The 55039-nt window shown below is 73.9% G+C and carries 55 protein-coding genes (2 of these 55 running past the window's edge); 31 read left to right on the top strand and 24 right to left on the bottom strand.

The genetic code is table 11. The features are described from left to right. From GA0074696_RS02365 to GA0074696_RS02355, 3 genes are all read left to right on the top strand, one after another. Window positions 1-198: the 3' portion of an RNA polymerase sigma factor gene (locus GA0074696_RS02365; RefSeq protein WP_088959568.1), read on the top strand. It extends 357 nt beyond the left edge of the window; the window shows 198 of its 555 coding nt (coding positions 358-555); its start codon lies off the left edge, out of view; its stop codon occupies window positions 196-198. Next, complete coding sequence (locus GA0074696_RS02360; RefSeq protein WP_088959567.1) at window positions 198-1214, top strand: CU044_5270 family protein; 1017 nt, start codon at window positions 198-200, stop codon at window positions 1212-1214. Before GA0074696_RS02365 ends, GA0074696_RS02360 begins: the two co-directional genes overlap by 1 nt. Window positions 1215-1503: 289 nt before the next feature. Next, window positions 1504-2526, top strand: a complete 1023-nt coding sequence (locus GA0074696_RS02355; protein WP_231925235.1) for an FUSC family protein — start codon at window positions 1504-1506, stop codon at window positions 2524-2526. A 43-nt stretch (window positions 2527-2569) separates the two neighbouring features. Here the strand turns inward: GA0074696_RS02355 and GA0074696_RS02350 are convergent, their stop codons facing one another. Then, window positions 2570-3346: a nucleotidyltransferase domain-containing protein gene (locus GA0074696_RS02350; protein ID WP_157745764.1), complete on the bottom strand. Its 777-nt coding sequence runs from the start codon at window positions 3344-3346 to the stop codon at window positions 2570-2572. Window positions 3347-3371: 25 nt separating this feature from the next. On the opposite strand from GA0074696_RS02350, the gene GA0074696_RS02345 reads away from it, so the two are divergent. Together GA0074696_RS02345 and GA0074696_RS02340 are read left to right on the top strand one after the other, a co-directional pair. Next, the gene (locus GA0074696_RS02345) at window positions 3372-3821 is read left to right on the top strand and encodes a VOC family protein (protein WP_231925234.1); all 450 of its coding nucleotides are present in this window, start codon (window positions 3372-3374) and stop codon (window positions 3819-3821) included. A gap of 13 nt (window positions 3822-3834) precedes the next feature. Continuing rightward, entirely contained in the window at window positions 3835-4221 is a 387-nt protein-coding gene (locus GA0074696_RS02340) for a VOC family protein (RefSeq protein ID WP_157745762.1), read from the top strand. Between the two features lie 79 nt (window positions 4222-4300). On the opposite strand, the gene GA0074696_RS02335 is transcribed toward GA0074696_RS02340, so the two are convergent. Continuing rightward, window positions 4301-4687: a VOC family protein gene (locus GA0074696_RS02335; RefSeq protein ID WP_088959563.1), complete on the bottom strand. Its 387-nt coding sequence runs from the start codon at window positions 4685-4687 to the stop codon at window positions 4301-4303. Beyond that, window positions 4684-5046 carry a DUF1801 domain-containing protein gene (locus GA0074696_RS02330; RefSeq protein WP_088959562.1) on the bottom strand — a complete coding sequence of 121 codons (363 nt, stop codon included), beginning with the start codon at window positions 5044-5046 and terminating at the stop codon, window positions 4684-4686. The genes GA0074696_RS02335 and GA0074696_RS02330 overlap by 4 nt, the downstream gene beginning before the upstream one ends. Before the next feature lie 119 nt (window positions 5047-5165). Between GA0074696_RS02330 and GA0074696_RS02325 the strand changes: the two genes are divergently transcribed. Both GA0074696_RS02325 and GA0074696_RS02320 read left to right on the top strand, forming a co-directional pair. Beyond that, entirely contained in the window at window positions 5166-6053 is an 888-nt protein-coding gene (locus tag GA0074696_RS02325; protein ID WP_088959561.1) for a LysR family transcriptional regulator, read from the top strand. A 17-nt stretch (window positions 6054-6070) separates the two neighbouring features. Then, window positions 6071-6634: an NUDIX hydrolase gene (locus GA0074696_RS02320; protein ID WP_231925233.1), complete on the top strand. Its 564-nt coding sequence runs from the start codon at window positions 6071-6073 to the stop codon at window positions 6632-6634. A gap of 8 nt (window positions 6635-6642) precedes the next feature. Here GA0074696_RS02320 and GA0074696_RS02315 read toward each other — a convergent pair whose 3' ends face one another. Both GA0074696_RS02315 and GA0074696_RS02310 read right to left on the bottom strand, forming a co-directional pair. After that, window positions 6643-7746, bottom strand: coding sequence for a cytochrome b family protein (locus GA0074696_RS02315; protein WP_088959560.1), 1104 nt, complete (start codon window positions 7744-7746; stop codon window positions 6643-6645). 103 nt (window positions 7747-7849) lie between these two features. Then, window positions 7850-8170, bottom strand: a complete 321-nt coding sequence (locus GA0074696_RS02310) for a PadR family transcriptional regulator (protein WP_088964310.1) — start codon at window positions 8168-8170, stop codon at window positions 7850-7852. A 93-nt stretch (window positions 8171-8263) separates the two neighbouring features. Between GA0074696_RS02310 and GA0074696_RS02305 the strand changes: the two genes are divergently transcribed. Next, complete coding sequence (locus tag GA0074696_RS02305) at window positions 8264-9145, top strand: LLM class flavin-dependent oxidoreductase (protein ID WP_088964309.1); 882 nt, start codon at window positions 8264-8266, stop codon at window positions 9143-9145. 10 nt (window positions 9146-9155) lie between these two features. Here GA0074696_RS02305 and GA0074696_RS02300 read toward each other — a convergent pair whose 3' ends face one another. After that, the gene (locus GA0074696_RS02300) at window positions 9156-9587 is read right to left on the bottom strand and encodes an ASCH domain-containing protein (protein ID WP_088959559.1); all 432 of its coding nucleotides are present in this window, start codon (window positions 9585-9587) and stop codon (window positions 9156-9158) included. An 86-nt stretch (window positions 9588-9673) separates the two neighbouring features. Between GA0074696_RS02300 and GA0074696_RS31605 the strand changes: the two genes are divergently transcribed. Further along, window positions 9674-10219 (top strand): alpha/beta fold hydrolase, encoded by a 546-nt coding sequence (locus GA0074696_RS31605; protein ID WP_088959558.1) that lies wholly within the window; start codon window positions 9674-9676, stop codon window positions 10217-10219. On the opposite strand, the gene GA0074696_RS31600 is transcribed toward GA0074696_RS31605, so the two are convergent. Together GA0074696_RS31600 and GA0074696_RS02285 are read right to left on the bottom strand one after the other, a co-directional pair. Then, window positions 10203-11231 (bottom strand): questin oxidase family protein, encoded by a 1029-nt coding sequence (locus GA0074696_RS31600; protein WP_231925232.1) that lies wholly within the window; start codon window positions 11229-11231, stop codon window positions 10203-10205. The genes GA0074696_RS31605 and GA0074696_RS31600 overlap by 17 nt on opposite strands. A gap of 33 nt (window positions 11232-11264) precedes the next feature. Further along, window positions 11265-11816, bottom strand: a complete 552-nt coding sequence (locus GA0074696_RS02285; protein WP_088959557.1) for a phosphoribosyltransferase — start codon at window positions 11814-11816, stop codon at window positions 11265-11267. 186 nt (window positions 11817-12002) lie between these two features. On the opposite strand from GA0074696_RS02285, the gene GA0074696_RS02280 reads away from it, so the two are divergent. The 4 genes from GA0074696_RS02280 to GA0074696_RS02265 all read left to right on the top strand — a co-directional run bounded on the left by GA0074696_RS02280 (window position 12003) and on the right by GA0074696_RS02265 (window position 16427). Next, window positions 12003-12635, top strand: a complete 633-nt coding sequence (locus GA0074696_RS02280; RefSeq protein WP_172894134.1) for a septal ring lytic transglycosylase RlpA family protein — start codon at window positions 12003-12005, stop codon at window positions 12633-12635. A gap of 88 nt (window positions 12636-12723) precedes the next feature. Next, complete coding sequence (locus tag GA0074696_RS02275; protein WP_088959555.1) at window positions 12724-13851, top strand: PP2C family protein-serine/threonine phosphatase; 1128 nt, start codon at window positions 12724-12726, stop codon at window positions 13849-13851. 161 nt (window positions 13852-14012) lie between these two features. Further along, entirely contained in the window at window positions 14013-15869 is a 1857-nt protein-coding gene (locus GA0074696_RS02270; RefSeq protein ID WP_088959554.1) for an acyl-CoA dehydrogenase, read from the top strand. A 288-nt stretch (window positions 15870-16157) separates the two neighbouring features. After that, window positions 16158-16427 (top strand): DUF6458 family protein, encoded by a 270-nt coding sequence (locus GA0074696_RS02265; RefSeq protein WP_088959553.1) that lies wholly within the window; start codon window positions 16158-16160, stop codon window positions 16425-16427. Window positions 16428-16495: 68 nt separating this feature from the next. Here the strand turns inward: GA0074696_RS02265 and GA0074696_RS02260 are convergent, their stop codons facing one another. Continuing rightward, window positions 16496-17035 carry a SixA phosphatase family protein gene (locus GA0074696_RS02260; RefSeq protein WP_088959552.1) on the bottom strand — a complete coding sequence of 180 codons (540 nt, stop codon included), beginning with the start codon at window positions 17033-17035 and terminating at the stop codon, window positions 16496-16498. A 116-nt stretch (window positions 17036-17151) separates the two neighbouring features. On the opposite strand from GA0074696_RS02260, the gene GA0074696_RS02255 reads away from it, so the two are divergent. Then, window positions 17152-17442: a DUF6458 family protein gene (locus GA0074696_RS02255; RefSeq protein WP_088959551.1), complete on the top strand. Its 291-nt coding sequence runs from the start codon at window positions 17152-17154 to the stop codon at window positions 17440-17442. Window positions 17443-17512: 70 nt separating this feature from the next. On the opposite strand, the gene trhA is transcribed toward GA0074696_RS02255, so the two are convergent. After that, entirely contained in the window at window positions 17513-18190 is a 678-nt protein-coding gene (gene trhA, locus GA0074696_RS02250) for a PAQR family membrane homeostasis protein TrhA (RefSeq protein ID WP_088959550.1), read from the bottom strand. Window positions 18191-18297: 107 nt separating this feature from the next. Between trhA and GA0074696_RS02245 the strand changes: the two genes are divergently transcribed. From GA0074696_RS02245 to GA0074696_RS02235, 3 genes are read left to right on the top strand one after another with little or no spacing between them, the layout of a single operon-like run. Beyond that, a complete protein-coding gene (locus GA0074696_RS02245; protein ID WP_088959549.1) occupies window positions 18298-18909 on the top strand; it encodes a 5-oxoprolinase subunit B family protein in 612 nt (203 codons plus the stop codon). Beyond that, window positions 18807-19763 carry a 5-oxoprolinase subunit C family protein gene (locus tag GA0074696_RS02240; RefSeq protein ID WP_088959548.1) on the top strand — a complete coding sequence of 319 codons (957 nt, stop codon included), beginning with the start codon at window positions 18807-18809 and terminating at the stop codon, window positions 19761-19763. The genes GA0074696_RS02245 and GA0074696_RS02240 overlap by 103 nt, the downstream gene beginning before the upstream one ends. After that, on the top strand, window positions 19747-20496 hold the full coding sequence (locus GA0074696_RS02235) for a LamB/YcsF family protein (protein ID WP_088959547.1): 750 nt from the start codon (window positions 19747-19749) through the stop codon (window positions 20494-20496). Before GA0074696_RS02240 ends, GA0074696_RS02235 begins: the two co-directional genes overlap by 17 nt. A gap of 67 nt (window positions 20497-20563) precedes the next feature. Here the strand turns inward: GA0074696_RS02235 and GA0074696_RS02230 are convergent, their stop codons facing one another. From GA0074696_RS02230 to pdhA, 6 genes are all read right to left on the bottom strand, one after another. Continuing rightward, window positions 20564-22396 carry an NHL domain-containing thioredoxin family protein gene (locus tag GA0074696_RS02230; RefSeq protein WP_088959546.1) on the bottom strand — a complete coding sequence of 611 codons (1833 nt, stop codon included), beginning with the start codon at window positions 22394-22396 and terminating at the stop codon, window positions 20564-20566. A 119-nt stretch (window positions 22397-22515) separates the two neighbouring features. Continuing rightward, entirely contained in the window at window positions 22516-25713 is a 3198-nt protein-coding gene (locus GA0074696_RS02225; protein WP_088959545.1) for an LppU/SCO3897 family protein, read from the bottom strand. Window positions 25714-26063: 350 nt separating this feature from the next. Further along, a complete protein-coding gene (locus tag GA0074696_RS31085; RefSeq protein WP_172894132.1) occupies window positions 26064-26201 on the bottom strand; it encodes a hypothetical protein in 138 nt (45 codons plus the stop codon). A gap of 218 nt (window positions 26202-26419) precedes the next feature. Next, window positions 26420-27898, bottom strand: a complete 1479-nt coding sequence (locus tag GA0074696_RS02220; protein ID WP_088959544.1) for a dihydrolipoamide acetyltransferase family protein — start codon at window positions 27896-27898, stop codon at window positions 26420-26422. Window positions 27899-27903: 5 nt separating this feature from the next. Continuing rightward, a complete protein-coding gene (locus GA0074696_RS02215; RefSeq protein WP_088959543.1) occupies window positions 27904-28893 on the bottom strand; it encodes an alpha-ketoacid dehydrogenase subunit beta in 990 nt (329 codons plus the stop codon). Further along, window positions 28893-30071, bottom strand: coding sequence for a pyruvate dehydrogenase (acetyl-transferring) E1 component subunit alpha (pdhA, locus tag GA0074696_RS02210; protein ID WP_088959542.1), 1179 nt, complete (start codon window positions 30069-30071; stop codon window positions 28893-28895). The genes GA0074696_RS02215 and pdhA overlap by 1 nt, the downstream gene beginning before the upstream one ends. Before the next feature lie 497 nt (window positions 30072-30568). On the opposite strand from pdhA, the gene GA0074696_RS02205 reads away from it, so the two are divergent. Together GA0074696_RS02205 and GA0074696_RS02200 are read left to right on the top strand one after the other, a co-directional pair. Beyond that, on the top strand, window positions 30569-31564 hold the full coding sequence (locus tag GA0074696_RS02205; RefSeq protein ID WP_157745760.1) for a hypothetical protein: 996 nt from the start codon (window positions 30569-30571) through the stop codon (window positions 31562-31564). A gap of 168 nt (window positions 31565-31732) precedes the next feature. Continuing rightward, window positions 31733-32275 carry a phosphatase PAP2 family protein gene (locus GA0074696_RS02200; RefSeq protein ID WP_231925230.1) on the top strand — a complete coding sequence of 181 codons (543 nt, stop codon included), beginning with the start codon at window positions 31733-31735 and terminating at the stop codon, window positions 32273-32275. 15 nt (window positions 32276-32290) lie between these two features. Here GA0074696_RS02200 and GA0074696_RS02195 read toward each other — a convergent pair whose 3' ends face one another. The 3 genes from GA0074696_RS02195 to GA0074696_RS02185 are packed head-to-tail and all read right to left on the bottom strand — an operon-like array spanning window position 32291 to window position 37091. Further along, window positions 32291-33517: a hypothetical protein gene (locus tag GA0074696_RS02195; RefSeq protein ID WP_088959539.1), complete on the bottom strand. Its 1227-nt coding sequence runs from the start codon at window positions 33515-33517 to the stop codon at window positions 32291-32293. A 53-nt stretch (window positions 33518-33570) separates the two neighbouring features. Further along, a complete protein-coding gene (locus GA0074696_RS02190; RefSeq protein ID WP_088959538.1) occupies window positions 33571-35253 on the bottom strand; it encodes a GTPase in 1683 nt (560 codons plus the stop codon). Further along, a complete protein-coding gene (locus GA0074696_RS02185) occupies window positions 35250-37091 on the bottom strand; it encodes an ABC transporter (RefSeq protein WP_088959537.1) in 1842 nt (613 codons plus the stop codon). The genes GA0074696_RS02190 and GA0074696_RS02185 overlap by 4 nt, the downstream gene beginning before the upstream one ends. A gap of 208 nt (window positions 37092-37299) precedes the next feature. Between GA0074696_RS02185 and dnaK the strand changes: the two genes are divergently transcribed. The 5 genes from dnaK to GA0074696_RS02160 all read left to right on the top strand — a co-directional run bounded on the left by dnaK (window position 37300) and on the right by GA0074696_RS02160 (window position 42036). Then, on the top strand, window positions 37300-39159 hold the full coding sequence (dnaK, locus tag GA0074696_RS02180) for a molecular chaperone DnaK (protein WP_088959536.1): 1860 nt from the start codon (window positions 37300-37302) through the stop codon (window positions 39157-39159). Window positions 39160-39207: 48 nt separating this feature from the next. Beyond that, a complete protein-coding gene (grpE, locus tag GA0074696_RS02175) occupies window positions 39208-39954 on the top strand; it encodes a nucleotide exchange factor GrpE (protein ID WP_088959535.1) in 747 nt (248 codons plus the stop codon). A gap of 82 nt (window positions 39955-40036) precedes the next feature. Next, window positions 40037-41227, top strand: coding sequence for a molecular chaperone DnaJ (dnaJ, locus tag GA0074696_RS02170; protein ID WP_088959534.1), 1191 nt, complete (start codon window positions 40037-40039; stop codon window positions 41225-41227). A gap of 29 nt (window positions 41228-41256) precedes the next feature. Beyond that, window positions 41257-41697, top strand: a complete 441-nt coding sequence (locus tag GA0074696_RS02165) for a heat shock protein transcriptional repressor HspR (RefSeq protein ID WP_088959533.1) — start codon at window positions 41257-41259, stop codon at window positions 41695-41697. A 129-nt stretch (window positions 41698-41826) separates the two neighbouring features. After that, on the top strand, window positions 41827-42036 hold the full coding sequence (locus GA0074696_RS02160; protein ID WP_088959532.1) for a hypothetical protein: 210 nt from the start codon (window positions 41827-41829) through the stop codon (window positions 42034-42036). Window positions 42037-42188: 152 nt separating this feature from the next. Here the strand turns inward: GA0074696_RS02160 and GA0074696_RS02155 are convergent, their stop codons facing one another. Further along, on the bottom strand, window positions 42189-44405 hold the full coding sequence (locus GA0074696_RS02155) for an MMPL family transporter (protein WP_088959531.1): 2217 nt from the start codon (window positions 44403-44405) through the stop codon (window positions 42189-42191). A gap of 73 nt (window positions 44406-44478) precedes the next feature. On the opposite strand from GA0074696_RS02155, the gene GA0074696_RS02150 reads away from it, so the two are divergent. Continuing rightward, complete coding sequence (locus tag GA0074696_RS02150) at window positions 44479-45114, top strand: TetR/AcrR family transcriptional regulator (protein ID WP_088959530.1); 636 nt, start codon at window positions 44479-44481, stop codon at window positions 45112-45114. A gap of 45 nt (window positions 45115-45159) precedes the next feature. On the opposite strand, the gene GA0074696_RS02145 is transcribed toward GA0074696_RS02150, so the two are convergent. The 3 genes from GA0074696_RS02145 to GA0074696_RS02135 all read right to left on the bottom strand — a co-directional run bounded on the left by GA0074696_RS02145 (window position 45160) and on the right by GA0074696_RS02135 (window position 47476). Further along, window positions 45160-45591: a hypothetical protein gene (locus GA0074696_RS02145; protein WP_088959529.1), complete on the bottom strand. Its 432-nt coding sequence runs from the start codon at window positions 45589-45591 to the stop codon at window positions 45160-45162. A 173-nt stretch (window positions 45592-45764) separates the two neighbouring features. Then, window positions 45765-46970, bottom strand: coding sequence for a cation:proton antiporter (locus GA0074696_RS02140; protein ID WP_088959528.1), 1206 nt, complete (start codon window positions 46968-46970; stop codon window positions 45765-45767). Between the two features lie 5 nt (window positions 46971-46975). Then, the gene (locus tag GA0074696_RS02135; protein WP_088959527.1) at window positions 46976-47476 is read right to left on the bottom strand and encodes a cation:proton antiporter regulatory subunit; all 501 of its coding nucleotides are present in this window, start codon (window positions 47474-47476) and stop codon (window positions 46976-46978) included. Window positions 47477-47508: 32 nt separating this feature from the next. On the opposite strand from GA0074696_RS02135, the gene GA0074696_RS02130 reads away from it, so the two are divergent. Continuing rightward, window positions 47509-48600: a beta propeller repeat protein gene (locus tag GA0074696_RS02130; RefSeq protein ID WP_088959526.1), complete on the top strand. Its 1092-nt coding sequence runs from the start codon at window positions 47509-47511 to the stop codon at window positions 48598-48600. A gap of 78 nt (window positions 48601-48678) precedes the next feature. Here GA0074696_RS02130 and GA0074696_RS02125 read toward each other — a convergent pair whose 3' ends face one another. Continuing rightward, on the bottom strand, window positions 48679-49815 hold the full coding sequence (locus tag GA0074696_RS02125) for an epoxide hydrolase family protein (RefSeq protein ID WP_088959525.1): 1137 nt from the start codon (window positions 49813-49815) through the stop codon (window positions 48679-48681). An 82-nt stretch (window positions 49816-49897) separates the two neighbouring features. Between GA0074696_RS02125 and GA0074696_RS02120 the strand changes: the two genes are divergently transcribed. The 5 genes from GA0074696_RS02120 to GA0074696_RS02100 all read left to right on the top strand — a co-directional run. Beyond that, on the top strand, window positions 49898-50539 hold the full coding sequence (locus GA0074696_RS02120) for a TetR/AcrR family transcriptional regulator (protein ID WP_088959524.1): 642 nt from the start codon (window positions 49898-49900) through the stop codon (window positions 50537-50539). Between the two features lie 85 nt (window positions 50540-50624). Continuing rightward, the gene (gene clpB, locus GA0074696_RS02115; protein WP_088959523.1) at window positions 50625-53216 is read left to right on the top strand and encodes an ATP-dependent chaperone ClpB; all 2592 of its coding nucleotides are present in this window, start codon (window positions 50625-50627) and stop codon (window positions 53214-53216) included. A 153-nt stretch (window positions 53217-53369) separates the two neighbouring features. Next, window positions 53370-53750 (top strand): hypothetical protein, encoded by a 381-nt coding sequence (locus GA0074696_RS02110; RefSeq protein WP_088959522.1) that lies wholly within the window; start codon window positions 53370-53372, stop codon window positions 53748-53750. 58 nt (window positions 53751-53808) lie between these two features. Then, window positions 53809-54792, top strand: coding sequence for a hypothetical protein (locus GA0074696_RS02105; protein WP_088959521.1), 984 nt, complete (start codon window positions 53809-53811; stop codon window positions 54790-54792). 127 nt (window positions 54793-54919) lie between these two features. Continuing rightward, window positions 54920-55039 carry the start of a DUF4178 domain-containing protein gene (locus tag GA0074696_RS02100; RefSeq protein ID WP_088959520.1) on the top strand. The gene runs 522 nt beyond the window's last position, so only the first 120 of its 642 coding nucleotides appear in the window; its start codon is at window positions 54920-54922; its stop codon lies beyond the right edge, outside the window.

The following is a 55039-nucleotide window of genomic DNA, read 5'->3' as shown; positions in this document are numbered from 1 at the left end:
CTCGATCAGGAAATCCTCCGGCTGGTCGGCTGGGAGGAGTTGACGGTTTCCGAGGCCGCTCAGGTCCTCGGCTGTACCCGCACCACCGCCGCGGTGCGCTTGCACCGCGCCCGTAGACGCCTCAGCGACGCGATGTCGTACCGATCTGGATCACCGGCGCAGCAGCCGGTACTGGCTAGTCCTCGAAAGGCTCTGTGATGTTCGGAGAAGAGCGAACGCGTACCCTCCTCAAGCCGATCGACCCGGCCCGGCACAGCACCATCGCACCGCCCCGGCTGTCGGCACACGACCTGATCAACCGCGCAGCGGCAATCACCGAGCCGGTCGCCCATCGCCGTCGAGCACGCCCGACCCGCAGACTGGTGCTGACGGCCGGGACACTGGCCGCCGCGATCGGCGCCGCAGCAATCGCCCAGACGATCGGTACGTCCAGCCCGGACACCTCGGAGACCGCCGGTCCGCCCGGGGCGGATCCGGGGGTGGTGCTCGTGCCGGTGGCGTACGGCTCTGCCGCCCGTGAGGCGGGGAGCCAGCTGCGCGCGTTGGCGAGCAGGCTCGCCGACGCGGAGTACGACAACCGCACCGGCCGGTACATGTACCACCACACGAAGACGTGGGGCGACCCGGTGATGACGTCCGCCGACGGTCGCCACCAGGTCGCCTTCGCGGACGAGACCAAGGTCTGGCAGGCGGCCGACGGGACCGGTGAGCAGGTCACGAGCCAGCTTGAGCCGCAGTATCCGGACCAGGAGTCCCGGGACTACTGGCAGCGCAACCTCAAGCCCAAGGCTGCGGCACCCGCCGCAGCCGGGCCCGCCGGCGTGCCGCTGCCACCGTTGGATCTCGCGCCGCTGCCGTCGGAACGGACCCGGTTGACGGAGCTGCTCAAGGCCAGGTTCGGGGCCGGCGCGGTCAGCAAGGAGGTCAGCACGGTGTACGGGCGGTACGTCGTCCCGCGTCGGACCCGCGTCGAGATCTTGCGGGTCCTCGCCGACGTACCTGGGTTCCGGTGGCGGGGACAGGTGACCGATCGGGCCGGCCGGAAGGGTGTAGCCATCACCTTCGACGACCGCGACCACAACGCCCAGTCCCTGCTGATCTTCGACTCCTACACAGGGGAACTGCTCGCCCACGAGCGGCTGACCCTCTCGCCGGTACGGATCAGCGCGTACCAGGTGATCCTCGAAACTGCCTGGACCGATCGACTCAACTGAACTGCCGCGCCGGGGCCGAGGTGTAGCGCGGACCGGGGCCACCCCGTAGAAGCGACGGTCGAGGCAGGCCATCCACAGGCCATGCGCCTCGGCGACGTGGTGGTTCCCGCGTCGACGACGCGACAGATCGCCGATCTTCGCCACCCGACCTCCGCCGACGTACGACGATGTCGGAGAGCCGATGGGTTCGCGGAGGTGGGATGTGCGGGGCCCGGTTCGGGGTACGCCTCGGGAGACGGTGCGGCGAAGCGGCCGCGAGACGTACGACCGACTTCGCACGTACCTGATCGTGGCGGCGCAGGCCGGCCTGGCGGCCGGCCTGGCGTGGTTCGTCGCGGACAGTGTCCTGGACAACGAGCAGCCGTTGTTCGCACCCGCCGTGGCGATCGGCGTGATAGCGGGAGCCATCGGTAAACGGGTCAGGCGATCGGGTGAACTCATCGCCGGGGTGGTGGTGGGGGCTCTCGTCGGGCACTGGCTGATCCGGCTCACCGGAACAGGGCCGGCGCGAACCGGTCTGGTCGTGGCGCTGGCCATCTCGGTGGCGGTCCTGTTCCGGGGCGGCGGCGCCGCCATGGCGCAGGCAGGAAGCACGGCCGTACTGCTGGGACTGGTGACAGGGGGACCGGATCTGGCGGTGCCGAGAACGACGAGCGCTCTGGTCGGTGGCGTCGCCGCACTCGCCGTGGCACTGCTGATCCTGCCGCTCAACCCGCTGCGTGTCGTGCGCCGCGCGGCCGGTCCCACGGCCGATCTGTTCGCCGGTCAACTCACCGCCGCGGCGCGGGCGCTGGCCGGCCGTGACCTCACGCGGGCCGATGAAGCCCTCCGCGCCTTCACCGCAGGCAAGGCACGAAGACAACAGACGGCGGAGATGATTGGCGCAGCGCAGGAGGTCGCCATCCTCTCACCCTGGCGCAGGCGACGGTTGGGCATGATTCGCCGGTATCAGTACGCTGTCGAACACTTCGACAACGTCTACACCAGCGGCCGCGAGATGATGCGGTGGATCGTGACGACCATCCGCCAAGGCGAGTCGGTGCCGGCCAGCCTCCCAGCCGCGATCGAGCACCTCGGCGCGGCGCTCAGGCTGCTGCATCGTGACTTCCTCGCCGGACGGGAGCCGGAGCCGACGCGCGCCCGAGCACTGCAGGCGATCGAGGAAGCCGACGAGGCATGCGCCGAAGGCCTGGAGTTCTCCGGGAACGCCGTCGTGGCACAGCTGCGCGCCGCCGTCAGCGAGCTGCTGCAGGCGTCCGGACTGCCGGAGGCCGAGGCCGACGAGCAGGCAGGTCTGACCAGGCACGGCTGAGCAGAGCTGCCTCGGGCGGCGCTCTGCGCGCGGCGGGAGTGTCTCAGTGTCCGAAGCGACGCCAGGCGTCGTCGGCCACCGCGTCGACGCTGTTGCCTGCGGTGACAACGTCTGTGGCGGTGAACCGTTCCGCTTCGCCCGCGCGCCAGCGGACCGCTCGGTGCGCGAGATCGGCGTACTCGGGGAACAACTGCGCGAGGTACGCGCCTGCGGCGGCCTTCGAGATGATGTCACCGTGGGCCAGCGTGTAATGCAACCGCGCAGGTCCGAGCACGAACCAGGGGACGATCCTGCCGTCCACCGCCGTGTCGGGGGCCACGCCGGCCACCTCTGACGGGAAGGTCGCCACCGTCGACTGCCAGTAGTCACGCAGGTTGTCGAGGTTGTAGCGGCGCAACTGCTCCGGATCGACTCGTACCCCCAGCTCTGCGACGGCCGGGCCGCGGACCGGGATGCCGTACCGCTGCAAGGTCAGCCACAGCACCGGCGTGAGCTCGCCGCAGGGCTTGTCGGTCGTGAACTCGCCGTTGACCAGGAACGGCACGGGCCGCCGGTCGGTCGGCCAGGACCGCGCCAGCGTGGGCTCGAGGTAGACCCCGTCGAAGTGGGGTGACCGAGGCATCTCAGCGTGGATCTTCGCGAGCTGGGCCAGGTCCTCGGCGGTCGCCGGGCGCGATGTCATGATCACCGTGTCGACGTCGCTGGCGCCGGGCTGCCAGGCGCCGAGCGCGGCGGACCCGACGACGTAGAGCTGTCGCACGTAGCCGGGCAGTGCCTGATCGACCGCTCGGAGATATCTGCGCGTCAGCTCCTCGATCACCGGAGTGACCGTAGCAGCCGGCAGAATGGCGGCGGAGGTGATCGATATGGTCGACCGGGAAAGCGTGCCCAGGCTGTGTTCAGTGGTTCTCGACTGCACTGACGCCAGGTCCCTCGCGGAGTTCTACCGATCTCTGTTGGGCCTCGTCTACCGGCCTGGTGACGAGCCGCCGCAAGCGGGGCACGCGGATGAGCGTGGACGCGACTGGCTCGTGCTGAGGAATCCCGACGGCGGTCCCCAGCTGGCCTTCCAGCAGGTCGACGAGCTGCCGGAATCGACCTGGCCGGAGAACCGGGTGCCGCAGCAGCTGCACCTCGACCTGACCGTGGCGTCGGTCGAGGAGTTGCAGGTGCAGCACGAGCGCGTCATGCGCCTCGGTGGTCGGCTGCTGTACGACCGCAGCGACGACCCCGACGAGCCGCTCCGCGTCTACGCCGATCTGGCCGGTCACCCGTTCTGCATCTTCGTCGGCTAGTCAAAGGAAGGCGGTGTCGGTGTTCCGCACCCCGCAGATTGTTCTCTTCAGCGCCGACGTCCCGCGCGCCGTGGCGTTCTACACGCGGCTGGGCTTCACCGAGACCTTCCGGGTGCCGACCGACGGCGAGCCGATCCACGTCGACCTGACGCTCGACGGCTACCGGATCGGTATCGCGTCGGTCCGCTCCATCCAGGACGACCATGGTCTCGATCCGGTGCCCGATGGGCAGCGGGCCGCCGTGATCCTCTGGACCGACGACACCGCCGCCGCCTGGTCCCGGCTCATCGCCGACGGCGCTCCCGCCCTCGCCGCGCCGCACCCCTGGCTCGACCGCCTCCTGATCGCCTGGACCGCCGACCCGGACGGCAACCCGATCCAGATCGTCCAGCACCGCTGAGGCGATGCACCGGCCCGGCCGACGTGCCGGGGGCCGGGCGCGGCTCAGGCCGCGCCCGTCACCACCCCACGGGCGTTGATCAATCGTGCGGGTACCAGCGCAGCTCGACGACGTTGCCGTCCGGGTCGCGGACGTACAGCGAGGTGGCCGAGCCCTGGGCGCCGAACCGGCCCACCGGCCCCTCCACCACGTCGAAGGCACCGGCGGCGATCACCTCGTGCCAGTCGAGCGGCGCGACCACCAGACAGAAGTGGTCGACGTTCGCCGAGCCCCGCCGACCGTGGACCAGGTCGATGATGGTTCCGGCGTCGACGCGCACCGAGGGGAAGGGCACCGTGCCGGCCCGCCACTCGTCGACGCGTACCGGGGCCAGGCCGAGCGGTCCGCAGTAGAACGCCAAGGCGCGCTCGACGTCGGCGACGGTGAGCACCAGATGGTCGAAGCCGGTCACCCGTACGGTGGTCACGCCGCCTCCCGGGCGTACGCCTGGCGCAGCCAGTCGCCGAACAGCGCCGGGTCGACCTCGTCGGCGGCCCGCAGCTTCACCGACGCCATCGACCGGGCGCCCGGCAGCAGCCGGCCCGACGGGTCGTCGACCTGCTGGCCGTGCCAGAGCCCGAAGGTCAGGTACGACGGGTACGCCTTGACCAGGCAGACCGGGTCCGGTCCCGGCCGGTCCCCGCGACCCCAGACCGGGTGGCCGTGCCAGATGGCGCCGGTGGCGCCGGGCAGCGCCGCCTCTATGACCGGCCGCAGCCTCGCGGCGACCTCCCGCAGTGGCTCGTCGAGCCCGGCGAGGTATTCGGTGACGGTGGTCGTACTCATTGCGCGCTCCTCGGCGTAGCGATTTCCCTGCCGGCTTCCAGCCTGGTCGGAGCGGGGAACGCGACCAAGCCGCGATCGGACTACGATCGTTGAACCGGATTCAACGATGGGAGCCGGGGTTGCTGGAGCGGCACGAGGTTGAGACCTTCCTGACCCTCGCCGAGGAGCTGCACTTCGGGCGGACCGCCGAGCGGTTGCGGGTCACCACCGGGCGGATCAGCCACGTGGTGAAGAAGCTGGAACGGCGGATCGGCGCGCCGCTCTTCGAGCGCACCAGCCGGGTCGTCCGCCTCACCCCGATCGGCCACCGGCTCGCCGACGACCTGCGACCCTTGGTCGCCGGGATGGAGGACGCCGTACGGCGGGCCGTCGAGGCCGGGCGTGGCGTCACCGGCGAGCTGCGGGTCGCCTTCCTCGGCGAGTGGACGGCGCCGGTGCTGCTCCGCGCGGTCAACCTGTTCCGCGAGCGGCACCCCGACTGCGAGGTGCACGTCCACGAGGCCCAGCTGGCGAACTCCCGGTCCAGCCTGGTGGACGGCTCGATCGACGTGCTCATCGCCGCGTACCCGTTCGACGACATGGCCAACGGCCCGGCGCTGCTGTCGGAGGGCCGGGTGCTGGCGGTGGCGGCCGGGCATCCGCTGGCCGGCGCGGAGTCCGTCTCCCTGGAGGTGCTCGCCGACCACCCGGTGGTGCAGTACCCGGCGGTGACCTCGGCGGAGTTCAAACGTGACCGCACCCCGGACCGCACGCCGTCCGGACGCCCGGTGCCGACAGGACCGGTCGGCAACACATTTTCGGAGATGCTCTCGCTGGTCGCGATGGGCCGTGGCGTGCTGCCGGTCGGCGAGCACACCCGGCGGTACTACCCGCGCCCGGACGTCGCCTACGTGCCGATCCACGACGCGCCGCCCATCCGGCGGGGCCCGGTCTGGCGGGAGACCAACACCACCGAGCGGGTACGCGAGTTCGTCCGGGCCGCGGCGGACACCGCGGGCCGAGGGTGACTGGCAGGATACCCGCCATGCGGGTGCTGGACGAGATCCGGGCGCTGGTCGAGTCGATCGCACCGCTCGACGAGCTGGAGGCGGCGCACCGGGCGCAGTGCCTGGACTGGCTGGCGGCGACCGACGACGTCTTCCGGCGGGCGAAGCCCCGCACCCCGTCGCCGCACCTCGTCGCGTACTTCCTGCTGCGCGACGCCACCGACGGCGGCGTCCTGCTGGTCGACCACCGCAACGCCGGGCGGTGGCTACCCACCGGCGGCCACGTGGAGCCCGGCGAACATCCGGCGCAGACCGTACGCCGGGAGGTGGTCGAGGAGCTGGGTGTGCCGGCGGTCTTTGCGCCGGAGCCCGGTGAACGTCCGCTCTTCCTCACCGTCACGCCGACGGTCGGCCCGCCCGAGGACCGGCACGTCGACGTGAGCCTCTGGTACGTGCTGGCGGGCCGTCGGGACCAGCCGCTCACGCCCGACCCGGGGGAGTTCCGGGCCGTCCGGTGGTGGACACCCGCCGAGGTGGCCGCGGCGGACCCGGCCACCCTCGATCCGCACCTGCCCCGGATGATGATCAAACTGGCGGGCTGACCAAAGACTCAGCCGCCAACGAGGGTCCGCACCCGGTCGGCGTCCCGCCCGGGCAGGGTGGCCAGGGCGATCCCGAGCAGCGCGCTCACCGATCCGACCAGGAAGAACAGCGAGAAGGTCGGCTGGCCCAGCCACTCCCAGAGCGGGTGCCACTGTGGGTGCGGCTCGGCCCGGTGGTGGTTCACCAGCGCCGGCACGGACACCAGGACCGGCACCCACCAGAGGAAGAGCGTCGCCCCGAGGAGGACCTTCACCACCGCTCGGGCCGGGTGGGGCGTCTCGGTGCGCCGGCTCGCCCAGCCGAAGACCAGCCAGCCGGCCAGCGCGCCGAGCAGCCCGCCGGCGACCGCGGCCGGGAGGACCAGCGGCGGCGTGGTGCGGCGCAGGGCGATCGACAGGTACGGGGACTCGGGCTCCGGCCGCGAGTTGACCGTGACGGTGAGGAGGGTGTCCCCGCGGCTGGCGTCGAGGGTGGTGTAGGTGACCGGCACGAAGGAGCCGCAGAGCTTGTCGGCGCAGTTGTCGAAGGTCTCCGCCGCCGACTGGTCGAGGTGCCAGCCGGCTTCCCCGAGCCGACGCTGGGCGACCGCGACCGTCTGCTCGGGCGGGGCGGGTGGCGGGCCGGCGGCCCACGCGTCGGTGGCGGTCTGCTGGTACTCCCCGCCGTCGCCGAGGAGCAGGTTGTCCAGCGCTTGCAGGGTCAGCGGCTGGGTGTAGTACCCGAAGAACGTCGACGGGGTGGTGATCTCGTCCGGTGTGCGGTCGGGCAGCACGGTCCGGAAGACGGCACCGGTCTCGGCGCGGCCCGACAGCGGTCGGGCGGTCTCCCAGGCGACCCGGGCGGACAGTGCCGCGCTGAAGAGCCCGCAGACGACCGCGGCCAGCGCCGCCCAGGCGACGACCGTGCTGCTGGCCGGTCGACCGAGCCGGCAGCGCATCCCGTTCCGGATCAGGTCGACGGCCTCCCGCGCCCGTGGCCTGGTGCGTCCGGGCGGTGCGGTGTCGAGCAGCAGGGCGACCAGTTCGTCGCCGCGCTCCCGCCGGTAGGCGCGTGGATAGCAGCGCAGCAGGCGGCGGTAGCGGCGCGCGAGCGGGTCGCCGGTCGATGCCATGGCCTTCCCTCCGGGGGCTCGGTCTCGCCTCGGGTGGTGCGGGGTGCGGTCCCGCCGACTGGCGGGACGGGGAATGGTGCCGCGCGGTTCGGGTGGTGGCGGTTCAGGCGGTGCCGGGGCGGAACGCGCGCAGCCGGGCCTCGGCGGCGGTGGCGAGCTGGCGCAGCCGGCTGGCCTCGGCGCCGAGGGCGGCGTGCCCGTCGGAGGTGAGTCGGAAGTAACGGCGCCGCCGACCGTCCACGGTCTCCTCCCGGTCGGGCTCCACCAGGCCCTCGGCGGTGAGCCGGTCCAGCGCGGTGTAGAGGGTGCCGGGGAGCAGGGTCACCCGCTGCTCGGAGAGGACGGCGACGTCCTGGACGATGCCGTAGCCGTGCCGTGGACCGCCGGCGAGCGCGGTGAGGATCAGGAAGGTCGGTTCACGCATCGCCGCCATGCGCCGGATCATATACAGATGATCGATGTATGAACAGACCCGGGTCGGGTGGCCCGGGCCGGGTCGGCCCGTACCCTGGCGATCATGCGGATTGGCATCGTGATCCTTCCCGACCAGCGCTGGTCGGAGTCGCAGCGCCGCTGGCGCCAGGCGGACGAGTGGGGCTTCGACCACGCCTGGACGTACGACCACCTGGGCTGGCGCGACCTCGTTGACGGCCCCTGGTTCGACTCCATGGCCACCCTGACCGCCGCCGCGACGGTGACCTCCCGGATCCGGCTCGGCACCCTGGTCGCCTCGCCCAACTTCCGGCACCCGGCGGCCTTCGCCCGGCAGGTCACCGCCCTCGACGACGTGTCGGCCGGCCGGGTGCTGCTCGGGCTCGGGGCGGGCGGCATCGGGTTCGACTCGGCGGTGCTGGGCGGCGAGACCCTGCCGCCCCGGCAGCGGGTGGACCGCTTCGGCGAGTTCACCGAGCTGCTCGACCTGGTGCTGCGGGAGGACGGCGTCACCTGGCGGGGTGACTGGTTCGCCGCGGTGGACGCGCGCAACAACCCGGGCTGTGTGCAACAGCCCCGGGTGCCGTTCGTGGTGGCCGCGAACGGTCCCCGGTCGATGCGGCTGGTGGCCCGCTTCGGGCAGGGCTGGGTCACCACCGGCACCGGCGAGGACGACCTGACGAGCTGGTGGGACGGGGTCGGGCAGCTCTGCGCCCGGCTGGACCAGACGCTGGACGCCGCCGGTCGGGACCCGGCCACAGTGGACCGCTACCTGTCGCTGGACTCGGCGCCGGCCTTCTCACTGAGCAGCGCCGACTTCTTCGCCGAGCAGGTGGCCCGGGCGGCGGCGCTCGGCTTCACCGACGTCATCACGCACTGGCCCCGGGCCAGCAGCTGGTACGCCGGCGACGAGGCGGTGCTGGTGGACGTCGCCACCCGCCTCCTGCCCGAGCTGCGCACCGCCTGACCCGGCCCCCTCAGGTGCTGAGGTCTCCGGTGGCGACGCCGCCGTCCCCGGCGGAGACCAGCCGGATGCGCAGGCAGGCGATCTCGGTGTCGTCGGTGACCGGGGTGCCGACGCGCGCCCAGTAGGCGGCGTGCCCCGCCCGCCACTCCTCGATCGAGCGGTCGCCCTCGCCCTCGGCGCGGGCGAAGTCCCACGGAACGTCGGCGAAGCGGACCACCTCGACGCCGGTGATTTCGACGACCCCGGCGAGGGCGTCGACGCCGTCCACCAGGACGAGCCGTTCGCCGACGTGCTCCAGCTCCTCGCCCTCCTCGGCGTACTCGGTGAGCAGGGCGGCGGTCGCCGTCTTCACCCCGGCCAGCACCAGGGTGTTGAGGTTGGTCCGCAGCTGCCCCGGGGTGCCGAGGGCGAGCGTGCGCAGTCCACCGATCCGAGGCCACATGCTGCCGACGTTACCCAGCGCCGATTTCCCGTCGTGGGGAATCGGCATCGGCGGCTACGGTGAGGGCCGGCGGAAGGAGATCGACCATGGCGGATCGGCGCGCGGTGCTCATCCCCGGCCGGGGCTACGACACCCGTTACCCGCTCTTCGCGTACACCGGCGAGGCGCTGCGGCGGACGGGCTTCGACGTCCACGAGATCACCTGGGCGGCGCCGGAGCGCTTCGCGCCTGACCGGGACGGCCCGGCCGCCGCCGTCGGGTGGGTCGTCGGGCAGGTCGAGCAGGCGCTGGGCGAGCGGACCGACCTGCTGGTCGGCAAGTCGCTCGGGTCGCTGGCCGCCCCGCTCGCCGCCGACCGGGGACTCGCCGCCGTCTGGCTGACCCCGCTGCTGCACCGGCCCGAGGTGGTCGAGGCGCTGGCCCGGGCCACCGCGCCGGTCCTGCTGGTCGGCGGCACCGCCGACCCCTCCTGGGACGGTGCCGTGGCGCGCCGGCTCACCCCGCACGTGCTGGAGGTCCCCGACGCCCACCACGGGATGCTGGTGCCCGGTCCGCTGGCCCGCTCGGCGGAGGTGCTGGGCCGGGTCTGCACCGCCGTGGAGGAGTTCGTTCAGATCAGCTGGCCGGCGTAGCCGGCGGCGGCGAGCACCCGCTCGTCGCCCGGTCCCCGCGTGCGCGTCCAGCACGGCGTCGGCCAGCTTGACCACGTGCGCGTCGCCGTGCCGGGCGGCCCGGGCGAACACCTCCGCCGGGGTGCCGGGCGTGACGACCGGGATGGCCGTGCCGCGCGGCGGGGCGTACACCGCGGTCACCGCTGCAGTGGCCGACCACGCCGCGGTGAGGCTCGGCGCCCAGAGCGCCGGATCGAGCGCCGGCAGGGTCCGCAGCACCGCCGTGGGCGCGGTCACCGCGTGCACCAGCATCACCGGGTTCTCGTGCCCGTACCGCAGGTAGTCCAGCGCCGCCCGGTGCACCAGCGCGGCCAGCCCCCGCTCCACGTCGGCGGGCGTCCGCGCCGGGCGCGGCGCCGCCACCGCCCTGTCCCACCCGGGTACGCCCGACAGCCGCGCCAGCCGTTGCCGGATGCCGCCGGTGCGATCGTCGATCCGGCGGCACCGAGGCCAGCGCGGTGGCCACCTCGGGACCGTCGGGGCGGGACGCCGCGTCGAGGCGCAGGCCCGGCACCGGCTGCCAGCGGGCCGCCCAGTAGCCGAGAGCCTGGCCCAGCTCGGCCACCCGGTCGGGGCTGGAACCGTCCTCGCGCAGCGCCCGGACGGCGTGGCCGACCCGGATGACGCCGTGGGTCGCGCCGGCCGCGATGCCGGGCAGCAGCCGTGGCCACCAGGTGCCCAGCCCCTCGCGCCAGGGGCGCTCGCGCAACTCCCGGTCGAAGTGGGCCAGCCAGTCGCCGGCGGGTTTCGGGTCACCGAGGGCCTCCCGCCAGTCCTCGATCGGCCCCCGGCCGCGCGGCAGTTCGTCGAGCCGGCGCAGGTAGTCGTCCAGCCAGCGGTGCACGCTCCGGTCGTGGCCGTGCCGCACCAGCGCCTCGACCGCCATCGGTCCGTGGTTGGAGAGCCAGCCCTCGAACTCGGGGCCGGTGCGGTGCAGCCGTCGGTACGCCTCGTCCAGGATGCCGTGGGCCATGCGCCGATCGTCTGACCTGAAGCGCGCTTCAGGTCAAGCGGGCAGTTGGGCGGCGTCGAGCAGCCCGTGCAGGCGGAGTTCCCGGCTCACCTCGGGCGGGCAGTCCCGCACCAGGGCCGAGGCGCCGAGCCAGGTGGCGCCCCGCACGGCGCAGATCTCCCGGATCGCCCGCAGCTGCGCCCCGGTGGCGACCCAGTCGTCCACCGCCAGCACCCGGTCGTCCGGGCCGAGCCGCCGGTCCATCACGGCCAGGTCCACCTGGCGGCCGCGGAAGTCGGGATCGCTCCGGGACCAGGTCAGCGGCCCGGCCGGCAGTCGCCCGTCGCCCGCCTTGTGTGCCGGCGCGAAGCCCACCCCGAGGGCGGTGGCGGCGAGCGGGCCGAGCATCAGCCCGGTGACGGCCGGGGCCACCACCACGGTCGGCCGGGCGTCCCGGAACGGCGCGGCCAGGGCCGGCCCGAGCCCGGCCAGCACCTGCGGGTCGCGCCACCAGCCGGAGATGTCGCTGACCAGGTGACTGCTGCCCGGCCCCGGATCGACCCAGCGGAACAGCTCGGTCAGACGCCGGCGCAGCTCATCGGCCATCCGTCCATCCTCACCCATCGTCGCCATGCCGAGCGGCGCTGGCCCGTCCGGCCCCCGCGACGTCGGATGATCGGCTACACGTATCCCTGCAATTCCGGCCATACCACCATGATCACGTTGACGTCGGAAGTGCTTCTCTCGTTACGGTCCGACCCGGTTTGTTCAGCTGACGAAAGGACCGGTCCGGTGGCTGGTAGGCACTCCCGTACCCGCATGTTCTCCTCGCCGGCCGGCATCGCCGCCACCGCCGCCGTGGGTGTCGTGCTCGCCGTCGGCGGCACCGTGGGCGCCGTGCAACTGACCTCGGGCGAGGCGGCGGCCCCCGTCGTCGCCGACACCGTGCCGGCCGCGGTCAGCCCCAGCGCCACCAGTTCGCCGAGCGCCACCGCGTCCCCCACCGCCAGCCCGTCGCCGACCGTCACGGCCAGCCCGCAGGCCACCCGGTCCGCCCAGGCGGCCTCCCGGTCCAGGACCCGCACCGCCACGCCGAAGCCGAGCGCGACGACGACGAAGGCCGCTCCGAAGAGCACCGTGGTGGACAGCGGCTCGTGCGGCGCGTCCTTCTACGACGAGGGCCAGATGACGGCCAACGGCGAGACCTTCAACCCGGACGCGCTGACCGCCGCGCACAAGACGCTGCCCTTCAACACCCGGGTCCGGGTCACCAACCCGGACAACGGCAGGTCGGTGACCGTCCGCATCAACGACCGTGGCCCGTTCATCGAGGGACGCTGCCTCGACCTGTCCCGCGCCGCCTTCGAGGCCATCGCTTCCGTGAGCCTGGGCGAACTGACGGTGAAGTACGAGGTCCTCGGCTGACGGCGATCGGCTCGCCGTGACCGTCCGGCCGGTCGGAACACCCTCAGTCGAGGGGTCAGGTTCATTCACCGGTTCACGTCCATCAGGCATGCTGTCCCTCGTACGCACGCATGCCTTCCAGTCGGGCCGTGGCCCGCTGAGTCCCGGATCCCGCGCCGGCGTCGGCGCGGCCCTCGGTCTGCTCACGATCATCTCGGCGGTGGAGCTGGCCGACGGCCGGGCGGCGCACTACGTGGCCCTGATGATGGCCGCCCCCATCCTGGCCGCCGCGTTCGCCTCCTGGCGGGTGGTGCTCGGGATCGGCCTGGTCGCCGCGGTGCTCGGGGCCAGTTTCGCGCTGACCGAACCCACCCCCTCGCTGGTCACCGCCGTCGACCTCGCCGGGATCGCCTTCGCCAGCGGGGTCGCGGCGGCGGTGGCGGCGCTGCGGCAGCGGCAGGGCGAGCAGATCGCCGAGTTGTCGAAGCTGGCGTCGGTCGCCCAGCAGGCGGTGCTGCGACCGCTCGGGCCGCAGGTGGGCACCCTCGCGGTGGCCGCCCGGTACATCTCGTCGACGGCTACCGCCGAGATCGGCGGCGACCTCTACGAGGCCATCGACACCCCGTACGGCGTCCGCATGATCATCGGGGACGTCCGGGGCAAGGGGCTGGACGCGGTCCGGCTGGCGAGCATCGTGCTGGGCTCGTACCGGCACGTCGCGTACGAGCGGGCCGACCTGCGCGCGGTGGTGGCCGACCTGGACCGGGCGGTGGCCCGCAACGTGGGCGACGAGGACTTCGTCACGGCGGCCGTGGTCGAGGAGCGGGGCGGCACGCTGACCATCGTCAACTGCGGCCACCCGTCACCGCTGCTGCTGCGCCGGGGCGCGGTGATCCCGCTGGAGCCGCCGGCGCCCGCCCCGCCGCTGGGGTTCATGCCGGTGGTGCGCCCCCGGGTGGAACGGCTGGAGCCCGGCGACCGGTTGCTGCTCTTCACCGACGGGCTCGGTGAGGCCCGGCGCGACGGTGAGTTCTTCCCGACCGCCGACCGGGCCTGGCGGCTGCTCGGGCACGGCACGGTCGGCGACGGCCTCGCCTCGCTGGAGACCGCGCTGGTGGAGTGGGTGCACGGGCGGCTGGACGACGACATCGCCCTGGTCCTGATGGAGTACACCGGCCCGCCCACCGGGGCGACCGTACCCGTGCCGAGCTGGGAGGTCGGCGCGGCGGAGGCGTGAGCCGCCCCGCCCTTCGCCGCCCTGCCGCGCGGCGAACGAGAGCCGAACCGCAGGTGTGTAATCGCTGTCACTTCCCTGATCGGCTTGTCGCTGGCTACCGGTGAGTAATACAGTCGGGGTTACTGATCGGTAACACCTGTCCGGAAGCGGGGCCAGCGAGCATGACCCACTACAAGAGCAACCTTCGGGACCTCGAGTTCAATCTGTTCGAGGTCTTCGGGGCGGACCGGACGTTCGGCCAGGAGCCGTACTCGGACCTGGACGTCGACACCGCCCGCAGCTTCCTCTCCGAGGTCGACCGCCTGGCCCGCGAGGACCTCGCGGCCAGCTACACGGACAGCGACCGCAACCCGCCGGTCTTCGACCCGGCCACGCACACCGCGCCGCTGCCGGAGTCGTTCAAGAAGTCGTACCAGGCGTTCATGGACTCCGAGTTCTGGCGGCTGGACCTCCCCGACTCCCTCGGCGGCACCAACGCCCCGCGGGCGCTCTGGTGGTCCCTCGCCGAGCTGGTGCTCGGCTCCAACGCCCCGGTCTGGATGTACGCCTCCGGCCCGTCCTTCGCGCACGTGCTGCACGTCGAGGGCACCGAGCAGCAGAAGAAGTGGGCGCGGCTCTTCATCGACAAGCAGTGGGGCTCCACCATGGTGCTCACCGAGCCGGACGCCGGCTCGGACGTGGGCGCCGGCCGGACCCGCGCTGTCCAGCAGCCGGACGGCACGTGGCACATCGAGGGCGTCAAGCGCTTCATCACCTCCGGTGAGCACGACCTGAGCGACAACATCGTCCACTACGTGCTGGCCCGTCCGGTCGGCGTCGAGGGCGTCGGCGGCCCGGGCACCAAGGGCCTGTCGCTCTTCGTGGTGCCGAAGTACCACTTCGACGAGAACACCGGCGAGCTGGGCGAGCGCAACGGCGTCTTCGCCACCAACGTCGAGCACAAGATGGGCCTGAAGGTCTCCAACACCTGCGAGGTGACCTTCGGTGAGCACGGCGTGCCGGCGAAGGGTTGGCTGCTGGGTGAGAAGCACGACGGCATCCGGCAGATGTTCATGATCATCGAGTACGCCCGGATGATGGTCGGCACCAAGGCGATCGCCACCCTCTCCACCGGCTACCTGAACGCCCTGGAGTACGCCAAGAACCGGGTGCAGGGCGCCGATCTGATCCAGCAGGCCGACAAGACCGCCCCGCGGGTGACCATCACCCACCACCCGGACGTGCGCCGCTCGCTGCTGCTGCAGAAGTCGTACGCCGAGGGCCTGCGCGCGCTGGTCTGCTACACCGCCAGCTGGCAGGACAAGATCGCCATCGCCGAGGCGGCCGGCGACGAGAAGGCCACCAAGCTGGCCAAGCGGGTCAACGACCTGCTCCTCCCGCTGGTCAAGGGCGTCGGCTCGGAGCGCGCGTACGAGCTGCTGGGTCACGAGTCGCTGCAGACCTTCGGCGGCTCCGGCTTCCTCCAGGACTACCCGCTGGAGCAGTACGTCCGCGACGCCAAGATCGACACCCTGTACGAGGGCACCACCGCGATCCAGAGCCTCGACCTGATCTTCCGGAAGATCGTCCGGGACAACGGCAAGGCCCTGATGGCGGTCGCCGGCGAGATTCAGGAGTTCATCGCCACCGAGGGCGGCAACGGTCAGCTCAAGGAGGAGCGGCAGGCGCTGGGCAAGGCGCTCGCCGAGATCCAGACCATGCTCGGCGTGATGACCGGCTGGCTCGGCGAGGCGCAGGGCGGCGACACCCGCAGCCTCTACAAGGTCGGCCTGAGCAGCCGCCGCTTCCTGCTGGCCATCGGTGACCTGGTCGTCGCCTGGCTGCTGCAGAAGCAGGCGGACGTGGCCCTGCGCGCCCTGGCCGGCGAGGTCTCCGCCGCCGACAAGGCGTTCTACACCGGCAAGGTGGCCGCCGCCCGGTTCTTCGCCCGCGAGGTGCTGCCCCGCATCGGCTCCGACCGGCGGATCATCGAGGGCGCCGACCTGGAGATCATGGACCTCCCGGAGGAGGCGTTCTGATCCCCTCCGGGCCGATCAGCCCGGTTCGACCCTGACGGCGGCGGCCGGCGAGCACCTGCTCGCCGGCCGCCGCCATCTCCTTCCCCCCACCCCGAAACCCGCGCACTTTCGGAGAAAGCGGGGCTATTCCGCCTCGGATAGCCACGCTTTCTCCGAAAGTGCGCTCAGGGATGGGCGGGGGGTGGGATTGGCGGGGGTGGGGTTGGTAGGCGGGGCGGTAGGCGGGTAACCGTCGCGGACCACGTCAGGGCACGCCCAGAAGCCACCGCACGGGGGAGTGCAGCGCACATGGGCATTGGTAGCGGAATCTTTCTCATCGCGCTGGGCGCGATCATGGCCTTCGCCATCCGGGCCAACGTCTGGTGGATCGACCTGCGCGCGGTCGGCTGGGTCTTCATCCTGGCCGGGCTGGCCGTACTGCTCACCACGCTCTGGTTCTGGCAGGACCGGCGCAAGCGGGCACGCACGCTGATCGTGGAGGAGAACCGCCTCTCCCATCCGACCGCGATGATGCCGCCGCCGCCCGACCCGCCGCCGCCCACCGCGCCGCCGTCCTGACCGGCCGCCCGCGCTGTCGTCCACGCGCTGTCTGCCCCCGGAGGTGCGGTCCGGGGAGACGTACCGGCTCAGCCGCGGGCGGTGTGGCGGTTCACGATCGCCGCGCCGCCCGGTGCCAGGTCCGCCCAGGGCGTCGCGGTCCGGTGCACCACCAGGTCGGTGGTCCGCAGCCCCTCGGGGTCCGCCCGTTCCGGGTCGAGCAGCGCCGACAGCAGCGAGATGCCGGGATTGTGGGCGATCAGCAGGACCGTCCGGGCCGTCGGTTCGGCCGCCCGGACCAGGGCGAGCAGCTCCTGCGGCGGCGCCTCGTACGCGGTCGGCTCGTAGCGCACCACGGGTGACGACCCCGCCGGTCCGCCTTCCGGCGGGGACCCCGTCATGCCCATCGCCACGTCGTGCCAGGTCTGCCGGGTGCGTCGGGACGACGAACAGAGCACCACCTCGGGCAGCAGGCCGTGCCGGGCCAGCCAGGCTCCGGCGGCGGCCGAATCGGCGTGCCCGCGCGCGGTCAGGCGGCGTTCGACGTCCGGTGCGTCCCCGGCGGGTAGTTCCGCCTTGGCGTGCCGGAGCAGCACCAGGGTCCGTTCCTCGGCGTGGGCGTCCGTCATGCGCCCAGCTTGCCTGATTGGCGATCGGGGCGCCTGGGTATGTCGATGTGTGCCGCACGCTCACCGATGGCCGCGGCGGTCGGATACGCCAGTGGACATGCCAAGGAGGCGACATCATGGGCATCGGTGCCAGCATCTTCCTCATCGCGCTGGGCGCGATCTTCGCGTTCGCCATCGACGCGAACCTGGGATGGCTCAACCTGAACGTCGTCGGCTGGGTGCTGATGCTCGCCGGCGTCGCCGGGCTGCTCACCACCCTCTACTTCTGGAACACCCGCCGCCGCACCGTGGTGGCCACCCCGGTGCGCGAGGACCGGGTGGTGGCCGACCGGGTCGTGCCGGTGCAGGATGACCGGGTGGTGCGGGAGGAGTACCGCGAGGTGCGCCGCCCCGGCTACCCGACCTGATCCCCGCGCGCAGACGTCGGGGCCCCGCAACGGTGTGGGGCCCCGCATTCTGTCCGGCTGGTGCCCGGGCTCAGGCGAAGAGCGCGAAGTAGATGGCGATGTGGTGGCAGAGCGCCGCGAGCAGGGTGCAGGCGTGGAAGAACTCGTGGTGGCCGAAGACGGTGGGCCACGGGTTGGGCCGGCGCAGGGCGTAGAAGATCGCGCCGACGCTGTAGATCGCGCCGCCGACGGCGAGCAGGACCAGCGCGGTCACCCCGCCCTCGTGCAGGATCTGCGGCAGCATCGCCACCGAGACCCAGCCGAGCGCCAGGTAGAGCGGCGCGGACACCCAGCGGGGCGCGTGCGGCCAGACCAGCTTCAGCGCCACGCCGGCCAGCGCCCCGCCCCAGACCACGCTGAGCATGATGGTGGCCATCCGGCGGTCGAGCAGCAGCGCGCAGAACGGCGTGTAGGTGCCGGCGATGAACACGAAGATCATCGAATGGTCCAGCCGGCGCATGATCTGGTAGCCCCGCTCGGACCACACCCGCCGGTGGTAGAGGGCGCTGGTGCCGAAGAGCCCGCAGACGGTGAGGCTGTAGATCAGGCAGCTCACCAGGGGGGCCCAGCCCGGCCGGGTGGCCGCGATCGCGCACAGGACGATGCCGCAGACGAGCGCGACGAAGAAGGCGTAGGTGTGCAGCCAGCCGCGCATCCGGGGCTTCCCGATGTCGACCGGCTTGAGCCGGAGCGGTGCGGAGGTGGTCACGGATACAGGTTACGGCACCGTAGGTTACCTGCGGGTAGTGCGTCCGGTCACCGTCGCGCCGCGCGTGCGCGGGCCTGGCCGTCGGATCGATCGGGGAGGATGGCGGGATGCGGATCCGACCCGTCGGCCGACACGCCCTCCTGCTCGACTGCGACGACCCCGGCCAGGTGGAGGCGTGGCGTGCCGAGCTGTGGCGCCGCCGCGCCGCCGGTGAGCTGACCGCTGTCGAGATCGTCCCGGCCGCGGCGACCGTCCTGCTCGACGGCGTACCGGACCCGGCGGCCGTCGCCGCGCGGATCGCCGGCTGGACCCCCCGGCCGGTCGCCGCCCAGGCCGCCGCCGCCCAGGTCGAGGTCCCCACCGTGTACGACGGGGAGGACCTGCCCGTCGTCGCCCGGCACTGGGGCGTGACCGTGCCCGAGGTGGTGCGACGGCTGCGGGAGACCGCGTTCCGGGTGGCGTTCTGCGGCTTCGCGCCCGGGTTCGCGTACCTGACCGGACTGCCGCCGGAGTGGGCGGTGCCCCGGCTGCCCAGCCCGCGTACCCGGGTGCCGGCCGGGTCGGTGGCGCTCGCCGGGCCGTACGCGGGGATCTACCCGACCGCCTCGCCGGGCGGATGGCTGCTGGTCGGGCGGACCGAGTTGACCCTGTTCGACGTGCGCGCCGACCCGCCGGCCCGGCTCACCCCGGGCACCCGGGTCCGGCTGGTGGCCGCGTGACCGACCTGATCGAGGTACGCCGGGCCGGCCCGCTCACCACCGTCCAGGACCTCGGCCGGCTTGGGTACGCGCATCTCGGCGTACCCCGGTCGGGGGCGCTCGACCCGGCGGCGCTGGCGCTGGCCAACCGCCTGGTGGGGAACCCGGTCTCCGCCGCCGGCCTGGAGATCACCCTGACCGGCTGCGAGCTGCGGCCGACCCGCGCCGTCACGGTCGCGGTGACCGGGGCCGACGCCGACGTCCGGGTGGGCCGGCGACCGGGCGACGTGGGCCGGGCGCTCGCCGTGCCGGCCGGCGCGGTGCTGCGGATTGGGCCGGCCCGCGACGGGCTGCGCAACTGGCTGGCGGTCAGCGGCGGGATCGCCGTCGAGCCGGTGCTCGGCAGCCGGGCCACCGACACCCTCTCCGGCCTCGGCCCACCCCCGGTACGCGACGGCGACCGCCTCCCGCTCGGCCCGTGGCCCGGGCCGCCGCCACCGGTGGACGTGACCGTCGGCCGGCCCCCGACCGGCGAACTGCGGCTGACCCTGCGCCCCGGGCCGCGGGCCGACTGGTTCACCCCGGACGCGCTCGACCGGCTGTTCGGCACCCCGTACACGGTCAGCCCGGTGGGCGACCGGGTCGGCGCGCGACTGACCGGCGCGCCGCTGCCCCGCTCGGTGGCCGGTGAACTGCCCAGCGAGGGGATCGTGCTCGGCGCGGTGCAGGTGCCGGCCGACGGCCAGCCGCTGGTCTTCCTGGCCGACCACCCCACCACCGGCGGGTACCCCGTCATCGGCGTGGTGGACGACGTGACCGCACTCGCGCAGGGCCGGCCAGGGACTACGGTGAGGTTCCATGGACCTCAACGCTGACCTCGGCGAGGGATTCGGCATCTGGCGGCTCGGCGACGACGACGCGCTGCTGGACCTGGTCACCTCGGCCAACGTCGCCTGCGGCTTCCACGGCGGTGACCCGTCGACCATGCGGCGGGTCTGCGCCGCGGCGGCCGATCGCGGCGTGGCCATCGGCGCCCAGGTCGGCTACCGCGACCTCGTCGGCTTCGGCCGCCGGCGCATCGAGTACGCCTTCACCGAGCTGCGCGACGAGGTCATCTACCAGCTCGGCGCCCTGGACGCGTTCTGCCGGCTGTTCCGCACCCAGGTTCGCTACCTCAAGCCGCACGGCGCGCTCTACCACGCGGCGGCCGTCGACGAGTCGCAGGCCGCCGCCCTGGTCGCCGCCGTCAGCGGGTACGACGACCAGCTGCCGATCCTCTGCGCCCCCGGCTCGAAGCTCGCCCAGCTCGCCGTCGGGGCGGGCCTGCGGATGGTCGCCGAGGGCTTCGCCGACCGGGGCTACCTGCCCAACGGTTCGCTGGTGCCCCGCACCGCGCTCGGCGCGCTGGTCACTGACCCGGAGGAGGTGGCCGCCCGGGCCGTACGGATGGCCACCGAGCGCACCGTCGTCGCGGTCGACGGCACCGTCATCCCGTGCGCGGTCGGCTCGATCTGCCTGCACGGTGACACCCCGGGGGCGGTCGCCTCGGCGGCCCTGGTGCGGGCCGCGCTGCTCGACGCGGGCGTCACCCCGAAGCCCTTCGTCTGACATCCCGCTCCAAGGGTCACCGAATCATGCCGCCGAGGCCACGGCCCGGGGCGGCCTGGTGCCCCGCTCAGGCGTCCAGGCCGCGCAGCACCAGCGGCAGCCGCGTCGTGCCGCCGTCGACCACCCGCACCGGTACGCCCCAGTCCTGGCGGGTCAGGTGGCAGGCGGCGTGCTCGACGTCCTTGTCGCAGGTGGCCGCCTGGGCGGTCACCTGGAGCACCCCGCCGGCCACCGCCGGATCGATCACCAACCGACGGGACAGGTCGGTGGTGGTGCCCGCCCCCTCGACCAGCAGCTCCGGCGGAGAGGCGGAGACCACCAGCCGGGTCGACGGGCCGTACGTCTCGTCCAGCTTCTGCCCGGGCGCGGGGGTGAAGATCACGTCGAGGGTCAGCTCGCCGGCCGCCACGTCCGTCGGCTTGCGCTCCACCTGGTGCCGGGGGCCGTTCACGGTGCTCGCCCCGGCCGCCGTGAGCGTGCCCGGCGCCAGCCGGGTCAACCGGTGCGCGGACGACTCGACCACCAGCACGTCACCGTCGGCGGTGAGCACGATGTCGCTCGGCTCGGCCAGGCCGTCGGCCACCGTGGCGACCTGGTCCGTCTCCGGGTCGAAGCGGCGCACCGCGCCGTTGTAGGTGTCGGCGATCAGCACCGAGCCGTCCGGCAGCGCGCACACCCCGAGCGGGTGCTGGAGCAGCGCCTGGTCGGCCGGGCCGTCCACGTGGCCGAAGTCGAAGAGGCCCTGCCCGACGGCGGTGGCCAGCACGCCGTTCTCGACGTAGCGGAGCGCACTGGTCTCGCTGTCGGCCACCCAGAGCCGGGTGCCGTCGGCCGAGACGGAGAGCCCGGAGGGCTGCGCCATCCACACGTCCGGCAGCGGACCGTCGCGCAGCGCCTCCACCGTGGTGCCGGCGTACATGCCCGCGGTGCGGCGGATCGGGTCGAACCACCAGAGCTGGTGGATGCCGGCCATCGCGATGACGACCTTGTCGTCGTACCAGGCCAGGTCCCAGGGGGAGGAGAGGTCGACCGAGAGCGCGTCGTGCGCGTGGTCGTCGACCGAGGAACGCCACTGCCGGCCGGTGCCGGCGACCGTCACCACCTCGCCGGTCGCGAGCCGTACGCCGCGCAGCAGGTGGTTGACGGTGTCCGCGAGCACCAGGTCGTAGCCGGCCACCTCGGCGACGTGCGCGGGGAGCAGGCAGAGCCCCTGCGGCTCGGCGAAGCTGGCCGCGTCGGCCGGCCCGTCGGCCCGGCCCCGCTCGCCGGAGCCGATCCGCCGGACCAGGCTCTCGCCGTCGGGGGCCAGCTCGGCCAGGGAGTGCCGGGCCGAGTCCGAGACCAGCAGGTTGCCACCGTCGAGCACCACAGCCTTGCCCGGGAAGCGCAGGGTGGTCTCCGGCTCGGCCGGCGGGACGTACGGGCCGTCGCCCCGGTGCAGGGTGCCCTTCGCCGTGTGGGTGGCGACCAGGTCGTCGACCAGTCGGGTCAGCCCCTCGGCGTGGCCCTCGCCGGCCATGGTGGCCACCACGTACCCCTCGGGGTCGACCACGGCCAGGGTCGGCCAGGCCTTCGCCGCGTACTGGCCCCACATGTCCAGCTCGGGGTCGTCCAGCACCGGGTGGTGCACCCCGTACCGCTCGACGGCGGCGGCCAGCGCGTCCGGGTCCTTCTCGTGCTCGAACTTCGGCGAGTGCACGCCGATCACGACGAGCACGTCGGCGTACTTCTCTTCCAGCGGGCGCAGCTCATCGAGCACGTGCAGGCAGTTGATGCAGCAGAAGGTCCAGAAATCTAGGACGGTAATACGACCTCGCAGGTCGGCGAGCTTCAGCTCCCGCCCGCCGGTGTTCAGCCAGCCCCGACCGTGCAGCTCAGGAGCCCGTACGCGTGCGCTCATGACCCCAGTCTGCCGGATGCCGGGCCGGCGACACGGCGTGACCCCGCGCGTGGTCGATCACGCCACAGCGGATACGACGGCGGGGCCACGGATCACCGTGGCCCCGCCGTCGGAACGTGCTACTTGGCGGCCGGCTTGAGGCAGAGCACCCGGTCGGCGCCGCTGCCCGGCAGCACCACGTGCGGCTGGGCCGGGTCGGCGCACTTCTCCTTCGCATCGACCTTGGAGACCACGGTGAACGCGTTCGGCTCGCCGCAGTTCGCCGCGCTCGCGCCGTTGCCGGACTGCTTGACGCAGGAGCCGACGGCCGGGTTGAACGGGGCGGGCTTCTCCTCGCCGCCGATCTTGCCCAGCAGGCTGAGCAGGCCGAGCGGGATGGCCAGGATCAGCACCGCCACGATCAGCACCATGGCCAGCACCCGGCCGTTGCGGACCTTCGGTGCCGGCTGCTCGACCTTCGGCTCCGCGTCCGGCTTGAACGCGTTGAAGCGTCCCTGCTCGGGCTCCGGATCCTGGTGCCAGGCGCCCGGACCGGGCTGGTTGGCCGGCGGGAAGGGCTGGCCGGCGGGCGCGAACTGCTGACCCGCGGGCGGGAACGGCGGCCCGGCCGGCGGGAACTGCGGCCCGGCCGGCGGGAACTGGGGCCCGGCCGGCGGGAACTGCGGCCCCGCCTGCGGGAACGGCGCCGTGCCGGCGCCGTGGGCCGGGTCGTGGGCCGGGTGGCCGTAACCGGGGACCGCACCGGCGGCCGGACCGCCGCCGGCCGGGCCGGCACCGAACGGCTCGGCCGGGCGGTCGGCGGGGCCGTGCGGGCGGGTTCCGTTCATCGGCCGGTTGTTGCTGGCCGGGTCCGCGAAGGCCGGGATGGCGCCCGGGAACGCCGGCGCCGCGGCCGGCGAGGTGGGCGGCGCGGACGAGGGAGCCTCGGGGCCGAAGCCGGGCGGGCCGGACGGCCGCTCCGGCTCCTCGAAGCGCCGCCGGTCCTGGTCCTCGTACCGCTGCTGGTCGTCGAAGGACTGCTGACCGTCGAAGCGCTGCTGACCGTCGAAGGACTGCTGGCCGTCGAACGGCTGCTGGTCGGCGAAGCGGGGCGGGGCGTGGTGCTCGGCCCGCTGGCCGTCGTGCTCCTCGACCGGCTCGTCCACCGGCTCCGGGCGGGCCGGCCGGCCGTACACCCGGGGCTGCGGAGCACCCGTGGCGCCCGGCCGCAGGGCCTGGTCGGTCGGGGGCATCACCCGGCTGGCCAGCGGCACCGACGCGCTCGCCGACGCCCGCCCGGCGGCGGACTCGTCGGCAACCGGCACGGCGGCGCGTCCGGCCCCGTCGGCCTCCGGCGAGGTACGCGGTCCGGGCACCACCGGCCCGGCCGGCGACTGCGGCTCCTCGCCGGGACCCCAGCCCGACCGTTCGGGCTCGTACGCCGACGGCGCGTCCGCACGCCCGGCCGGCTCGAAGGAGGACTGGTCGGCGGCCGCACCGAACTGGGCCGGCGAGACGTAGTCAGCCGGCGGCGCGGCGGCCAGGCTGGCGCCCGGCACCCGCTGCTCCTGCGGCGGCAGGGGCACCACGTTGGCCGGCGAGATGCCGGGTGCCGGCGCCGGCTGGTAGATCGGGGCCTCGTCGGCGCGCTGGGGCTCCCAGGCGTCGCCGGCCTGTCGCTGCGCGGGCGCGGCCTCGGCGCGGCCCCAGGCCTCCTCGGCCGCCCACGGCTCGGCGTCCGGCACCGCCGGACGGTCGGCACCGGCCCGCTGCGACGGGTTGTCGGCGTCCGCCCCCCAGGCCGGCGGGACGGCCGGGACCGCGACGGACGCGGTCGCCCGGGCGGGCTGCTCCGGGGGCGTCCAGCCGCCCGACTCGGGTCGGTCGTCCGGCGCAGGCACGGCGGCCGCGCCCCTGGAACCGGCAGCCCGGGCCGGCTCCTGCGCGGCGGGCCAGTCGATGCCCGGCCGCTGCTCCTCGCGGGCCGGCGCGGCACTGCCCCAACCGTCGGCGGCCTGCTGCTCCGCGCCGGCCTCCCAGTGGGTCGGCTCCGGTGCGCCGGCGGCGTCCCACGCCTGCGGCGACCGCTCGTCCGCCTGCGGGGCGTTGTTCCACCCGTCGGCGCCGGCGGCGTTGTCCGGGGCGGCGGTGTTCCAGCCACCGGAGCGGGCGACGTCGTCCTGGCCGCCGGTGTTCCACCCGCCCGAGCGGGCCGGATCGTCCTGCGGGGTGCGGGCGGCGTTCCAGCCGCCGGAGCGCGCCGGGTCGTCCTCGGTGGACCATCCGTCGGCCGCCGGGGTGTCGTGCTGCGGCACCTGCGCGGCGCCGCGCGCGCCGGTGTCGGGCTGCGCCCAGGCGGGCACGGCCTGTTCCGGCTGCTGCGGCGGCACGGGTACGGAGGCGCGGCCGGCGGACCGGGGCGCCTCGTCCTGGGTGGACGGCAGGTGCCACCCGCCGGGGCGGGCGGCGTCGTCCTGCGGCGGCTGGGTCTCGCCACCCCAGCCGTCGGCCTGCTCCTGGGGCGTGGCTGCGCCGTTCCAGCCGGTGGACTGCTCGTGCTGCCCGGCGCCGGCGTGCCGACCGCCCGAAGTGGACACCTCGTGGGAGGCGGCCTCGCCGGCGTTCCAGCCGTTGTTGCCCGCGACGTCCTGGTCCTGGCCCGGCGTGCCGGGGTTCCAGCCGCCGGAGCGGGCCGGGTCGTCCTGGGCCGGGGTGTTCCAGCCGCCGGAGCCGGCCGGGTCGTCGTGCTGCGGCGCGGCGGCCCAGCCGTTGGCGGCCGGGTCCTGCTGCCCGGCGTTCCAGCCGCTGGAGGCGGCCGGGTCGGCGGAGGCGGGCCAGGCGTCGTTCGGCTGGGGCACCCGGGCGGCGCCACGGGCCCCGGAGTCGGGCTGCGACCACGCCGGGGCGGCCTGCTCGGGCTGCGCCCAGGCGGGCTGTGCCGGCTCGGCCGGCGCGGCGGGCTGGCCGGGTACGGAGGCGGCGGCCCAGGCGGCGGAGGGCTGGTCGGACTGGGCGGCCCAGGCGGGCTGCGGCGCGCCCCACTGGCCGGGCTGCGCCGGCTCGCCCTGCTGCGGCACCTGCGCGGCGCCCCACGTCGGGGGCTGGTCCTGCGCGGCGGCCCACGCCGGGGGCTGGTCCTGAGCGGCGGCCCAGGCCGGGGCGGCCTGATCCGGCCGGCCGGCCGGTGGTGGCGGCGCCCAGCCCAGGTCCGGGGCGGCGGGGTCGCCGTACCCGGTGTCCTGCTGTGTCTGCCGGTCGCCGTACGGCGCCGGTCCACCGGCGCCCGGCGGCACCTGGTCCGGCTCCTGGCCGGGGCGGTGCTGGCCCTCGGACGTCATGGGTGCGCCTCCTCCATCACATGTCGGCCGCCGATGCCGTCCGGGACCGGGCGGCGGGCTCGCCGGTGTCGCCGGCGGATCGGCCGTGCGGGCTCCCCGCACCGTATCCGGTGACCGCGCGGGGCGTCCGGGGAGCACCGGGCCGTCACTCCGCGTCGCCGGGCGGTGACGATCGGCTCTCATCCGGCTCGATCGGTGTCCCGGGTCGGCGGGTGGCGACCGTGCCCCACCGTACCGGGCGTCCGGTCGAGGTGGAATCCCGGTCTTGAGGGCCCGGAAACGCCGATGACCCGCCCGGGGTGCCCGGGCGGGTCATCGATCTGGAGGAGGTGAGGAAAGTCTGTGCCGCGTCAGCTCATGTGGCGCTGGGCGATCGCGAGGATCTCCTCGCGCACCGCGGGCGAGTTGGCGGAACGAAGCGCGTGCTCGATCGCGCGGGCGCGGCGGGTGGCGTCGCGGCGGGTGCGGATGCGCTCGATCATGCTCATGGTGTCTCTCCTCCGACTATTCGGTTGTCAGCCCCTGATGTCTCCATTGAAGCGCAAGACGCCGCCAAATTCCATCGATTGTTAGGTGAGCTGAGACACCTGCCTACGATTCGTAGGCCACGCGGGGGTATTGCCGAACGTTTCTTCGTGCAATGGCAACGGCCGGTGTGCCGGGCGTTCACCCTGGGCACACCGGCCGTGGCTGGTGTCGTGGACGGTCAGGTCCAGGCGAGCAGCGCCGCCTCGGGGTCGGCCAGGAAGTCCCCGATGTCGCGGAGGAACTTCGAGCCGAGCTCACCGTCGATGATCCGGTGGTCGAACGACAGGCCCAGCGTGGTGACCTGGCGCGGCTTCACCTTGCCCTTGTGCACCCAGGGCATCTCGCGGACCGCGCCGAAGGCCAGGATCGCCGACTCGCCCGGGGGCAGGATCGGCGTACCGGTGTCCACGCCGAAGACCCCCACGTTGGTGATCGTCAGCGTGCCGCCCGACATGTCGGCCGGCGAGGTCTTCCCCGCCTTGGCCGTCTGCACCAGGTCGGTCATCGCGTCCGCCAGCTCGCGCAGCGACAGCCGGCCGGCGTCCTTGATGTTCGGCACGATCAGGCCGCGCTCGGTGGCCGCCGCGATGCCCAGGTTGACGTAGTCCTTGACCACGATCTCGTCGCCGGCCCAGGTCGAGTTGACCATCGGGTGCCGCTTGACCGCCAGCAGCACCGCCTTGGCGACCAGCAGCAGCGGCGAGACGCGCACGTCGCGCCACTCCCGCCGCTCGCGCAGCCGGTCCAGCGCCTTCATCGCCCGGGTCACGTCGACGGTGAGGAACTCCGTCACGTGCGGGGCGGTGAACGCCGAGCGGGACATGTTCTCGGCGGTGAGCTTGCGTACCCCCTTGACGGGGATGCGCTGCTCGCGGTCCGCGCCGAAGCTCGCGGCCGCCGTGGCCGGGGCCGCCACCGTCAGCGGCTCGGCCGCCGCCGGGGTCCCGCTCGCCGCCCGCTGTACGTCCTCCCGGGTGATCGAGCCCAGCGGGCCCGAGCCGGTCAGCGTGGCCAGATCGACGCCGAGGTCCTTGGCGAGCTTGCGCACCGGCGGTTTGGCCAGCACCAGCCCGCCGGTCCGCCCGTTGCCGTTGACCGCCGGGGCGGGCGACACCGGGGCGACCGGAGCGGGCGCGACCGGAGCCGGCGCGGGCTGCACCGGCGCGGCCGGGGTCGCCGTGGCCTGGGCCGGCACCTCGCCCTTGCGGGGACGGCGCTTGGCCGCCGTGGTGCGCGGGCCGTAGCCGACCAGCACGGCGGTACGCCCACCCGGGGCGGGACCGCCGATCAGGCCCGGCTCGACCGCGCCCTCGGTCGGGGCCACCTCGACGGCGGCCAGCGAGGCCGCCGACGGGGTGGGCAGCGCGGAGGCCGGCGCACCGGTCGTCGACTCCTCGATCGGCCCGGCGCCCGGGTCGGTGTCGATCGCGATGATCGGCGTGCCGACCTCGACCGTGGTGCCCTCCGGGTGGAAGATCGACCGCACCTGGCCGGCCCACTTCGCCGGGATCTCGACGGCCGCCTTGGCCGTCTCCACCTCGACGATCGGCTGGTTCAGCTCGATGACGTCGCCCACCTTGACCAGCCAGGCGAGGATCTCGCCCTCGGTCAGGCCCTCGCCCAGGTCGGGGAGGTTGAACTCCTTGATCCGTGACATTGCGCTCACCAGCCGAAGGTGCGGTCGACGGCGTCGAGCACCCGGTCGAGGTCGGGCAGGTACTCCTCCTCCACCCGGCTGGCCGGGTAGGGGGTGTCGAAGCCGGTGACGCGCAGCACCGGGGACTCCAGGGAGTAGAAGCACTCCTCGGTGATCCGGGCGGCGATCTCCGAGCCCAGGCCCAGGTTGCCCGGGGCCTCGTGCACGACCACGCAGCGGCCGGTGCGCCTGACCGACTCGTACGCGGCGGTCAGGTCCAGCGGGGAGAGCGTGCGCAGGTCGATGACCTCCAGCTGCCGGCCGTCCTCGGCGGCGGCGGTGGCCGCGTCCAGGCAGGTCCGCACCATCGGGCCGTACGCCAGCACGGTGGCGTCGGTGCCGGCCCGCGCCACCCGCGCGGAGTGCAGCGGGTACGCGTCCGCGAGCGGGGCGTCCAGGTCGACCGGACCCTTCTCCCAGTAGCGCCGCTTGGGCTCCAGGAAGACGATCGGGTCGTCCGAGGCGATCGCCTGCTGGATCATCGAGTACGCGTCCTGCGGGTTGGCGCAGGTGACGACCTTCAGACCGGCGGTGTGGGCGAAGTACGCCTCGGGCGATTCGGAGTGGTGCTCGACCGCGCCGATGCCGCCGCCGTACGGGATCCGGATGACCATCGGGATCCGGACCTTGCCCTGCGAGCGGTAGTGCATCTTCGCCACCTGCGACACGATCTGGTCGTACGCCGGGTAGACGAAGCCGTCGAACTGGATCTCGCAGACCGGGCGGAAGCCGCGGATGGCGAGGCCGACCGCGGTGCCGATGATGCCGGACTCGGCCAGCGGGGTGTCGATCACCCGCTGGTCGCCGAAGTCCTTCTGGAGCCCGTCGGTGATCCGGAAGACGCCGCCGAGCTTGCCGACGTCCTCGCCCATGATGACGACCTTGGGGTCGTTCTCCAGGGCCTTGCGCAGACCGGTGTTGAGGGCCTTGCCGAGGGTGAGCGTCTCCGTGGCCATCAGTGGGCGCTCCCCTCGAACGACTCCATGTACTTGCTGAACTGCGCCCGCTGCTCGTCGAGCTCGGGGGACCCGGTGGGGTAGACGTGGTCGAACATCGACACCGGCTCGGGATTGGGCATGGCGAGCACCCGCTCGCGCAGGTGCACCGACTCGGTGCGGGCCTGCTCGTCGACGGAGGCGAAGAAGTCCGCGTCGGCGATCTGCTGGTTGGTCAGGAACGCCTTCATCCGGGCGATCGGGTCCTTGGCCTGCCAGGCCTCGACCTCGCTGGCGATCCGGTAGCGGGTCGGGTCGTCGGAGGTGGTGTGCGCCCCCATCCGGTAGGTGTACGCCTCGATCAGGCTGGGGCCCTGGCCGAGCCGGGCGTTGTCCAGCGCGTGCCGGGTCACCGCGTACGAGGCGAGCACGTCGTTGCCGTCCACCCGGACGCCGGGGAAGCCGAAGCCATCCGCGCGCTGGTAGAGCGGGACGCGGGTCTGCCGCTCCAGCGGCTCCGAGATGGCGTACTGGTTGTTCTGGCAGAAGAAGACCAGCGGCGCGTTGAAGACGCTGGCCCAGACGAACGCCTCGTTGACGTCGCCCTGGCTCGTGGCGCCGTCGCCGAAGTAGGCGATCACCGCCTCGCCGTCGTCGGTGCCGGTCTTGCCGTCCATGGCGACACCCATGGCGTACCCGGTCGCGTGCAGGGTCTGCGCCCCGATCACGATCGTGTACATGTTGAACTTGAACTCGTTCGGGTCCCAGCCGCCCTGGTCGACGCCGCGGAACAGGCCGAGCGGCATGATCGGGTCGATGCCCCGGCAGTAGAGGACGCCGTGCTCACGGTAGGTCGGGAAGGCCATGTCCTGGGTACGCAGCGCGCGCCCCGAACCGACCTGCGCGGCCTCCTGGCCGAGCAGGCTGGCCCAGAGGCCCAGCTCGCCCTGGCGCTGCAGCGCGGTGGCCTCGGCGTCGAGCTTGCGGACCAGCACGAGGTCGCGGTAGAGCCCGCGGTACTCCTCGTCGGTGAAGTCGACGCGGTACTCGGTCCCGTCCGGGCCGATCGCGCTGTCGATCCGCTCACCGGTGGGGGTGAGCAGCTGTACGAGTTCCGGCTCGCCCGCCGCGGCGGTGCGCTTGGACCGGGGTGCGGCCCGCCGGCCGCGGCTGGTGACCCCGGGGTCGCCCTTTGCCATCCGTCTCTCCCTGTCGTGTCTGCGTCGGCGCCGGGGGTGACCCGTCCGCGCAACTCGTACGCCGGCCCGGCCGGTGCCGGGCTGGTTCCTGGCGGCCGCGCCTAGCCCCGGTGAGGGTTGCCGCGCGGCGGTGAGCCGGATTCGGGGAGGAACCCGGTTCGGGAGCGCCGGCGCCGAACCGCGCCTGCCGCGGGGTGCGCGGAGGCCGGCTGCGTTGCCGTCGTGCCTGAATGATTGCAGAGGAGGTGAGCGGTCCCACAGTATGGCCTCCCTCGCCGGTCCCGTTCCGTCGTCTTCGCGACGCATCGACGTATTTGTCCCTTGGAAGATTCATGGCGACGGACATTTTGTGTGTCGACACGCTGTGGTCCCTGGTGAACTGAGCGTCACTGGTCCAAGCTGACCTGGATGCAGGTAGGGCGTTTCAAGCCGTATGTCCGTTTAGAAAGCCCGCCGGTGCCCGGTTGCCCAAAAATCAACGACGAGGGAGTTGTGCGGTGTCCGAGTCAGGTGACGGTCCTCCCGCTCCCATGCTCGGCCGACACCGCTCCGGTGGTGGCTACCGGCGGATGATCGGGTCCCACCGCGCCCCCGGGCCGGCCGGCCCAGGCCGCGGCTACCTCTTCACCGTGGCCCTGCTCGCCGGCACGGCGTCCATGCCGATCCTCGCGGCCTTCAGCACCGGCTCCGCCACCGTCGGCAGCAGCGCGCTCCCCGACGGCAGCACCCCGTTCCTGCCCACCCCCTCCGACGGCCCGGTGGTGGTCCCGCTGCCCGCCACCGGCCAGCCCGCGCCGCCGTCCGCCGGGCCTGGATACCCGCCGGCCGCCGTCCCCGCCGCGGGGCCCGGTGCGGTCAGCCTGGTCCCGCTCGGGCCGCCACTGCCCGCGCTGCCCGCGGCCGCGCCGGCGGGACCGGCCCCGGCCGCTCCCGGCTCGGCCCGGCGCCCGCTGCCGCCGCCCCCGCCCCCACGGCCCACCCCGCCCGCGCCCGGCCGGACCGCCGCACCGGCCCCCGCACCCCGTCCCACGCCGGCCGGCTCGCCGACCCCCGGGTCCACCGCGACCGCCGAGCCGAGCAGCACCTTCTCCGAGCCGCCGCCGGACCCGACGCCCACCGTCAGCGCGGAGCCCACCGCCACCGACTCGCCCGAGCCGTCGCCCGACCCCGAGCCGACCGTGACGCCGACCCCGACGGCCGAGCCGACCGTGACCCCGACCCCGACGCCCGCGCCGAACGTGGCCCCCACCCGTACCCCGCCACCGCCCCCGTCGCCGGCCGCCGCGCCGCGCCCCGCCGCCACCGCCGCCACCGGTGGCCCGCGTCGGCGTCCGGCCGCCCGACCGCCGGTCCGACCGCCGTCGCCCACCGCCCGTCCGCCGAAGTTCCCGGAGACCTCCCCGAGCCCGGCCCCGCAGCGGCCGGCGGCGCCCGCGCCGACCAGCCACGACGCCCCCGATCCGGACGGTACGGTGACGGGCGACGCCAGCTGACCGGGCCGTACGCCCGCCGCCGGCGCAACCGGCCCGCGGCGGGGCCGGACGGGACGGATCGGGGACGGGGAGCTGAGCGGGATCGACGGGGGCGGTGACGACGGTGGGCTCCGCCGGGTCGTCGTACCGCCCGGACCCCTGACCCGGCTGGCCCGGCTGCTTACCGAGGTGACCGCCCCCGCCGTGCTGGTCACCCTGCTGACCGTCGCGGTCGGCTGGCACGGCGCCGGCGGCGCGCACGGGCTCGGCTGGGCGCTGCTCGCCTCGGTCTTCGCCAGCGGCATCCCGTTCGCGTACATCCTCGGCGGGGTGCGGCGCGGCCGCCTGACCGACCACCACGTGGGCGTCCGCGACCAGCGGCGGGTACCCCTGCTCTTCGGCCTGGCCTCGGCCACCGCCGGCCTGGCGCTGCTCGCGGCGCTCGGCGCCCCCCGGCCGGTGCTCGCCCTGGTCGCCGCCGGGGTGGTCGGCCTGGTGGTGGCGGTGACCGTCAGCCACTGGTGGAAGATGTCGATCCACACCGCGGTTGCCGCCGGCGCGGTGGTCGTGCTGGCGCTGACCTTCGGCCCCCGGATGCTCGCCGCCGCGCCGCTGCCGGCCCTGGCCGGCTGGTCCCGGGTACGGCTGCGCGACCACACCGTCGCGCAGGTGGTCGTCGGGGGTGTGGTCGGCGGTCTGGTCGCCGGCCTGGTCTACGCCGCGCTGCGCTGAGCGCGGCGTGACCGGTCAGGGGGTGTCGTCGCCGAGGCGCTGCCGGTTCGCCTCGATCCAGGCGTCCAGCGCGGCCGGGTCGTCCGGGTCGACCCCGTCCGCCATCAGCTGCGCCACCGCGGCGGTGGCCGGGCTGCGCCGCTCACCCGTGCTGTAGAGCCGGGCGAACTCCGGCACCAGCTCCTCGATCGCCTCGTCGGTCCGGCTGACGGCCTGCTCCGGCAGGCCGCGCCGATGTCCCGCGAAGGCCGTCCAGGCGCGCAGCACCCGGGGCAGCATCGCCGCGTCGTCCATGTCCAGCACGGCCCGGCGGTGCACCCAGTCCAGCAGGAACAGCCCCGCCACCGCCGGGCTCCAGCGCAGCGGGTCGGCGTCCGGGAAGCTCGCCGCGTGGTCGAAGAGCAGGCCCAGACAGAAGTGCAGCGAGGCCAGCTCCGCGTCGCCGTCCAGCGCGTGCAGGCCGGCGCGGACCGCCTCCGGCGACGCCAGGAAGGCCCGCACCAGCTCGGTGCGCTCCTCCCCGGTGAGCGGCTCGGCGTCCCAGGTCAGCGTGTCCGCCGGCGCGCCGGGCAGCACCGCCAGCCGGGCGCCGACCAGGGCCCGGTCGGTGGCGATCGAACCCTCACCGGGCAGGTCGCCGAGGTCGTCGGTGACCGTCAGGTGCCGGCTCACCTCGCCGTGCATCCGGGCCGGGTCCTCCTCGCGGAACCAGGTCAGGTCGTCCGTGGCGCACATCTGCCGGACCTGTTCGAGGATCCGCTCGGCGGGGCCGCCCACGAAGACGTCCTTGGTGATGCCGATGTTGTGGTCGACGAGCGCCACCAGTGCGTGCTCCGGACCACCCGTCGCGTCGTCGTAGGCGAAGGTGGCGAGGTAGGAGGTCTGGTCGCCGTACACGTCGCCGTACGACCAGGCGCCGGTGAGGTGCACCCGGCCGAGCTGGCCGGACCAGGCCGGGGCCTGGGTGCCGGGGCGGACCTTCGCGGCGCCCTCCGCGTCCGGCACCAGCGCGGCGAAGACCGACCGGATGGTGGTCGCGGCGGCGGTCCGGCGGCGCGAGGTGGCGGCCAGGAAGCCGGCGACGAACTCCCGTACCGCCCGCTCCCGGTCGGTCTCGGCGATCGCGTAGACGCTGCCCAGCAGGGCGGCGCCGAGCATCTCGGCGTCGAGGGCGGTGTCCAGCCTCGTCACGTCGCGGGCGGCGTGCAGCACCGCGTCGTAGGGGGTCTGTGGCGTGGCCATGGTCCGACCCTACGCCGCGACGGCCGCCGGGACACCCGTGCCGAGGGCCGGCCTCACCGGGCCGCGTCGCGCAGCGCGTCCCGGGCCTGCCCGTACCGGTCGAGGACGGCCCGTACCGGGCTGAGGACGTACGTGTCGCCGACCCCGGCCACCGCGGCGCTGAGGCGCTTCTCGGCCCGCTGCCGGGCCCGCCGGGCCGCCCAGCGGATCACCGGCCGGGTCACCGCGGCCACCAGCAGCCCGGCGAGCAGGCCGCCGAGCAGCAGCAGGGTCGGCAGCGGCACCTCGCCCACCCGCGGGTACTCCAGGGCGGGCAGCCCGAGCGCGCGCAGCGCGTAGCCGAGCAGCAGCCAGCCGAGCCCGGCCAGCGCGGCGAGGGTGACCAGCCACTGGACGCCACCGACGAGCCGCCACCAGAGCGGCCGGCGGTCCATGCCCAGGTCGGTGCCGGCGATCGCCCGGTCCAGCGCGTCCGGCAGATCGTCCAGGCGGGACCGGGCGGCCGTGGTGACCGCGTCCGGCCAGGGCGCGGGCAGGCCGGCGCCGGAACGGTCGGCGACCGCGCGGATGGCCAGCCCGAGGGCGGACCGCTGGGCGGCGGTCGGGTCGGGCACCGAGGTCGCGGCGACCAGGCTCTCCTCCGGCCGGTCGGCCCCGGCGGCCGGGCCGGGCAGGTGCAGCCGGCGCAGCGGATCCGGTCGCAGCCGGCGCCAGCCCCGGACGACCGGCCAGCCGGTGGTGCCGCCGGCCCGGTGCCGGTACGCCCCCTGGACGGCGTCGGCCACCGCCGGCACCCCGGCCGCGCCGGCGAGGGCCCGGTCCAGCGAACGGACCGTGTCCTCGTCCGGGGCGTCGCGGGGGACGTCCGTGACCACCAGCTCGCCCAGCCCGGCCACGACGGCGTCCACGTCGCCGGAGAGCCGGCGCAGGGACGCCTGACGCTCGGAGACCGCCCGCTCCAGCGCCTCCCGTAGCCCCGTCAAGCCGCCCGGGTGGACCGCCGTGGTGGCCAGCAGCGGCACGCCGTCCAGCCCGTCGGCGTCGAGCAGCCGGCGCAGGTCGTCGAGGACCCGGGGCAGCTCGGTCGCCGACAGCCGGTCGGCCTGGTTGAGCACGACCAGGGTCACGTCCCGGTGCCGGTGGAACTCGCGCAGGTAGCTGGTGTGGATCACCCGGTCGGCGTACTTCTGCGGGTCGACCACCCAGACCACCAGGTCGACCAGGCCCAGCAGCCGGTCCACCTCCAGCCGGTGGGACCGCTGCACCGAGTCGAAGTCGGGCAGGTCGAGCAGGACCAGCCCGTGCAGGCCGGTCTCGTCGTCGGCGTCCAGCGCGCTCTCCCGGACGAACCGGTGCCGGGGCAGCACGCCGACCCAGTCGAGCAGCCGGTTGGCGCCGTCGAGCCGGCCCCAGACGCAGGCGTGCGCCACGCCGGTGGTCGGGCGGCGCACGCCGACCGGGGAGAGATCCAGCCGGGCCAGCGCGTTGAACAGGCTGGACTTGCCACTGCCGGTGGCGCCGGCGAGCGCCACCACGGTGTGGTCGCGGGAGAGCGCCAGCCGGGTGCCGGCCCGCTCGACCAGGGTGTGCGCGGTGACCAGGCGGGAGTCCGGCACCTGGCCGTCCACGGCGGCCAGGAAACGGCGTACCGCGTCGAGGCGGGCCACCAGGTCGTCGGCGTCCACCCGCTGCTCGCCCCGGAACGCCTCGCGCATCCGGCCGACGATGCCCGTCATCGGCGGTCACCGCTCGGGGCGGGCAGGCCGGGGCCGTCGCCGTCGGCCAGGCCGCTGCGGTGCCGGGCCACCTCGACCCGGGACGCGGCCCGGTGCAGCTCGGCCCCGGCGTCCCCGCCGGGCCGGGCCTCGTCGGTGCGCGTCAGGTAGCGCGCCGCCTCCTCGTCCAGCAGCGCCCGGACCCGGTCCAGCAGGTCAGCCCGGGCCTTGTTGGCGAGGGTACGCACGGCCTGGTCGCCGAAGATCGCCTGGAGCACGGCCTGCGCGGCGACGGTGGTGCCGGCACCCGTCGCGACCTCCAGGCCGGTCGGGATGAACGCGGTCGAGGCGAAGACCGCGATCATGACGGCGAGACCGGTGGCGTTGACCGCGTACGCGGCGGTGCGGGCCACGAAGCGCCGGTCGCCCCCCTCGGCCTTGACCAGCTCCAGCACCCCGCGCTGCCAGTCCCGGACCAGGCGCTCGGCCCGCTCGGAGAGGTCGTCGGAGGGGTGGGCCAGCCCCGGTTCGAGCAGCCCCGCCCCGGCCGGGTGCGCCTTCCAGGCGGTGTACGCGTGCTCGGCCGCCTCGGAGGAGACCCCGCGCAGCAGGGTGACCAGTTGGGACTCGATGGCGTTGCGCAGCTCGGTGGCGGGCGTGGCGGGGCGTCCGGTCATCGCGGCGACCACCCGGTCGCGCACCCGGCCGATCCGCGCCTCCAGCGTCCGGAAGAACTCGCCGGTGCCGACGAACTCCTGCCACCGGGCCAGCACCTCGCCGCGGAGCAGCCGGCCGTCCTTGAGCCCCTCCTCCACGGTGCGCTGCGCACCCCGGTACGCGGCCCGGACCCGCTCGTCGAGCGCGTCGGCGGCGGCGACCTGCTCGTCGGCCGCCTCGGCCAGCGCCTCGACGGTCGGGTACAGCGAGGCGAGCGCGCCGTCCAGCGTCTGCCGGACCACCGCGGCCCGGGCCTCGGCGTCGGCGGCCAGCCGGGAGAACCAGGCGCTCAGCGGCGCGGTGACCTTGTTCGGCAGCAGGCCCTGGCCGTCGACCCAGGTCTCGGGCAGGACGAACAGCGGCGCGGCGCCGAGATCCTGCGCGGCGAGCATCTCCGACAGGTGGGCGGCGATCTCGTCGGCGGCCTCCGGCGGCACCCGGTCGAGCACCATGGCGATGGCCGCGCCCCGGGCCCGGGCGCTGCGCAGCAGCTCCCACGGGACGGCGTCGGCGTACCGGGCGGCGGTGGTGACGAAGAGCCAGAGGTCGGCGGCGGCCAGCAGTTGGCCGGCGAGGGCCCGGTTGGCGTCCACCACCGAGTCGATGTCCGGGGCGTCGATGAAGGCCAGCCCGGCGGGGAGCGCGGGCGCGGTGACCAGGTGCAGGGTGCGCGGGTCCTCGCTCGGCTGGGTGGTGCGGGTGAGGCCGGGCAGCAGCTCGCCCTGGCGGAACCAGGCGGAGTCGGCCGGGTTGCAGACCAGCACCGGGGAGCGGGTGGTCGGGCGGAGCACCCCGGCGGCGCTCACCCGGGCCTGCACCAGGCTGTTGACCAGGGTCGACTTGCCGGCGCCCGTGGAGCCGCCGACCACCACCAGCAGCGGCGCGTCGAGCCGGGCCAGCCGGGGCAGCAGGTAGTCGTCGAGCTGGTCGGCCAGAGCCGAGGCGGTACGCCGGGCCGGCTCGGCCGACGGCAGGGCCAGCGGGAAGCGGGCGGCGCCGATTGCGGCCCGCAGCCCGGTCAGCGCGGCCTGGAGGCCGTCGGCGGTGGTGCCGGGGGCAGCCTCGGCGGCGTCCGGCGACCCGGTGCGGGCGGCGACGGGGGGCGCGCCGGACCGGGTGGCGGGATCGCCTTTCGTCGTCACCGCTAAAGCGTGCCCGACCGATGCAAGGGAAGACAACCGGACGGTAATAACGGTCGGGTTGCGTCGGGTCGGCTCAACCCCGACTTGCGGATTACCGGCGGCGTGGCACTATTGAGTCAAGTTCACTCAACTTGTGGTGCGGTCGCTGCGGGCGGCCCGCCAGGCAGGCCCGTGACCTGCCTCAACGTTACGAAGCGAGGAAGCGAAGATGGCACGTGCGGTCGGTATCGACCTCGGCACGACGAACTCCTGCGTCAGCGTTCTCGAGGGCGGTGAGCCCACCGTCATCGCCAACGCTGAGGGCTCGCGGACGACCCCGTCGATCGTCGCGTTCGCCCGCAACGGCGAGGTGCTCGTCGGTGAGGTCGCGAAGCGCCAGGCGGTGACCAACCCGGACCGGACCATCCGGTCGGTCAAGCGGGAGATCGGCACCAACTGGTCCGTCGACATCGACGGCAAGAAGTACACCCCGCAGGAGATCTCGGCGCGGACGCTGATGAAGCTCAAGCGGGACGCCGAGGCGTACCTGGGCGAGCAGATCACCGACGCGGTGATCACCGTCCCCGCCTACTTCAACGACGGCCAGCGCCAGGCCACCAAGGAGGCCGGTGAGATCGCCGGCTTCAACGTGCTGCGGATCGTCAACGAGCCGACCGCGGCCGCCCTGGCGTACGGGCTGGACAAGGGCTCCAAGGAGCAGACTGTCCTGGTCTTCGACCTCGGTGGCGGCACCTTCGACGTGTCGCTGCTCGAGCTGGCCGAGGGCGTCATCGAGGTCAAGTCGACCAGCGGTGACAACCACCTCGGTGGCGACGACTGGGACCAGCGCATCATCGACCACCTGGTGAAGACCTTCCGTGGCGAGCACGGCATCGACCTGGGCCAGGACAAGATGGCCCTGCAGCGGCTCCGCGAGGCCGCCGAGAAGGCCAAGATCGAGCTCTCCGCCGCCACCACCACCAACATCAACCTGCCGTACATCACCGCCGGCGCGGCCGGCCCGCTGCACCTGGACGTGACGCTCAGCCGCGCCGAGTTCCAGCGGATGACGCAGGACCTGCTGGACCGCTGCAAGGGCCCGTTCGAGCAGGCCGTGAAGGACGCCGGGATCAAGATCTCCGACGTCGAGCACGTGATCCTGGTCGGCGGTTCGACCCGGATGCCCGCCGTGACCGACCTGGTCAAGCAGCTCACCGGCCGCGACCCGAACAAGGGCGTCAACCCGGACGAGGTCGTCGCCGTCGGCGCCGCTCTCCAGGCTGGTGTGCTGAAGGGTGAGGTCAAGGACGTCCTGCTGCTCGACGTGACCCCGCTGAGCCTGGGCATCGAGACCAAGGGCGGCATCTTCACCAAGCTGATCGAGCGCAACACCACCATCCCGACCAAGCGCTCCGAGGTCTTCACCACGGCGGACGACAACCAGCCGTCGGTGCTGATCCAGGTGTTCCAGGGCGAGCGGGAGATCGCGGCCTACAACAAGAAGCTCGGCACCTTCGAGCTGACCGGCCTCCCGCCGGCGCCGCGCGGCGTGCCGCAGATCGAGGTCGCGTTCGACATCGACGCCAACGGCATCGTGAACGTCCACGCCAAGGACCTCGGTACCGGCAAGGAACAGAAGATGACGATCACCGGCGGCTCCTCGCTGCCGAAGGACGACATCGAGCGGATGCGCCGGGACGCCGAGGAGCACGCGGAGGAGGACAAGCGCCGCCGCGAGGACGCCGAGACCCGCAACGTGGCTGAGGCGCTCCAGTGGCAGACCGAGAAGTTCCTCGCCGAGAGCGGCGACAAGCTGCCCAGCGAGAACCGCGACCAGATCAACGAGGCCCTCGGCGAGCTGCGCGGTGCGCTCGGCGGCCAGGACATCGAGAAGATCAAGGCGGCGCACGAGCGGCTGGCGCAGGTCTCCCAGCAGGCCGGTTCGCTGCTCTACTCGCAGCAGGCCGAGCAGGGTGAGCAGCCGGGCGCGGCCGGCCCGGGCGCGGGTGCCGGTGCCGCCGGCGGCCCGCAGGCCGGTGGCGCCGACGACGTGGTCGACGCGGAGATCGTGGACGAGGACAAGAAGTGACGGTCCGTCCCCGGTCCGGACTCACGGTAGAGAGAACGAGGTAGTCGCATGACGGAGAAGCCACGAGCCGCCGACCCGGGAGCCACCGGGTCGGTGCCGGGTGGCTCCGCGCCCGCCGAGCAGGCCGCCGGTGACGGGCCGCGGGTCGTCATCCGCAACAACCGCAAGATCGGCAAGACCGAGGAGGCGCCCGCCGCCACCGACGTCGGGGCGGACGTCCCGGCCGAGGGCCTGGTGGAGGAGGCCGAGGTCGTGGTCGACGAGATCGAGGTCGAGACGGTCGAGGGTCAGATCCCGGCCGGTCCGCCCGTGGTGGACGCCCCCGCGCAGCCGGTCGACGGCGGCGCGGTGGCCCCGCTCGGCGCCGAGCTGGAGGCCCTCCGGGCCGAGCTCGACGAGCGGACCCGGGACCTGCAGCGGGTGTCGGCGGAGTACGCCAACTACCGCAAGCGGGTGGACCGCGACCGCGGTCTGGTCCAGGAGCAGGCGACCGGCTCGGTGCTCGCCGCGCTGCTGCCGATCCTGGACGACCTGGACCGGGCCCGCGAGCACGGCGACCTGGTCGGGCCGTTCGGCACGGTGGCCGAGCAGCTCACCACCGCGCTGGGCAAGTTCGGGCTGACCCCGTTCGGGGAGCAGGGCGACCCGTTCGACCCGACCCGGCACGAGGCGGTCGCGCACCAGACCTCGGCCGACGTGGACGAGCCGACCTGCGTCCAGGTGATGCGTCGGGGCTACCAGCTCGGGGAGCGGCTGCTGCGGCCCGCGCTGGTCGCGGTCGCCGACCCGGAATAGTGCGGAACCATCCGGTCGCCCCGCCCGCCGTACGACGGCGGGTGGGGCGGCCGGGCCACATCAGGCGGAAGGGGGTGGACCGGTGAGTTCCAAGGACTGGATCGAGAAGGACTACTACGCCGCGCTCGGCGTGCAGAAGTCCGCCTCCTCGGACGAGATCAAGAAGGCGTACCGGAAGCTGGCCCGGGAGTCGCACCCGGACCACAACCCGGGTGACCCGAAGGCCGAGGAGCGGTTCAAGACCGTCTCCGAGGCGTACGCGGTGCTCGGCGACGAGGCCAAGCGCCGCGAGTACGACGAGATGCGCTCGCTGTTCGGCTCGGGCGCGTTCCGGCGCGGCGCCCGCGGTGCCGGGCAGCCCGGCGGGGTGCCGTTCGACGTCTCCGACCTCTTCGGCGGCGGTGCCGCCGGTGGCGCCGACACCCGGTTCGGCGGGGGTGGCTTCACCGACCTGTTCAGCTCGATCTTCTCGGGCGGTGGCGGGGCGGGTGCCCCGGCGCGTCCCCGCGGCCCGGCCCGCGGCCGGGACGTGGAGACCGAGGTGGCGCTCGACTTCGACGACGCGGTACGCGGGGTGACCGTACCGCTGACGCTGCGCGCGCCGGGGGTCTGCGACACCTGCCACGGCGACGGCGCGAAGCCGGGCACCCGGCCGACGGCCTGCCCGGTCTGCCACGGCGCCGGGGTGACCACCCGCAACCAGGGGTCGTTCAGCTTCTCCGAGCCGTGCCGCACCTGCCAGGGCGTGGGCACCGTCGTCGAGGAGAAGTGCCCGGAGTGCCAGGGCACCGGCGGGGTGACCAAGACCCGCACGCTGAACGTCCGCTTCCCCGCCGGGGTGGCCGACGGCCAGCGGATCAGGCTGGCCGGGCGCGGCGAGCCGGGTGAGCGGGGCGGGCCGGCCGGTGACCTCTTCGTGCAGGTCAAGGTCCGCCCGGACGAGCTGTTCGGGCGTACCGGGGACGATCTCACCCTGACCGTGCCGATCACCTTCGCCGAGGCGGTGCTCGGTACCGACCTGCGGGTGCCCACCCTCGACGGCGCGGTGACCCTGCGGGTGCCGCCGGGTACGCCGTCCGGGCGGGTGCTGCGGGCCCGGGGCAAGGGCGTGGTGCGGCGTGACGGTCGGGCCGCTGACCTGCTGGTCACGCTGGACGTGGTGGTGCCGGCGGTGGTGTCGGACGAGGCGCGGGCGACGCTGGAGTCGTTCGCCGAGCAGACCCCGCCGGCGGCTCGGGAACATCTCGACGCGCGGGTGCGTCGGGTGGGTTGACCGGTGGATCGGGTGCGGAGGTGAGCGGGATGTCGGGCGATTTCGTCGGTTCGGGTGACCCTGCCTACGAGGCCAAGGTGCTGATGATCTCGGTCGCGGCGCGGATGGCGGGGATGCACCCCCAGACCCTGCGCCAGTACGACCGGCTGGGCCTGGTGCAGGCCGGCCGGGCGGCCGGCGGTGGGCGTCGCTACAGCGTGCGCGACGTGGTGCTGCTGCGCGAGGTGCAGCGGCTCAGCCAGGACGACGGCATCAACCTGGCCGGCGTGAAGCGGATCATCGGCCTGGAGCGGCTGCTGGAGCAGGCGCAGCAGCGGGTGGCCCGGCTGGAGGCGGAGCTGGACGCCGCCTACCGGCGGATCGCCGAGCTGGAGTCGCTGGGCGGTTTCCCGCGCGGCGACCTGGTGCCCACCAACCGCACGTCGACGGCGCTGGTCGTCTGGCGCCCTCGCCGTACCCCGGACCGCTGAACCTCCGGCCCCGCCCGGCCCGTTGGCCGGGCGCCAGTTCGCTTTTCTCCGGCGACGGTCGGACCGGTTGGGTTAGCCTCAGAACCAGGTCCAACCAACCCAATCCGGACTCCGATGGCAGGGGGAGCCATGGCGGAATCGCCGAAGAAGGTTGCGGAGCAGACGGAGGGCCGGCTCGACAAGGTGGCCGAGAACGTCCGGCGGGGGTTCGACCGGGTGACCAAGGGTCGCTTCAGTGACGAGATCAAGAACGGCCGGTTCAGCGACCAGGTCGACCACGGCATCGACCAGGGGCGCGTCGAAGCGAGACGCCGGAAGCAGGGTGGATCGGAACGCTGACGATCCGCCGACGTGCGGGCCGGGACCCACGGGGGGTCCCGGCCCGTTCGCCGTCCCGCGTCGGGCCGGGACGCGGTGATGCCGCGTGGGGGTCCCGGCCCGTTCACCGTCCCGCGTCGGGCCGGGACGCGATGATGCCGCGGTGGGGGTGGTCAGGCGGGGGCCGAGGATGCCGTCGACGGGTCCGGGGTCGGCTGGTCGGCCGGCGGGCGCCGAAGCGGCCACCAGGCCCGGTGCCCGAGCATCCCGAGAACCGCCGGTGCCAGCACCACCCGGATCACGGTGGCGTCCACCAGCACCGCCGTGGCCAGCCCGATCCCGATCATCTTCACCAGGGTGTCGTCGATGGTGGCGAAGCTGACGAAGACCGCCGCCATGATGGCCGCCGCCGCCGTGATCACGCGACCGGTGCCGGCCAGTCCGGCCACGACCGACCGGTGCGGGTCGCCGGTGCGGCGGTACTCCTCCTGGACCGAGGCGAGCAGGAACACCTCGTAGTCCATGGAGAGTCCGAAGAGGATCGCGAACAACAGCATCGGCACCACCGACATGATCGGCACCGGCCGGTCGATCCCGAGCAGGGACAGGCCCCAGCCCCACTGGAAGACCGCCACCAGCACGCCGTACGCGGCCCCGATGGAGAGCAGTGCCATCACCGCGGCCTTCAGCGCGATCAGTGGGGCGCGGAACATCGCCAGCAGCAGCAGGCCGGCGGCCAGCACCACGCCGAGCACCACCCAGGGCAGTCGGCCGGTGACCGAGTCAGCCATGTCGATCATGTACGCGGTCTGGCCGCCGACCGCCACCCGCCCGCCGTCGGACGCCGCCGCCGGCCCGACCGTACGTCGGATCCGGTGCACCAGGTCACTGACCTGCTGATCCTGCGGCGCGTGCCGGGGGACCACGGTGAGCAGCGCGAGCGTGCCGTCGGGGCTGCGTACCGGTGGCGTGGCAAGGGCAACCTCGGGGTCGGTGGCGAGCGCTCCGGTCAGTCGGGCGAGTGAGTCGGCGGTCGGGCGGCTCACCGCCAGCACGAGCGGGGCGTTCCACCCCGGTCCGAGCTCCCGCTGCACGGTGTCGTACGCCCGCCGCTGCGGCCACCGGTCCGGCTGGTTCCCGTCGTCCGGCGTCCCGAGTCGCAACGTCAGCAGTGGCGCCGCCAGCCCCAGCAACACGATCGTCGCTCCCACTCCGTACGCGACCCGCCGCCCGTCAATCCGCCACCCCCACCGCACCCACCACCCACCGTCGGTGGCGTCGAGCAGGAGGTTCGCGTCCGGGGAGGAGGCCTGTCCCGACGCGACCGTCGTGGTCCGTCCGGCCGAACGGCCAGCGGTGGTTCGGCGGAGGCGGGGCAGAGCCCAGCGGTTGACGCGGGGTCCGAGGAGGCCGAGGAGGGCGGGGAGGAGGGTGAGGGCGGCGAGCATCATGGCGGTCACCGTCAGCGCGGCGGCCACCCCCATCGCGCCGACGAACGGGATGCCGGTGAAGAGCAGGCCGAGGATGGCGACCACGACGGTCGCCCCCGCGAAGAGGACGGCGTGACCGGCCGTGGCGACCGCCCGTCCGGCGGCGGCGACCGGTGGAAGCCCGTCGGCGAGGTGCGCGCGGTAGCGGGTGACGACGAAGAGCGCGTAGTCGACACCGGCGCCGAGGCCGAGCATGACCGCCACGATCGGTGCGGCGGTGGGGATCTCGGTCAGGGAACTGGCGATCAGGACGAGCGCGGTGCCGACCACCAGCCCGGCGAGGGCGACCAGGACCGGCAGCCCGGCGGCGACCACCGAGCCGAAAGCCGCCAGCAGCACCAGCAGGGCGACGGCCAGACCGACCGCCTCGGCCGGGCCGGTGCGGGGCTCGAACGCCAGGTCGACGACGAGCCCCCGGAAGGTCACCTCAACCCCCCGCGCTCTGGCCTGCTCTGCCGCCGCGTCGAGCCGGTGATACGCCGCCGGCCCGAGGTCGGCGAGTTCAGGGCCGTACCGGACGGTGCCGATGGCGGTACGCCCGTCCGGGCTGAGGACCCCCTGACCGGCGAGGGGGTCCTCGACGGCGGTGACGCCGGGCTGGTTGCGCACCGCTGTGGTCATCGCCGCGATCGCCGCCCGCCGGTCGGCTGCCCGCAGGTCCCCGTCGGGGCTGTGCCAGACCACCTCGGCGCTGGCCGACCCGTACTCCGGAAAGGCCGCGCGGGCCAGGTCCGCGGCCTGCTGCGACTCGGCACCCGGGATCCGGAAGTCGTTCACGAAGGTGCCGCCGGCCGCCTGCCCCAGGCCGAGCAGGGCGGCTGCGGCCAGCAACCAGAGAGCGAGGATGCGCCACGGGTGGCCGGCGGCGGCCCGGCCGAGCCGGTCCAGGATGCGTTCCATGGGGACAGAAAAACACAGCGACTGCAAAATTGCAACCAATGAAGAAAAGCGTGCGGTGCAGTAATCTGTCGGGATGACGACCGGTCCGGGGCTGCGGGAGCGCAAGAAGGAACGCACGCGCCAGGCGCTGATCACGGCCGCGCTGAGGCTCTTCGAGGAACGCGGCTACGACGAGACGACGATCGCCGACATCGCGGCAGGGGCCGAGGTGTCGCCCCGGACCTTCTTCAGCTACTTCCCGAGCAAGGAGGAGATCCTCTTCGCGGACACCGAGGACCGGCTGGCGCTGGCCTTCGCCGTCATCGACCAGCGGGGTCCGGACGACAGACCCGTCGACGTCCTGGTGCGCGCGATGGCCGCAGTCTTCGCGCGTGCCGAACAGTTCGGCCAGGTCTTCGACCGCGCGGTGCCGGTGCGGCTGCGCATGGTCTTCTCGGTGCCGGCCGTGCAGGGCATGGCGCTGCAACGGCTGCTCTCCGCCCAGCAGCGGCTGGCGGTCCGACTGCACGCGGCGTTTCCCGACCGGCTGGACCGGTTGGAGGCGGCCGCCGTGGTCGGCGCGCTGGTCGGCGCCGTGGTCAACACGATGCTCTCGCTGGTGGAGGCGCCGGAGCAGGTCGACGAGATGTTTGCCGGCGATCCCGAGCCCGTGCTGGCGCAGCTGCGCCGCGCGGTCGAGGTCGCCGTGGCGGGCATCGGCGCGAGCTGAGGCGGTGCCGGGGACCGGGGCGGCGGGGTGATCCCGACGGGTGGTCTAGCCGATCCGGCGGTTCTCCCGGACCAGGCCGCCCTCGCACCAGTCGTGGTAGACGAAGAGGTCCTGCCGGGCCAGTAGCACGCGGCTGTTGTGCGCCCAGTTGCGCATCAGCTCGTCGCCCTCCCGCTCGGCCTGCTCGACCAGCTTGCGGAAGCGGCGCTTCGGGTGGGCGCGGAAGTTCGTCCGGATGCCGTCCGCCGCGTAGATGTAGAGGCAGTGCAGGGCGAACCGGCGGGCCGGGCAGGCCGGGTCCATCGCCAGGTCGAAGAGGGTCAGCACCAGGTGGTCGCCGGCGACCAGCAGGTCCCAGTCGGGCGGCATCGAGGCCAGCGGCACCGAGTCCGGGTGGTAGGCCCACGCCCGCAACTCCGTCGGCGACGGGTCGACGGGGTTGGCGAAGCCGTGGAACGTCGAATCCTGCACGCTCACCGGCAACCTTCCGCTTACGCCCGCGGGGCGCAACCGGCCACCCGCGGACCCCTGGCTCGTTGGGGCAGAACCGTAACCGTCGCCGGCGGGCTGGCGGAAGAGCTTGTCGGGAGCAATTCGACAACGGGCGGACCGGCCGGGTCAGCCGTACGGACGACCCGGCCGGGGCACGCTCAGTCGGTGGTCGGCACCGGTTCGGGCCGGCGGATCGTGGCCCGCCGCCGCAGCCAGACCTTGAACCAGCCCATGTCGGGCAGCCGCGCCAGCATCGGCCCGGTCACCACCGTGACCAGCACGTACGCCGTGGCGAGCGCCGCCAGCCGAGGCTCGACGGTGCCGGCGGCGACGGCCAGCCCGGCGATGACGATGGAGAACTCACCGCGCGGCATCAGCGCGAAGCCGGCCCGCCAGCGACCGGGCTCGGCGATGCCCGCCCGGCGGGCCGCGAGGTAGCCGGTGAGCAGTTTCGTCCCCATGGTCACCACGGCCAGGGCGAGCGCCGGCAGCAGCACCGGCGGGATGTCCCGGGGGTCGGTGACCAGGCCGAAGAAGACGAAGAAGACCGCCGCGAAGAGGTCCCGCAGCGGGGAGAGCAGCTGGGTCGCGTGGTGCGCCACCGGCCCGGAGAGCGCGATGCCGACCAGGAACGCGCCCACCGCCGCCGACACCTGGAGCTTGGCCGCGACGCCGGCGACCAGCAGGGTCAGCCCGAGTACGCCGAGCAGCAGCGCCTCCGGGTCCTTCGCGGACAGCGCCGAGGAGATGAGGTGGCCGTACCGGATTGCCACCACCAGGACGACGACCACGGTGAGCACCGCGACGCCGAGGGCGATGCCGCCCTTGACCAGCCCGACGCCGGCCAGCAGCGCGGTGACCAGCGGCAGGTAGAGCGCCATGGCCAGGTCCTCGATGACCAGCACGGAGAGGATCACCGGGGTTTCCCGGTTACCGACCCGGCCCAGGTCGCCGAGGACCTTGGCGATCACGCCGGAGGACGAGATCCAGGTGATGCCGCCGAGCACCACGGCGGCCACCCAGCCCCAGCCGAGCAGCAGCGCGAACGCGAAGCCGGGCAGCGCGTTGAGCAGCGCGTCGATCAGCCCGGCCGGCGCGGCGGAGCGCAGGTTGCCGACCAGTTCGTTGGCGCTGTACTCCAGGCCGAGCATGACCAGCAGCAGGATGACGCCGATCTCCGCGCCGACGGCGAAGAACTCCTCGCTGGCGTTGAGCGGCAGCAGGCCGCCGTGGCCGAAGCCCAGGCCGGCGAGGAGGTACAGGGGGATCGGGGAGACTCCGAACCGCCGGCTGAGCCGGCCCAGGAGCCCGAGGAGCAGCAGCAGCGCGCCGACCTCGACGAGCAGTGTGGTGGTTTCGTGCATCCGCCTCAGCCGTCCGGGTCACTGTCGGCGAGGATGGCGGTCACTCCGTCGAGACCCTGGCGGGTACCGACCACGACCACCACGTCACCGGCCGCGAAGCGGAAGGTGGGATCGGGCGAGACGTTCACCTCGCCCTGGCGGAGCACCGCCACGATCGAGGCGCCGGTGCGGGTGCGTGCCTTGGTGTCGCCCAGCCGCCTGTTGACGTACTTCGAGCCCGCCGGAATGGCGATCTGCTCGGTGAGCAGCCCGGCCGCCTGCTCGCGCAGACCGGAGAGCTGGCCGAGCATCAGCGACGCGCCGAGGATGTCGGCGAGCGCCTCCGCCTCGTCGTCGGTGAGCGGAATGTCCGCCTGGCAGGCGTCGGGATCGTCCGGGTCGTACAGGACGAGGTCACGGCGGCCGTTGCGGTGGGACACCACTCCGAGCCGGCGACCGGATTCCGTCACCAGGTCGTGACGCACGCCGATTCCCGGTAGGGCAGTCTGTTCGACACGTACTCGCACCCGGGCAAGGCTACCCTGCCGAGGAGGCGTCCATGATCGATCGAGTGCTCCGCCCGGCGGTCGCCCTGCTGGTCGTCCCGGCGCTGGTGGCCTGCTCGGCGATCGGGGACATCCGCCGCGATCCGCCGTCCCGGTCCGCCGCGCCGACGGCCGCGCCCGGGCCGGCACCGCCGCCGTCCGCCGGCTTCGACGAGGTACGCGCCGGCCGGGTCGCCGTCGCCCAGCGGTACGACGACCCGTTCGTGGAGTTCTCCGACGCCGCGCACGGCTGGGCGCTCTTCGCCAGCTGCGACGGTGGCCCGCCGGACCGGAACTGCCCGGCGCTGCTCTTCTCCACCCTGGACGGTGGCCGCTCGTGGCTGGCGGTGCGCCATCCGCGCCCGGTGGCCGACAACCAGCAGCTCTACACCGCGCCGGGACTGGTGACGCTGCTGGCCGAGCCGCACGGCTGGTACACCTCGACCGACGGTGGCGCGAGCTTCGTGCGGACCGACGGGGAGCCGCCGGCCTGGCGGGCCGCGCAGGGGCGGTTCCAGGTGATCGAGGCGACCGGCCGGGTGGGCGAGTGGGACGGCGTCGCGCTGCGCCCGCTGGCCGCCCAGCCGCCGGTGCCGGGGTTGAACACCGTCGCGTCCTCCGCCGACCTGCTGGTGGCGGCGGGGGTGGGGGACGAGGGCCCGTACGCGGCCGTCTCCACGGACCGGGGTCGGAGCTGGCAGCGGACCCCGGTGCCAGCGCCCGACGGCACGGTTGCCGTCCTGCGGGCGCAGGTCGCCCCGGACAGCCAGGTCTGGCTGGTGGGTGAGCGGTCGGACCGGATGGACTTCCCGGCGCTCTGGCGGTGGCAGGGGCGGTGGGAGTCCGTCCCGGCGCAGTCCTACCCCTCCCGCATCGTGTCGGTCGCCCCGATCGGCGCCGGGCGGGTCGCGGTGACCGGCCCGTACGGCGCAGGCGCGGTGATCGACGGCCGGTACACCCCGGTCGCCTGGCCGGTCGGCCCGGAGCACTACCTGACCACCCTCGACGACGGCACCGTCTTCGCCCGCGGGCCGGCGGACGTGGTGCTGGGCACCGGAGTCGGCACGGACCGGCGGTGGGCGCGGGTGACCGTCGAGGGCGACTGACGGACGACCGTATGCGCACCTGGTCGGCCGGGCGCGCCCGGTCGGGGATCTCCGACCGGGCGCACGCCCGCCGCCGACTCAGCGGAGCGCGGCGAAGAACTCCCGGAGGTCGGCGACCAGCACGTCGGTCGCCTCGTGCGCGGCGTAGTGCCCGCCCACATCGCCGCGCCCCTCCACGTCGGCCTGGTACGCCGTCCAGCGCACGATGTTCCCGTGGTCCCGCTCGGCGAAGCGGCGGATCGACTGGAAGTCGCCGGGGAACATCGCCAGCCCGGTCGGGCTCGTCGTCGGCCCGGTCGGGTGCTCGGTGGTGTGCGCGTCCTCCCAGTAGAACCGCATCGACGAGGCCGCCGTGCCGGTGAGCCAGTAGATCGCCACGTTGGCGAGCACGAAGTCGGGGGCCAGGCTCCGGTCGAAGAGCTGACCGTTCCAGGCGAGCAGGCCGACCGGCGAATCGGCCAGCGCGAACGCCAGGGTCTGCGGCTGCTGGCTCTGCACCTGGTTGAAGGAGAACTTGTTCTCGAAGAACCACTGGAGGTGGGCGAGCGCCGCCTGGTCGGCCTGGGAGAGCCCCTGGAACTCGCTCGGGTCCCCGGAGGGGAACGAGAAGAGCTGGGTGACGTGGACGCCGAGCACGTGCTCGGGATCGATGCGGCCGATCTCCGGCGAGATCATCGAGCCGGCGTCGTTGCCGACCGCGCCGTAGCGGCCGTAACCGAGCCGGGCCATCAGCTCCGCCCAGGCCCGGGCGGTGCGGTACCGGTTCCAGCCGGGGCTGCGGGTCGGCCCGGAGAAGCCGAAGCCCGGCAGCGACGGAATGACCAGGTGGAACGCCGGCGCCGTGGGGTCGGTGGGTTCGGTGAGCGGGGCGATCACGTCCAGGTACTCCACCACCGAGCCGGGCCAGCCGTGGGTGAGCACGACCGGGGTGGCGTCGGTGCGCGACGACCGGACGTGCAGGAAGTGGATGTCCTCGCCGTCGATCTCGGTGACGAACTGCGGGTGGGCGTTCAGCCGCGCCTCCACGGCCCGCCAGTCGAACTTCTCCAGCCAGTACGTCACCAGCTCGCGGACCCGGTCGGTGGTCGTGCCGTACGCGTCGCCGACGCCCGGGAGTTCCCCGGGCCAGACGGCTCGGCGGAGCCGGTCGGCGAGGTCGTCGAGGGCGGTCTGCGGGATGTCGACGCGGAACGGGCGGATGGCGGTGTCGGACATGCGCTGCTCCTCAGAACGGAATGTTTCGTTCCGCTTCACCATAGCAGAGCGGAACGATCCGTTCCACTGCTATCCTCGGGTCATGCCGAACCCGACCGACACCCCGCCGCTCGCCGGGAGGCGCGCCCAGGCGGCGCGCAACGACGAGGTGATCCTGGCGGCCGCCCGCGCGGTCTTCCTCGCCGACCCGAAGGCCCCGATCGCCGCGGTCGCCGAGCGCGCCGGCGTGGGGATAAGCGCCCTCTACCGGCGGTACGCCGGCAAGGAGGACCTGCTGCGCAGGCTCTGCCACGACGGCCTGCGGCGGTTCATCGAGGCGGCCGAGGAGGCGGCCGGCGACCCGGACGACTGGTGCGCCTTCGCCGGCTTCCTGGAGCGCGTCGTCGACGCCGACGTGCACTCGCTGACCGTGCATCTGGCCGGTACCTTCACCCCGACGCCCGAGATGGGTCGGGACGCGGCGCGGGCCAACGAGCTCACCGCGGCGTTGGTGGAGCGGGCGCAGGGTGCCGGTCGGCTCCGACCCGACCTGGTGGTGCAGGACGTCGGGCTGCTGCTGGAGGGGTGCGCGGCGATCCGCGTACCCGATCCGGAGCGGACCCGGCAGTTGCGCCGGCGGCAGCTCGCGGTGCTGCTGGCCGGCCTCGCCGTCACCGAGCCCCCGCTGCCGGGGCCGCCGCCCGCCGCCGGGGAGTTCGACTGGCGGTGGCGACGACCCGAGTGAGCCGGGTCACACGCCTGGAGTTGAGCGGAATAGGCTCAACTCTGGTTTCGTCCTTCCTAGTGGACACGCCGATCCGGGGGAGCCCATGAACACGGAACGCCTCACCACCAAGAGCCGCGAGACCATCACCGGTGCCGTCGCGCTGGCGAACCAGCGCGGTCACGCCACCGTGGAGCCCTGGCACCTGCTGCTGGCCCTGCTGGACACCGACGGCTCGACCGCCGCCGGCCTGCTGCGCGCCGTCGGGGCCGACCCCGCCGAGCTGCGCCGGGTCGCCCAGCGCTCGGTCGACGCGCTGCCCGCCGCCCGGGGCTCCAGCATCGCCGAGCCCACCCTGGCCCGCGAGTTCGTCAACGCCATCGGCGCCGCCGAGCAGATCGCCCGGCCGCTCGGCGACGAGTACACCTCGACCGAGCACCTGCTCGCCGGCCTGGCCCGGGTCGGTGGCGCGGTCTCCGGCGCGCTGAAGGGCGTCGGGGCCACCGAGGAGAACCTGGTGGCCGCCTTCCCGACCGTCCGGGGTGGCGACCGGCGGGTCACCACCGCCGACCCCGAGCAGACCTACCAGGCCCTCGCCAAGTACGGCGTCGACCTGACCGCCAGCGCCCGGGACGGCAAGATCGACCCGGTGATCGGCCGGGACTCGGAGATCCGCCGGGTGATCCAGGTGCTGTCCCGCCGGACCAAGAACAACCCGGTGCTCATCGGCGAGCCGGGCGTCGGCAAGACGGCGATCGTCGAGGGGCTGGCCCAGCGGATCGTCGCCGGCGACGTACCGGAGTCGCTGCGCGACAAGAAGCTGGTCTCGCTCGACCTCGGCGCGATGGTCGCCGGCGCGCAGTACCGGGGCCAGTTCGAGGAGCGGCTGAAGTCCGTCCTCGAGGAGATCAAGAACTCGAACGGCCAGGTCATCACCTTCCTCGACGAGCTGCACACCGTCGTCGGCGCCGGCAAGGGCGAGGGCTCGATGGACGCCGGCAACATGCTCAAGCCGATGCTGGCCCGTGGCGAGCTGCGGATGGTCGGCGCGACCACGCTGGACGAGTACCGCGAGCACATCGAGAAGGATCCGGCGCTGGAGCGCCGCTTCCAGCCGGTGCTGGTCGGCGAGCCGACGATCGAGGACACCATCGGCATCCTGCGCGGCCTCAAGGAGCGCTACGAGGTGCACCACGGCGTACGGATCACCGACGCCGCGCTGGTCGCCGCCGCCACCCTCTCCGACCGCTACATCACCGACCGGTTCCTGCCGGACAAGGCGATCGACCTGGTCGACGAGTCGGCCTCCCGGCTCCGCATGGAGATCGACTCCCGCCCGGTGGAGGTCGACGAGATCGAGCGGGCCGTACGCCGGCTGGAGATCGAGGAGATGGCGCTGGCGAAGGAGCCCGACGCCGCCTCCGCCGAGCGGCTGGAGCGGCTGCGCAAGGAGCTGGCCGACAAGCGCGAGCAGCTCACCGCGCTGTCCGAGCGCTGGCAGACGGAGAAGAGCCACATCACCAAGCTCTCCACCGCCAAGGAGGAGCTGGAGCGGCTCGGCGGCGAGGCCGAGCGGGCCGAACGCGACGGTGAGCTGGAACGCGCCGCCGAGCTGCGCTACGGCCGCATCCCGGCGCTCAAGACCGAACTGAAGCAGGCCGAGGAGGAGCTGGCCCGGCTCCAGGCCGACGGCGCGATGCTCAAGGAGGAGGTCGGCGCGGACGACATCGCCGCGGTGGTCGCCTCCTGGACCGGCATCCCCGCCGGCCGTCTGCTGGAGGGGGAGACCGCCAAGCTGCTCCGGATGGAGGAGTCGCTGGCCTCCCGGGTGGTCGGCCAGGCCGAGGCGGTGGGCGCGGTCTCCGACGCCGTCCGCCGGGCCCGGGCCGGCGTCGCCGACCCGGACCGCCCGACCGGCAGCTTCCTCTTCCTCGGCCCGACCGGTGTCGGCAAGACCGAGCTGGCCAAGGCGCTCGCCGAGTTCCTCTTCGACGACGAGCGGGCCATGGTCCGCATCGACATGAGCGAGTACGGCGAGAAGCACTCCGTCGCCCGCCTGGTCGGCGCCCCGCCCGGGTACGTCGGCTACGAGGAGGGCGGCCAGCTCACCGAGGCGGTGCGCCGCCGGCCGTACTCGGTGATCCTGCTCGACGAGGTGGAGAAGGCCCACCCGGACGTCTTCGACATCCTGCTCCAGGTGCTCGACGACGGCCGGCTCACCGACGGCCAGGGCCGCACGGTGGACTTCCGCAACGCGATCCTGATCCTCACCTCCAACCTCGGGTCGTCGGTGATCAGCGACCTGACGCTGGCCGAGGAGCAGCGCCGCGAGGGGGTCCTCGCCGTGGTCCGCTCGCACTTCAAGCCGGAGTTCCTCAACCGCCTCGACGACATCGTGGTCTTCGCCGCGCTGCGCGGCGACGACCTGCGCTCCATCGTCGACATCCAGCTCAACCGGATGCGGCGGCGGCTCGCCGACCGGCGGCTCGGCCTGGAGATCACCGAGGCGGCCCGTGGGTGGCTCGCCGAGCACGGCTACGACCCGATCTACGGCGCGCGCCCGCTGCGCCGCCTGGTCCAGACCGCCATCGGCGACCAGCTCGCCAAGGCCCTGCTGGCCGGGCAGATCCGCGACGGCGACACCGTCCGGGTCGACCTCGCCGACACCAAGGACGCCCTCGCGGTCACCCCGGCCTGACCCACCCGCACCACCGCACGGCGGGCCCGCCTCCCCGGCGGGCCCGTCCCCGCCCCGGTGATCAAGAAGTTTGCGTCGGCGAAACCGTTCCTGCCGACGCAAACCTCTTGATCAGGAGGGTGGGGGGTGGCGGGACGGGGAAAGGATGGGGGCATGTTCGGGATCGGGAAGAGCAGGGACCGGGAGCTGGACGCGGCCGTCAAGGAGCTCGCCGGGGCGGACACGCTCGCGTTCGGCGGGGTGGGCATCGCGGGCACGCTGCTGCCGGTGACGGAGGCGTACCGGCGGGTCGAGGAGGCGCTCCACGCGCACCCGGACGAGGCGCGGGAAAAGGTCGACTGGCTGCTCGGACACGGCTCGCCGGCCGGGAAGGCGTACGCGGCGACCCTGCTGGAGCGGGTCGACCCGGCGGCGGCCCGGGAGGCCTGGGCGTCGCTGCGCGACGACAAGGGCGAGTTCACCACCTTCACCGGCTGCGTGATGGGCCACGCCAGCCTGCGCGGGTACGCCACCGAAAGGCTGGCCGCAAGGTAGGCCGGAGTCCGGCCGAACGGGGCTGCGGCAACCGGTCGGCGCCCCGTAGCTTCCCCGCATGACTCAGGACGCCGGCGCGCCGGCCCGCCCACCGCGCCCCACCGCCGTCACCGTCGCCTCCTGGATGCAGATCGCCGCCGCCGTCGTGCTGCTGGCCCTGCTCGGCCTGGTGCTCTGGCAGGCGATCGAGTGGAACGGCGAGATCGATCGCGCGGCGCGGCTGGTGCCCGACGCCGATCCGGACGAGGTCTCCGGCGAACGAGTCGGCAACATCGTCATGTCCTGTGTGCTCGGGGTGCCCGCGTTGCTGTTCGCCGCCGGGCTCCTCGCCACCGCGCGCGGCGTACGTCGAGGCAGCAACGTCGCCCGGATCCTGGTCTTCGTGGCCGGCGGCCTCCAACTGCTGGCCGCCTGCGCGCAGGGCGGGCTGTCGATCCTGTTCATCCCCTTCCTCTTCGCCCTCGGCGGCCCCGAGGAGGACTGGAACTCCGACATCCCGGCCGAGTTCATGCCGGAGGAGTCGGGGTTCATGCGGGAGCTCTACGGCGACGGGTCCGATCCGGCGGGCGACGTCCTCTTCGGCGCCGGCAGCCTCGGGACGCTGCTGGTCGTCGGCCTGACGCTGACCGCGGTGGTGCTGCTGGCGCTGCCGTCGGTGCACCGCTGGTTCGTGCCCCGCGCCGCCGAGCAGGCCCGCCGGGCACCGCTCGACCCGACCTACCCGCCCGCCTTCCTGCTGCCGCCCGGCTACATGCTCTGCCCCGACCCGCGCGCCCACGGCCTGCCGCCGCTACCCATGCCGGCCGCGCCCATGCCGGCTGCGTCCCAGCCCATGCCGGCTGCGTCCCAGCCCATGCCGGCTGCGTCCCAGCCCATGCCGGCCGAGCCGGCCCAGCCCGCCACGCTGCCGATGCCGCCCCAGCCCATGCCGGCCACGCCGACTGAGCCCGATCCCGCCACCCCGCCGCCGGCGGCACCGGACGCGTCGCAGGCACCGCAGGGGCCGCAGGCACCGGACGCCGGACCGCCGCCGGGGAGCTGACCTGGGCGGCGCGGCCAACCCCTCCGCACCGGACGCTAAGTGACTGGTCGATCACTCAAGCCGGACGTGTTTCCCCAGGTGCGCGGGGTTGTTACCGTCTCCGCCGACGCGTGGGGAGGCGGTCGGGGTGGACGGTTCGGTGGCGTACCTGGTGGCGGCGGTGGGGTGTCTGGTCGGGGTCGCCGGGGTGGTGATCGCCGTGGTCGCCCTCGCCCGGCAACGGAATCGGCAGCGGAAGAGGACCGGG

This window comes from Micromonospora purpureochromogenes (assembly GCF_900091515.1).
In the GTDB taxonomy this organism is placed as follows: Bacteria; Actinomycetota; Actinomycetes; order Mycobacteriales; family Micromonosporaceae; genus Micromonospora; species Micromonospora purpureochromogenes.
This window is presented reverse-complemented; position numbering and strand designations above follow the sequence as displayed.

Coding starts and splice junctions, on each gene's coding strand:
- GA0074696_RS02275 (WP_088959555.1), top strand. CDS start 12,724: ATGCTGTCCCTCGTACGCACGCATGCCTTCCAGTCGGGCCGTGGCCCG.
- GA0074696_RS02215 (WP_088959543.1), bottom strand. CDS start 28,893: ATGGCCACGGAGACGCTCACCCTCGGCAAGGCCCTCAACACCGGTCTG.
- GA0074696_RS02160 (WP_088959532.1), top strand. CDS start 41,827: ATGGCGGAATCGCCGAAGAAGGTTGCGGAGCAGACGGAGGGCCGGCTC.
- GA0074696_RS02220 (WP_088959544.1), bottom strand. CDS start 27,898: ATGTCACGGATCAAGGAGTTCAACCTCCCCGACCTGGGCGAGGGCCTG.
- GA0074696_RS02305 (WP_088964309.1), top strand. CDS start 8,264: ATGCGGATTGGCATCGTGATCCTTCCCGACCAGCGCTGGTCGGAGTCG.
- GA0074696_RS02255 (WP_088959551.1), top strand. CDS start 17,152: ATGGGCATCGGTGCCAGCATCTTCCTCATCGCGCTGGGCGCGATCTTC.
- clpB (WP_088959523.1), top strand. CDS start 50,625: ATGAACACGGAACGCCTCACCACCAAGAGCCGCGAGACCATCACCGGT.
- GA0074696_RS02245 (WP_088959549.1), top strand. CDS start 18,298: ATGCGGATCCGACCCGTCGGCCGACACGCCCTCCTGCTCGACTGCGAC.
- GA0074696_RS02310 (WP_088964310.1), bottom strand. CDS start 8,170: ATGCGTGAACCGACCTTCCTGATCCTCACCGCGCTCGCCGGCGGTCCA.
- GA0074696_RS02165 (WP_088959533.1), top strand. CDS start 41,257: ATGTCGGGCGATTTCGTCGGTTCGGGTGACCCTGCCTACGAGGCCAAG.
- GA0074696_RS02285 (WP_088959557.1), bottom strand. CDS start 11,816: ATGGCCGATGAGCTGCGCCGGCGTCTGACCGAGCTGTTCCGCTGGGTC.
- GA0074696_RS02360 (WP_088959567.1), top strand. CDS start 198: ATGTTCGGAGAAGAGCGAACGCGTACCCTCCTCAAGCCGATCGACCCG.
- GA0074696_RS02130 (WP_088959526.1), top strand. CDS start 47,509: ATGATCGATCGAGTGCTCCGCCCGGCGGTCGCCCTGCTGGTCGTCCCG.
- GA0074696_RS02105 (WP_088959521.1), top strand. CDS start 53,809: ATGACTCAGGACGCCGGCGCGCCGGCCCGCCCACCGCGCCCCACCGCC.
- GA0074696_RS02345 (WP_231925234.1), top strand. CDS start 3,372: ATGGCGGCGGAGGTGATCGATATGGTCGACCGGGAAAGCGTGCCCAGG.
- GA0074696_RS02270 (WP_088959554.1), top strand. CDS start 14,013: ATGACCCACTACAAGAGCAACCTTCGGGACCTCGAGTTCAATCTGTTC.
- GA0074696_RS02315 (WP_088959560.1), bottom strand. CDS start 7,746: ATGGCATCGACCGGCGACCCGCTCGCGCGCCGCTACCGCCGCCTGCTG.
- GA0074696_RS02125 (WP_088959525.1), bottom strand. CDS start 49,815: ATGTCCGACACCGCCATCCGCCCGTTCCGCGTCGACATCCCGCAGACC.
- GA0074696_RS02150 (WP_088959530.1), top strand. CDS start 44,479: ATGACGACCGGTCCGGGGCTGCGGGAGCGCAAGAAGGAACGCACGCGC.
- GA0074696_RS02330 (WP_088959562.1), bottom strand. CDS start 5,046: ATGAGTACGACCACCGTCACCGAATACCTCGCCGGGCTCGACGAGCCA.
- GA0074696_RS02110 (WP_088959522.1), top strand. CDS start 53,370: ATGTTCGGGATCGGGAAGAGCAGGGACCGGGAGCTGGACGCGGCCGTC.
- GA0074696_RS02260 (WP_088959552.1), bottom strand. CDS start 17,035: ATGACGGACGCCCACGCCGAGGAACGGACCCTGGTGCTGCTCCGGCAC.
- GA0074696_RS31605 (WP_088959558.1), top strand. CDS start 9,674: ATGGCGGATCGGCGCGCGGTGCTCATCCCCGGCCGGGGCTACGACACC.
- GA0074696_RS02320 (WP_231925233.1), top strand. CDS start 6,071: ATGCGGGTGCTGGACGAGATCCGGGCGCTGGTCGAGTCGATCGCACCG.
- GA0074696_RS02120 (WP_088959524.1), top strand. CDS start 49,898: ATGCCGAACCCGACCGACACCCCGCCGCTCGCCGGGAGGCGCGCCCAG.
- GA0074696_RS02190 (WP_088959538.1), bottom strand. CDS start 35,253: ATGACGGGCATCGTCGGCCGGATGCGCGAGGCGTTCCGGGGCGAGCAG.
- GA0074696_RS02225 (WP_088959545.1), bottom strand. CDS start 25,713: ATGACGTCCGAGGGCCAGCACCGCCCCGGCCAGGAGCCGGACCAGGTG.
- GA0074696_RS02140 (WP_088959528.1), bottom strand. CDS start 46,970: ATGCACGAAACCACCACACTGCTCGTCGAGGTCGGCGCGCTGCTGCTG.
- dnaK (WP_088959536.1), top strand. CDS start 37,300: ATGGCACGTGCGGTCGGTATCGACCTCGGCACGACGAACTCCTGCGTC.
- GA0074696_RS02240 (WP_088959548.1), top strand. CDS start 18,807: ATGGCTGCTGGTCGGGCGGACCGAGTTGACCCTGTTCGACGTGCGCGC.
- GA0074696_RS31085 (WP_172894132.1), bottom strand. CDS start 26,201: ATGAGCATGATCGAGCGCATCCGCACCCGCCGCGACGCCACCCGCCGC.
- GA0074696_RS02300 (WP_088959559.1), bottom strand. CDS start 9,587: ATGTGGCCTCGGATCGGTGGACTGCGCACGCTCGCCCTCGGCACCCCG.
- GA0074696_RS02230 (WP_088959546.1), bottom strand. CDS start 22,396: ATGAGCGCACGCGTACGGGCTCCTGAGCTGCACGGTCGGGGCTGGCTG.
- GA0074696_RS02155 (WP_088959531.1), bottom strand. CDS start 44,405: ATGGAACGCATCCTGGACCGGCTCGGCCGGGCCGCCGCCGGCCACCCG.
- grpE (WP_088959535.1), top strand. CDS start 39,208: ATGACGGAGAAGCCACGAGCCGCCGACCCGGGAGCCACCGGGTCGGTG.
- GA0074696_RS02235 (WP_088959547.1), top strand. CDS start 19,747: ATGGACCTCAACGCTGACCTCGGCGAGGGATTCGGCATCTGGCGGCTC.
- pdhA (WP_088959542.1), bottom strand. CDS start 30,071: ATGGCAAAGGGCGACCCCGGGGTCACCAGCCGCGGCCGGCGGGCCGCA.
- GA0074696_RS02195 (WP_088959539.1), bottom strand. CDS start 33,517: ATGGCCACGCCACAGACCCCCTACGACGCGGTGCTGCACGCCGCCCGC.
- GA0074696_RS02265 (WP_088959553.1), top strand. CDS start 16,158: ATGGGCATTGGTAGCGGAATCTTTCTCATCGCGCTGGGCGCGATCATG.
- GA0074696_RS31600 (WP_231925232.1), bottom strand. CDS start 11,231: ATGGCCCACGGCATCCTGGACGAGGCGTACCGACGGCTGCACCGCACC.